A 55908-nucleotide genomic window follows, 5' to 3' on the forward strand; every position below is an offset into this window, starting at 1 on the left:
GCCATTGGTGATCGAAGGGGCGGGCGGGCTTCTGGTGCCGTTGACCCGACGCATCACCTATGCGGATGTCTTCGCCCGCTGGCAGTTGCCGACCATACTTTGCGCCCGAACGGCGCTCGGCACCATCAATCACACACTTCTGTCTCTGGAAGCCATGCGGGTGCGAAGGATCCCGGTTTTGGGCGTTGTCTTCATCGGCGATGAGGTTCGCGACAGCCAGTCGATCATTTCCGAACTGGGGAAGGTCAGGGTTCTCGGGCGTCTGCCCAAGCTCGACAGACTGGACCCTGAGACATTGCGGCAAGCCTTCAGCGCCCACTTCAATCTGAATGACTTTGTGGGAGGAGAGGCATGACATCGCCCGTCTGGCATCCCTTTACGCAACACGCGCTCGAACCAACCCTCCAGAAGATAGCCGCCACCGACGGAGCCTACCTCATCGAGGAAAGCGGCAGGCGCGTGCTGGATGCGATCTCCTCCTGGTGGGTCATCACCCACGGTCACCGGCATCCGCTGATCATGCAGGCAATCCGCCACGCGCTCGACCGATATGACCAGATCATCTTCGCCGAGTACAGCCATGAACCGGCGGAGGATTTGGCAAGGGGACTGGTAAAGCTCGCACCGGCGGGCCTGAACCACGTGTTTTACTCCGATAGCGGATCAACCGCGGTCGAGGTGGCGCTGAAGATGGCGCTCGGCACCTTCCACAATCGAGGCCTGACGCGGTCCCGCATTGTGGTGATGGAGCACAGCTATCACGGCGATACGATCGGCACGATGTCGACCGGAGAACGTGGCGTGTTCAACGCCGCCTACGAGCCCTTGCTGTTCGGCGTCGATACGATCCCGTTTCCCGATCCAGGCGAGGAGCAGCAGACGCTGGATGCCCTGGAACGCCTTTGCAGTTCGGGTCAGACCGCAGCCCTTCTCATCGAGCCGCTTGTGCTGGGTGCAGGCGGCATGAAGATTTACGCGCCGCAACTTCTCGCCCAGTTTCGGGAGATCACCAAGCGTCATGATGTATTGCTGATCGCCGATGAGGTGATGACCGGCTGGGGGCGAACAGGCACAGTGCTGGCCTGCGAACAGGCGAGCGTTGCGCCGGACATCTTATGTCTGTCCAAGGGCATCACGGGCGGTGCATTGCCACTGGCTGCCACATTGGCGACATCGGAGATCTTCGAGGCGCATTACTCGACAGAGCGCCGGAAGACCTTCTTCCACTCCTCGTCCTATACGGCCAACCCGATCGCCTGTGCGGCGGCGGTCGCCAATCTGGATGTTTGGTGCAATGAACCGGTTCTGGACCGGATCGGAATAGTCGAGACCCTGCATCGCGAGAGGCTGCGACGTTTCGAAAACAATGCAGGCGTTGCTGATATTCGCCAGATCGGAACAATTGCGGTTGTAGAACTGGCTGTTCCGGCGAGCGGTTACCTCTCCGATGTGGGGCCAAAACTTCGGCGCTTCTTCCGTGAGCGCGGTGCTCTGATACGCCCCCTTGGCAATGTCATCTATCTCATGCCGCCCTATTGCGTCACAGAAACCGATCTCGATCTTGCCTATGACGCTATTTCGGACGGTATCGATCAGCTTGCAAGAGGTGCTCTATGACTGGGAGTCGTATGGCTGGCTTCGGTCATCATGTGCCCGAGCGCCGCGTGGAGAATGCGGAACTGGAGGCTCATTTCAATCTCGAGACTGGCTGGATCGAGAGGCGAACCGGCATCCGCGCAAGGCATTGGACAATGCCTGGGGATCGATTGACGGATATGGCTGCCAAGGCCGGGGCCATGGCGCTGCATCAGTCAGGGCTAGATCGGCGCGATATTGGCATGGTGCTGCTGGCCACCTCCACGCCGGATCATCTCCTGCCTCCGTCAGCGCCGCTTCTGGCTCATCGTCTGGAATTGAAACAATCAGGTGCGGTGGATCTCGCTGGCGCCTGTTCCGGCTTTATCCAGGCACTCGTTCTGGCTGACGGATTTGTGCGAACGCAGGCAAAGCCGGTACTCGTCGTTGCCGCCAATATTCTGAGCCGCCGCATCAACTGGCAGGAGCGGGCAAGCGCAATTTTGTTTGCTGATGCGGCGGGTGCTGTGGTTCTGTCGCCTTCCCCGAGCGCGCAAGGCGGACTGCTGGGATGCGAACTTGCAACCGATGGCGGCCACTACGATTTGATAGGCATTCCTGCAGGAGGGTCTGTCCAGCCCTTTGAAATGGCGATGGATCTGGAGGAAACGCGGATGTCGATGCGTGATGGCCGCAAGGTCTTTTCGCTGGCGGTTGATATGATGGGAGATTGCGCGACAAAGGCGCTGACAAGCGCGAACCTGTCACCCTCCTCCATTGATCGTTTCATCCCGCATCAGGCCAATAGTCGTATCATCGATGCGCTGGAGGAGCGACTTGGGTTGGATACAGATCTCTCCATCCGAACGCTCGGTGAGTATGGCAATTCATCCGCCGCCACCATTCCGCTTTCGCTTTCTATTGCGAATGCACAAGCTCAGTTCAAAGGCGGCGAAACGCTGCTGATGACGGCCGCAGGTGCGGGCATGTCCGGCGGCGCCGTTGTCTGGCGCATGTGACAGCAAAAAGGCCGGAAATTTATCCCCGGCCTTCGATTGACTGTTCTCTGGGGGTCATTCCCACTCGATCGTGCCCGGAGGCTTCGAGGTAATGTCATAGGTCACGCGGTTGATGCCCTCGACTTCGTTGATGATGCGGGTTGCCGTCTCACCAAGGAATTCGTGCGTGAAGGGATAATAGTCCGCTGTCATACCATCGACCGAGGTCACGGCGCGCAGAGCGCAGGCATAGTCATAGGTACGTCCGTCGCCCATCACGCCCACCGTGCGCACCGGAAGGATCGCCACGAAAGCCTGCCAGATCTCGTCATAAAGACCGTGCTTGCGGATCTGGTCGATATAGACCGCATCGGCCTTGCGCAGGATTTCCAGCTTGGCTCGGGTAATTTCGCCGGGGCAGCGGATCGCAAGGCCGGGACCGGGGAAGGGATGGCGGCCGATGAACTTCTCCGGCAGCCCAAGCTCGCGGCCCAGCGCACGCACTTCGTCCTTGAAGAGTTCGCGAAGCGGCTCGACCAGCTTCAGACCCATCTTTTCCGGCAGGCCGCCTACATTGTGGTGGCTCTTGATCGTGACGGATGGGCCACCCGAGAAGGAGACGCTTTCGATCACGTCCGGATAGAGCGTGCCCTGAGCGAGGAATTCAGCACCCTCGATGGTGTTCGCGTGCTTCTGGAACACATCGATGAAGAGACGACCGATGGTCTTCCGCTTCACCTCCGGATCGGTCACGCCTTCCAACTCGCCCAGGAAAAGGTCCTGTTCGTCCGCATGGATCAGCGGGATATTGTAGTTGTCCCGGAACATGGTGACGACCTCTTGGGCCTCATCCTGACGCAGCAGACCATGATCCACGAAAACACAGGTCAGTTGTTCGCCGATTGCCTCATGGATGAGAACCGCAGCAACTGAACTATCGACGCCACCGGAAAGACCGCAGATAACCTTTTTGTCACCCACCTGAGCCCGGATCTTGGCAATCGCCTCGGCGCGATAGGCACCCATGGTCCAGTCGCCCTTGAAGCCCGCCAGTTTGACGAAGTTTTCATACAGCGTCTTGCCATTCGGGGTGTGATGCACTTCCGGGTGGAACTGTACGGCATAGAAATGCCGCTTCGGATCGGCAGTGATCGCGAAAGGCGCATTGGGCGACGTGCCATAAACCTCGAAACCGGGAGCGATGCGGCTCACATGGTCGCCATGGCTCATCCACACCTGCTCGCGGCCTTCCGCAAACCAGCCGTTGAGAAACGGATCGGTCTGGTCGGCTGGCGTCACATAGGCGCGGCCGAATTCTGCTGTGCCGCCGCCGCCGGAAATCTTTCCGCCTTCGACCTGGCCGCCGAGATCCTGCATCATGACCTGCTGTCCATAGCAGATGCCGAGAACCGGAACGCCCAGCGTGTAGACCGACTGCGGCGGACGCGGCGAACCCTCGCGCGTCACCGAATCCGGTCCACCGGAGAAGATCACTGCACGCGGCTTGAAGTCAGCCAGAAAGGCGTCGGTGACGTTCTGATACGGATGGATTTCGCAATAGACGTTCAGTTCGCGCAGCCGACGCGCGATAAGCTGCGTCACCTGGGAGCCAAAATCGATGATGAGGAGGCGGTCGTGATGGGCTATCTGGGTCATGGCGAGCCTTTAATGAAGAACGGGCATTTTTGCAACTGACTCAGAGGCTCAAAGTGCCGGATTCTAGCGCCTGCGTTAGACGGTCGATTGTTTTGGCAAGCTTCTCGTCGATGACATGAAGGTATTCGGTCCAGTCGCTGACATGTTGCAATTCCGCTTTCCCGTCTGAAATGCCGCGCAAGCCGATGATGGGCACATCGAAGGATTGGCAGGCGCGCAGGATCGCGAAACTTTCCATCTCCACCAGATCGGCGTCGATCACGTCATAGGCGTCGCCGGAAACGATGTTTGCACCGGTCGAAAGGCTGGCTACTGGAACGCCGGGAATGCGATAGGGAAGCTCAATGACGGCGGGCAGGTCGAGAAGCGGCGTTCTGCCCTTCTCGAAGCCAAGCGGCGAGGCGTCCATGTCGCGATAGGATACCGAGCTGATCTGATAGACTTCCGTCTGCTCCAGTGTCCGCGAACCGGCAGAGCCGAGGCAGACAACGAGATCCGGCAATTCCTGTCTGGCGCTGATCGCGCTCAATGCCTTTGTCAACGTAACGGCCGCTTCCACAGGCCCGATACCGGTAATCAGCGGCTTGAACCGCGCCTTCAGGTGTGGGCCATATTCGGGCAGTGCCGCCATGACAAAGAGCAGCCGTTTTCCGGCAATCGTCTTCAACTCGAACGTCATCCGGTCACATCCTCGCGCCCGCGGATCACCATCATGCTGCCGCTCATGGAAGCGATCAGCTTGGCCGGGCCGTTGGTCAGCGCATAGGCCCTGCCATCTGCGACGATGATGGTGGAACCCGGTTTTGTGATTTCGCCACGAAACAGAAAGCGTTCGCCACGTCCAGGAGACAAGAGGTTAACCTTGAACTCGATGGTCAGGATGGACGCATCCGGATCGATGACCGTATAGGCCGCATAGCCACAGGCCGCATCCAGTGCTGCGGAAATCACTCCGGCATGCAGGAAGCCATGTTGCTGCGTGAGTTTCGCATCGAACGGCATTTCAATTTCGACCATGGCATGCTCGACGCGTGTCAGGTCCGCGCCAAGCGTTTCCATGAAAGCCTGTCGCCCGAAACTCTGCCTTACCCTTGTCCGGAAATCTCCGGGATCGACCTCATCCATCCTGTGCCCCTTTTGTCGGCGCGAAACTGGCACGGCATCGGGAAGGCTGCAAGAGACAGGATCAATTCAGGATGAACAGGGAAAGGTTCAGAAGGGTCGCGAAGCTGACCCAGGCAAGGTAGGGAAGGAACAGGAGTGCGCTGATCCTATCCCGGTTCCAGCTACGCTGGATGAAGAGTACGATGAGCACCAGCATCGGAATGATGACGATCAGCCCGAGGACAGTGCTTTCCATGCCGAAGAAAGCCGGAGACCACAGAAAGTTCAGGGCCATCTGGCCAAACCAGATCTGCATCCGCGACGAGGACGGCGAGTCAAGCCACGTCCGGGCACCCGCAATGCCGATCAGCACATAGAGCGTAGTCCAGACCGGACCGAAGATCCAGTTGGGCGGATTGAAGGGTGGCTTGTTGAGAGCCTGATACCATTCGCCCGGAATATTGGCGATGCCAATCAAGGCGCCAAGCCCGACCACAACGGCGACGAAGAGGACATGGATGAGGATCTTTTTCATGATGCCGGATTTAGGGTGGTGTCAGGAAAAGTGTAGTCGCAGGCTCGTTCGGATGCTCACGAAACACGTCGCTACGAACCATTATTTGCTCACCCAAGCCGGACAAGATGCTGGTCCCAGTTCACGTTCGAACGGGTTCCCTCGAGCTCGCCGCTATAGGTAGAGACTGCGATGCCGGTTGGCGCTCTGGCGACCCCTGCCGCATCCGGGACAGGATCCTCCCTCAACACCTGCCCCGTCACTGCATCGAGAATGACCGCATAGCCACCCTTCGGTGAGGTCAGGCCAACCAGCCGCTCACGCCGGTTGACGGCAATGGCACCGACATAGTTTGCCAGCTTTTCGGTCGTTTCCGGCGGAATATCGATGAAGGTGATATCGTCGCCCAGAGCGAAATATCCGGTCAGAGGCGGATGATCGCCGCGCGGACCTTCGTACTGGCAGGCGAACCAGATCCGGCCACGCCGATCCACATCCAGATGCCGTGTGGAAAGCTGCCTCAGATGGTCCGGCATTGGGTGCCGCTCGATGATCTCGCCGCTCGCCGCATCAAGAATGGCAAGGGACGGCTGCATGCGGTCGAGATTGAGCTTGGTGCGGCCGAAATCCGGATGTGTCTCGATGCCGCCATTGGCAACGATCAGCAAGCGTCCGTCATCGGACACTGTCATGTCGTGGGTGCCGATGCCACCTGCATCGAACTCGGCAATCCGGCGAAACTGGGACTTGGCATCGTACACGCCAATCACGCCCCGGTTCCCATCGAAATCGTTCTCGCTTGCATAGAGCAGTCGGCCGTCCGGGGAAAAGTGACCGTGTCCGTAAAAATGCCGTCCCGCAGGAGTGCTGATCAGAACCGGATCATCTTGCCCCGAAGGGTCGAAGATCAACGCAAATGTGCCGGGACGGCGCGCGAAGACGACGCACCGACCTGTCAGCAGACAGTAGGAGAGGCCATGAGCCCGCGCGGGCAGGGCAATCCGTTCTATGATCTCGCCCCGTTCGGTTATCGTCGCGACACCGTAGCTTCCATCGGGAGCGCGGAAGGCGGACGCAAAAACTGCATCCGATCGATCGAGCGCCATCAGCTTTTCCGGGGAAAGTGCGGCCAGAAAACCTACGCCCGCAGCCTTGACGAAGCTGCGCCTGTCAATCTCGCCCGTCCTCACCTCGAAGGTCCGCATCCAATCAGTCTCCGTCGGAAAAGGAAAAGCCCGTGGTCAGGCCGAGCGCCTGCCCCAGATCATCGTTGAAGAGAGAAATCAGATCGCGGCTGTCGGAAAGCATGGCATCCAGCTTTGCCTTCTGTTGCGGTTTGCTGACGGCCGCTTCCAGATCGGCATCAATATCCTGAGCAAGCGTGATGAGGGATTTAAAATAGACGTCGATGGAGTTCACGATCCAGATCTGGCTGGGCTTCAACAACTCCTTGATGCCCGACCCATGGACGAGTTGTCGCAGTCCTTCCAGATTTTCGCGCATCATCGGAAATGTCAGGCCGGATCGCCAGAACAGCGCTTGCTTTGGAAAGCTTTGAGAGGATCCGCTTTTGTAGAAGCTCTCTATGCGCTGATCGCGAAGGGCCTCCGCGGCGTGAACCAGAATACCAAGCACCTCGGTGACGGCTTCCTGGTCCTGCCGGAAGGCAGAGCTTTGCGGCCCGGGGTTCTTCCAGTCTTTGGAAAGGCCGTCCGGATCATCCCAGGCCTGCACCAGTTCCATCGCGATGTGCTGCACGTTACCGGCGATTGCGAGGCCGTAGCGGCATCGATAAGATTTTGTCTGCGCAGTCAGTTGATCCGAATCGGTGCCATACAACACAAATTCGAGCGCTCCCAAACCCTGTACGGCAACACTTTTGGAAGACAGCGTATCAGGTGCAGTCGCCGTCTCGTCGGAGGATGACAGCAAGGCCTGAACCTGCCGAAACCCGAGACCCTTCTTGTCCGGATAGAAAAGTATCCTCTCGAAGCGGTTCTTTTCGAGCACGGGGCCGACGCGCACGATCTCGATCCGCGCCCAGCTTTTGGCGGCTTCCGAGAATGCAGCCTGTGCCTGAGCAAGATTGTTTGCAGAGGGCACGGTGCAAAGCTGCATCATCCGGTCGCTCAAAAGGCCGGTCTTCTCCGAAAAGTCCCGGTAGCCCGGCTGTATGACATTGGTGATGACCCGTTCCATCAGCGCCGTCGTCCGCTCATGCGTCAGAACCGGCGGAGAAGGGTTAGCATCCTGCGCGCCCGCATCCGCTGCTGCAGACAGAAAAAGACCAAGGGCCAGACCGATAGACAGGACACTCGTGCGCATCATAGGGACTCCAGAAACGTCAACAGGGCATTGCGATCTCTGGTTTCAAGAGCCGCAAAACCGTTCCGGGATTTCTCCGCCTCGCCACCGTGCCAGAGAATGGCCTCAGTCAGGTTGCGGGCGCGCCCGTCATGCAGAAAAAAACTATGTTTACTGACAGTTTGCGTCAGGCCGATGCCCCATAGTGGCGGAGTACGCCATTCTCGGCCGGACGCGTCGCCGACGGTTTGGCCGTCAGCAAGTCCATCGCCCATATCATGGAGCAGGAAATCCGAATAGGGCCAGATCAGTTGAAAGGCCTGAGAAGGGTCGGAAGCGGAGCGGCTCGTCACAAATTTCGGCACATGGCAGCTCGCGCATCCAAGGCGGTAGAAGGCCTCCTTGCCCTTCAGCACCTCGGGTGAACTGACATCGCGTCGTTGAGGAACGGCAAGATGGCTCGAGTAAAACGTTACGAGGTCCATCACCGGGTCCGGCGCTTCGGTATCGCCAAGACGCGGCTGGACCCCATGTGCACGGGCGCGGCAATCCGTTTGTTGCGGGGTGCAATCGCCGTAAGGATCGGGTCGATCGGGCGTGGATAATCCAAGGTCGCCCGAGAAGGCCGCAGAGGTCTGGTCGCGGACGGTGGCATTCTGTGCCTTCCAGCCAAAGCGCCCGAGCGCCAGTTTGCCGGTCACGTGGTCTCGAACGATGGCCGCTTTCCCCGAAATTCCGTCTGCGTCCCTGTCATCCGGGTCCGCATGGGCGAGAATGTCCTGCGCAGGAATGGCTTCGATGAGCCCAAGCCCGATCATCGCAGGGGCAATGCGGGGGGAAAGGGTCGTTCCCGCTGCAAGCGGGCCTTGAGCCAGTCTGTTGACCGAATAGGCCGGGCGTCGTAGCGAAACGTTAGTACCATCCTTGAGGCGGACAGGCTGCTCCGAGTAGGAGATCTGCATCGTGCCCTCGGCAGCAAGTCCAGGGACGGCAAGATCCTGCAACTGCGCACCGTAGATCGGATCGGGAAAATTGAGCGCACGACGATCGGCAACACGTGCACTCTCCTCCGGCGTTGCAGGGGCGCGCGCCAGCCGCAGGAACATGGAGATCCTGTCATTGCCTCCCTCGGGAGGGTGACCACGCCCATCCCTCACATGGCAGCTGACACAGGAGCGTGCGTTGTAGAGCGGCCCCAATCCATCGGAGGCTTGTGTCGAGGAGGGTGCGGCGACCCATAGCTTGGTGAAAAGCGCATTTCCGAGTTTGAACTCTTCCTGCTGGCTGAAGGTGATGCCGGGTGCGAACTGCGAAAAAGCATCGGCATCGACGGCGCGCGTCGAGGTCGCTGCACCGGCGGCCATCGCTTCAAATGGTTCTGCCTGGCCAAAATTACCGGTTGGTCGAGTGACCGCAGTGACACGCGCCTGATCCTTCGGCGTCAAATCCCTGCGTGGACCCTGATACGGCAACTCCTGCTGTCCAATGCCGGACGCTGGCACGAGACAGGTCAGCAGGATGGGGAGAGCAAGGACGAGTGCGCGTTGATGCATCGGGAGTAGCGGCCCATCGATATTCGATGGGCCGTCCTGGTCTCATTTGAACACGGCGTTCGGATTATCGAGGCTCGCCGAACCCTGGAGCTTCACCTGGCCAAGATCGAGCGCCGCGATCACGCGCTCGATTGATTTCGTCTGGGCAATCAGGTCATCGATCGGGGCCTGAACAATCGCATTGCCGTCCTTGTTGCCCTCGGCGATCATCTGGTCATAGGCTTCGACTTTCTGAGCGCGCTCCGCCATGATCTGCATGTCGGCAAGCGTCTTGTCGAGCTTGGCGTTCAACTCCGTGTCGAGAGCGGCATCCTTGGCCTTGACGAGATCGGAGAGGGAAGGCCCGGCCAGTTTGGTTCCGTCAGTGCGTGTGTAGGTTCCGCGATAGGCGGATGCTATGCCGATTGCATCGTTCAGGTGCGAATTGTGCGTGTTGTCGGAAAAGCAATCCTGCTCCTCTTCCGGATCATGCAGCAGAAGGCCAAGCTTCATGCGCTCGCCCGCCAGTTCGCCGTAGGACAGTGAGCCCATGCCTGTGAGGATCGCGGAAAGGCCCGCCTTCGGATCGGCCAGAACAGCTTTCGTGGCTTCGCCGGTCGCAGCCCAAGCCCCTACCATTTCCTGAAGATCCTGAACCAGCAGCGTGGTCGCCGACTTCAGATAGTCGCCACGACGATCGCAATTGCCGTGCGTGCAATTGGCCTTGTCGTAATCGGTAAAGGGGCGATTACCCGCTCCCGGTCCGGTGCCATTCAGGTCCTGTCCCCACAGCAGGAATTCGATCGCGTGATAGCCGGTCGAAACATTGGCCTCCACTTCGCCCGCCGTATGCAGGCTGCGGATCAGTTCCGGCGTGATCTTCGAGGCATTGATGTCCTCGCCGTTGATCTTGAGCTTGGGATTGGCAATGACATTGGCCGTGTAGAAGGCATTGGCATCGCTTTCGGTGCCGTAGGCGGCATCGACATAGTCGATAAGACCTTCATCGAGAGGCCAGGCATTCACCTTGCCTTCCCAGTCATCAACAATGGGATTGCCGAAGCGGTAGACCTCAGTCTGCAAATAGGGTGTACGCGCCGCAAGCCATGCCTGACGTGCAGCCTTCAGCGTTTCCTCTGATGGCTTTGCGATGAGGGCGTCTACGGCCTTGTCCAATGCCTTGGCTGTGCTCAGGGCGTCTTCGAATTTCGCATGGCCGACGGCCGCATAGTGTTTCAGAACCTCGGTGGGCTCTGCAGCCAGTGCAGGCAGAGCGACAAAAGCCACCGAAGCGGCCAGAGCAGAACTGATAGTCGAGAGAGTTCGGCGGAGCATGGTCCCCTCCTGTCTGAAAATGACGATGCCGATGGCCGATCACGCCTTCCCGGCAAAACGTGACCGAAGCAAGGCATCTCTGCCCCTTCTCCGATCAATCGTTTCAATCCTCATTGCGCAAAAGGAAACTGGTGTCAAATAATCTAGATTAGAGGAATTCCAGCCTCGACAGTCCTTTTAGCTCTGCCGTTTAAGCTTGCAGAAGAAGAAGCCATCAGTCTGCGTGGAGGCCGGTGTCAGCGTCAGGCTACGACCATCGGCGGAATGCGGCTTCGGCGCATCCTTGCCAAACAGTGTTTTCCAGTCGTCCAGCGCTGACTGGACTTCGTAAGAAGGATTGTTTGCCAGGAAGCGCTCGATCTGTCGGTCATTCTCTTCCGGCAGAACGGAGCAGGTGACATAGGCGAGTGTTCCGCCCGGTTTGACATAGGCTGCAGCCGATGACAGCGCATCCTGCTGTTGCCCAAGGCGCTCCTCGATGTTCTTCTGCGTCAGGCGCCATTTCGTATCAGGGCGCCTGCGCCATGTTCCTGTACCCGTGCAGGGAGCATCCACAAGCACGACGTCCAGCTTCTCCTTCAGGGCATCCATCTGCTGCACGTCGTCGTGCACCTGAACATTGCGCGTGCCGGCGCGGCGCAGGCGCTCGATGATGGGAGCAAGGCGTTTGCGGTCGGCGTCATAGGCATGAACCTGACCCTTGTTGTTGAGGCTTGCCGAGAGCGCCAGCGTCTTGCCGCCGCCACCTGCGCAGTAATCCAGAACCTGCTGCCCTTCGGATGGCATTACGAGATCGGCAACAATCTGCGATCCTTCGTCCTGAACTTCGAACCAACCCTTTTGGAAGGAGAGTTCGGCGGTCACGTTCGGAAGGCGGGATGCGCCATCACCGGCAGGGATACGAATGCCCTGACGCGCGATCTGCGTTGGCTGCGCGCCCGCCCGATCCAGCGCCTTGACGACCTTGTCCCGGTTAGCCTTCAGCGTGTTGGCTCGCAAATCCAGCGTTGGCCGACCAGCCATAGCCTGAGCTTCTGCAAGCCAGGCGTCGCCGAAATAGGACTGGAAGCTCTCCACGACCCATTCCGGGATATCACCTTGAATATGCGCTGGCGCGTCCGACAGATTTCGCTCGGAAAGACCTGTCAGATCCGGAGCGGGTGGCGCAAATTTGTCATCCGCCAGTTCTGCCGCGAGGCTTGTGCGCGTGAAGCCCCATTGACGTAGAAGAACGGCGTAGACCAGTGCCGTCTCACTCTCGTCATCCATCAGCCAGGCATGGGACAGACGCATGCGCAAGGCATCATAGACGATGTTGCCGATGGCGGCGCGATCTCCGGAGCCAGCGAAGCGATGCGCCAGGCCCCAGTCCTTCAGTGCATCGGCAACGGGACGTTTGCGCGTCTCGATATCTGCCAACACTTCGATGGCTGCAGCCATCCGTCCGCCCAGTCGCATGTCCTGATCTCCTTGCTTTCCGGCGCGTTTAACGTTGAAAAGCCATCAGGGCAAGCTTGAGGAGCAATCCGTCATCCATGCGGATCAGCCGATGACCTCGTAACAGACCTGCGCGGTGCCTGTCGAAACCATTCCGATGTCGGCGGCTGCTGCCTTCGAGAGATCGATGACGCGGCCGCGAATGAAAGGGCCGCGGTCATTGATGCGAACCACGACGGTCTTGCCATTGCGCTTGTTGGTAACTTTGACCTTCGTTCCGAAACTCAGCGAGCGATGCGCCGCGGTGAGCTTGGAGGCGTTCATGCGTTCGCCGGAGGCTGTCTTGGAACCCAGTGCATACCAGGAAGCGTGACCACAACCTGGAGCGGCTTGCGCCGTTTGAGAGCCAATCATCGAGAATGATGCGAGAGCGACTGCTGCGAAAGCTGAGCGTTTTGGAAGTTTCAAATCCGATTATCCCCGTTGATCCAAGTGGTGAGATGCGTGCGGGGTGGTCTAGGCACGGCCAAAAAAGGCGAAAACGTGGGCTTTGTGATCACGCAATGTTAAAATCTGTAACAATCGTGATTAGAAGCCGGCTAACGAGTTAAGATGTTCAGCCAGGAAAAATTAAGTGATTCCAGTAAGATTCTAGAAAATTGTTCTGCCGAGATTCGAACGCCTGATTCGCGTGAAAACGTGAAGAGAAAATTTTATCAAAAAGCAGAATCGCTTGTCACATTTGGACAAAAAATATGGCGCTTTGTCATGAAAGTTAAATTTCTATAATCCAACTGCCCAATTTGGATGGAATTTTCATCTTTCTTCAACAGCGCGCATAGACCGTCTGCAGGACCGGCTTTACGCTTTCCAGCGGCCGGATTGCCACAGCTGCTCCAATGAAACCTCGAAGGTCGGAAACTGAAAGTTAAATCCAAGGTTGCGTATCTTCATATTCGAGACGCGTTTGTTCTCGCCGTAGAAGGAGCGCGCCATCGGCGTCAGTTCAGCTGTTTCGAAGGCCTGTTCCGGCGGTGGCTGGATGCCCATGAGGTGCGCGGCTTCCGTAACGACATCCTGTGGCGGCGCGGGAAGATCGTCCGTCACGTTGAAGATACCGGAGGCGTGGCGCTCGCACAGGAACAGCGTCGCACGACCGATATCTTCCACGCGGATGCGGTTGAACACCTGGCCCGGTTTGACAAGCCGGCGTGCCGTCCCCTGGGCCAGACTGATGAAGCCGTTTCGTCCGGGGCCATAAATTCCGGAGAGGCGCAGGATCGCGAGTGGCACTTCAGCGCGGTTCGCCGCTGCCTGCCAAGCGTTTTCCGCGGCAACGCGTTCCCTGGAGCGCGCGGACACGGGGCGGCATGGTGTTTCCTCATCGACCCAGTCCCCCTGATGATCGCCATAGACGCCGACTGTCGAAAGGTAGGCGACCCATTGAAGCTTTGGGAAGACGGCGCGCACGTCTCCATTTATGACGTTGAGCAGCGGGTCTCCGCCTTCGCCCGGTGCGATGGCCGGTGCAATGGATTGTATGAGATGCGTTGTCTGGGCAAGTTCCGTCCGAAGACCATCGCCCAATTCCGTCCCGTCGAAGAGAAATGGCCGGATCGCTTTATCCTTCAAATTCTGGCTCTTCTCCTCGCTACGCGTCGTCCCGGCCACGTCCGCACCAGCCTTCAGGAAGTCTGCAGCGATTGCCTGTCCTGAATAGCCTGCACCAAAAATCATGACCCGCATGCCTGAACTCCCATTACCCATTCATTCTCAACGTCGATATCCGCATCAGGCGCTCTTTGCTGCGCCAAAAGGAGAAAGGCATCTGCCTGCATCAATCTCGACAAGGCCCAGACAGCCATACCCCGCACATCGGGTGATGCATCATTCAACAGCGCTTTACACGGCTCGATGAAGGACGGATCACCGGAATTGCCGGCTGCAATCAGCACATTTCGGATAAAGCGGTCCCGCCCGATACGTTTGACAGGAGAGCCGCTGAACAGAATGCGGAACTGCCCGTCGTCCAGACCCAGCAGGTCGGCAATCCTTGGCTCTTTCAGATCAGCGCGTGCGCGCAGCTTCATTTCGGATGCTTCGGAGGCGAACTTGTTCCACGGACAGACCGCCAGACAGTCGTCGCAGCCGTAGATGCGGTTGCCGAACATTGGCCGGAGAGAAGACTCAATGATGCCTTTGTGCTCGATGGTCAGATAGGAAATGCACCGCCTGGCGTCGATCTGGTAAGGGGCAGGAAAGGCATTCGTCGGACACGCATCGAGGCAGGAACGGCAAGAGCCGCAATGATCGCGTTCCGGCGTATCGATCTCCAGTTCCGCGGTCGTGAACATGCTTCCCAGAAATAACCAGGAGCCGAATTCGCGGCTGACCAGATTCGTATGCTTTCCCTGCCAACCCAGCCCTGCCGCAGCGGCGAGCGGCTTTTCCATGACGGGGGCTGTGTCGACGAAAACCTTGACGTCTTCGTCAGCGCGGGCCGCAAAGCGGGTGGCCAGTTCCTTCAGCTTCCCCTTGATGACGTCATGGTAATCACGGTGCCGGGCATAGACGGATATGGCTGCTCGGTCTGTCTTGGCGAGAAGTTCGCGCGGATCTTCATCCGGCCCGTAGTTCACGCCGAAAAGGACAATCGAGCGGACCTCGCTCCAGAGGACACGGGGGTCAGCACGGCGCTCTCGCGTTTCCTCCATCCATGCCATCGTACCATGGCGTCCGGCCTGCAGGAACGTGCCGAGGCGTTCAGGCGCCTGAGGTATCGAATCGGGCAAGGTGATGCGGCAACTGTCGAAGCCAAGCGCCTTGGCTTCAGCCAACAGGAACGTCTTAAGCTTGCGTCGCCGATCCAGAGCCTTGGCAACCTGTCGATCCGTGTCTGCTCTTTCAGTCTCAGAAATCGAGGTCCGCATAATGAGATACCGGCGTAATGCCGCGAATGCGTTCTGCCAGGAGTGGCCGGAACGAAGGGCGCGACTTCAGCCTCTGATACCATTCCTTGGCGATGGGTGTCTCCTGCCAATCGATCTCGCCCAGATAATCCAGAACGGAAACCGATGACGCGGCGGCGAGATCCGCATAGGACAGGCGGTCGCCCGCAAGCCAGGTGCGAGAACCGGCAAGCCAGGAAAGATATTTCATATGCTGGCGGATATTGCCGCGTGCCGTGCGCAAAACCTTGGAGTCAGGCGCGCCGCCGCCTTGGGCTGCCGTCATCTGGAGCTTGTAGACACGCTCCTTGGTCAGTGGCCGCGTGACATCCTGTTCCATCTTGAGAAGGAACCATTCCGTCAAGCGCCGGATTTCAGCCCGCTGAAAGGGGTCTTCCGCGAAGAGGCGTTTGTCCCGCTTCAGGACGCCGTGCGTTTCGTCGAGGAATTCCAGCAACACATTCGGCCCGCACAAAGCCCGCATATTGTCATCCACATAGACAGGCAGCGTGGCGGCCGGATTGATTGTCAGGAATTCGCGGCGCTTCTCCCAAGGTTGCTCCTCGACGAGATCCGTCTGGAAGCCGTATTCCGCCAGGATCAACCTGACAAAACGGGAGGCCGAGGACATGGGATGATGATACAGAGTGGGCATCGATACTCGAAATTGAAGTTTGCTGTTATAAGCGTTGAGTCGGTCGCGATCACCAAAGCCGGAATGTGGCTGACATAAGGCGGCCAAGCCCAATTGTTAGGGTGAGGTTGCAGATTCCGTTCCCACTATAGGTCCCATCACCGTTAATAAAGGATCAAGAATGGCCGACCAATCTATCGTTGGCGCCCTCGTTCTCGGCTTGATCGAAGGTCTGACTGAATTTATCCCCGTTTCATCCACAGCCCACGTACTCCTTGCAGGACACTTCATGGGGTTTCGCTCGCCCGGTAACACCTTTGCGGTGCTGATCCAGCTAGGTGCCATCCTCGCCATCCTTCTGGTCTATTTCCAGAAGCTGCTTCAGATTGCCTTGGACCTTCCGCACAGCACCCAGGCGCGACGATTCGTACTGACAGTGCTGCTTGCGTTTCTGCCAGCCGCAATCATCGGTGCTCTGGCGCATGACTTCATCAAGAGCGTGCTGTTCGAAACGCCGATGCTGATCTGTGTGATGCTGATTGTCGGAGGTTTCATCCTTCTGGCAGTCGACAAGATGAGCCTAAGGCCGCGCTACACCGACATTACGCAATATCCGGCGGGCCTTGCGTTCAAGATTGGCCTTTTCCAGTGCCTTGCGATGATACCAGGTACCTCCCGCTCTGGAGCGACCATCGTCGGCGCATTGCTGATGGGGACGGACAAGCGTTCCGCAGCGGAGTTTTCGTTTTTTCTCGCCATGCCGACCATGCTGGGTGCGTTTGTTCTTGATCTCTACAAGAACAGGAATGCTCTCAGCTTCGATGATGCGGGAATTATCGCGATCGGCTTTGTGGCCGCCTTCGTGACGGCGCTTCTGGTGGTACGATCCCTGCTCGATTTCGTATCCAGCCGAGGATTCGCACCATTTGCCTATTGGCGCATTCTGGTGGGTACCGCGGGCCTTATCGGTCTTCTGGTCTTCGGATGATGCTCGCAAAGGCATAAATCCTGCCTTTGCATCCTCAGATCGACCAAAGAAAAGGGCTGCCAGTGGCAGCCCGAACTTGTTCAGCTTAACGGCGAATAGACGCCGTGCTGCACGGATCCACGCCATAGGCGGGCGCGCAGGCGCTCTTGTTGGCGGCAACGGTGCCGGGGGCCAGGAACGAGCCTGCAAGAATAACAAATGCCGCACACGCAAAAAACAGTGCGATGGATTTGCCCATGGGGGGAAGCCTTTCGGAGGAGGGTGTGGCAGTCACGGCGATACTCGGGTACTTGGGAGAATGGCGGCGGTGTACGAGCCGTCGCGATCTGTTTCAATAGAGTATTTTGCTGAACCGCCGGTTAACGTTAAGCAGTTGTGCGTTGCGTCATTTACGCCACAACCCTGAACGTCAAAGAGGCAGAACAATGTCCTGCCTCCTGCTTGAGCATAGCTCATTGAAGTGGATTTTAGGCAGTCAGGCTGCCTTGCCGGAATTGGTGAACTGCCCCTGCACGCGATATTGGACGAGGTAGCTTGGCAAGATCGCATCCAGCAGCGTAGGACGGATACCGAAGGCTGCAAGCGTGCGGCCTTCCTGCTCGGCTTCCTTCGAAACAACGTTATCAGACTTCAGGAGGAGAACCTGATCGCTCGTCAGCGGCGGCGTGATCAGGGGAACCATGGAGGCGATGCTGCCGATCAACGAGGCAACGCCGAAGGGCAGCGTGACCAGCGGACGCTTGCGGTAGGTGATGCGAAGGACAGCCTCGAGACACTGCTTGAAGGTCAGGATTTCTGCGCCGCCAAGTTCATAAATCTTGCCCTTGGCAACCTTTCCTTCGACCGCCTTTGCGATGGCCGTGGCGACGTCTTCCACGAAAACGGGCTGGAACTTGGTCAGGCCGCCACCGATCAGCGGAAGGAAGGGCATGGTGCGCGCCATATCGGCAAATTTATTGAAGAAGTTGTCTTCCTTGCCGAAGATAATGGAGGGACGCAGGATGATCGCATCCGGAACGGTGGAGAGGATTGCTTCCTCGGCGCGGCCCTTGCTGCGTGCATAGGAGGACTGCGACCTGGCATCCGCGCCGATGGCCGATACGTGTGTCAGGGTTGCGCCCACGGCGCGGGCAGCCTCCGCGACGGCCTTTGCGCCAAATTCCTGAACGGCGTCAAACGAGTTCTTGCCGCTTTCGAACAGGATGCCAACGCAGTTGACCACGTGATCCGAACCGGCGACCGCCTGATCGATTGATTTCCGGTAACGCAGATTGGCCTGTACCAGCTGGATCTGGCCGACATAGCCAGCCGGACGCAGGAAGCCTGCGAGGTCCGGCCGACGGACGGCCACACGGATACGGTAGCCGCGCTTGGCCAGTTCCCGCACGACATGCCGGCCGACAAAGCCCGAGCCCCCGAAAACGGTCACGAGCGGCGGAAGATTGGACATGGTCATGGGAGTGCTCCGAAAGCCAAGGAGAGTTGTTTTTCTTTGTCTCTAGCCGAAACGGCGGACGAGGTGAAGTGTTGCAATGCACGCATTCGCTGGCAGCGCGTGATTTATTCAATGCGCTCCTCGCAACAGAGGATGCGTATGTCTCAAACGTCTCCGATGCCTTCGACAACCACCATTTCCGCATCGGCAACCTGCTGACGGATCTTGGCGGCAATCTGATATTCCGGAGACTTATAGCAATCGACTGCGGCCTGCATTGAGGGAAACTCGATCACGACGTTTCGGGCTCTCGCCGTTCCTTCCAGCCGCGTGTGATCGCCACCGCGTGCCAGAAACTTTGCGCCATACTTCTCAAACGCTGGTTTGGCCGCAGCCACATAATCCTTGTACCGTTCCGGATCACGAACATCGACGCGCGCAATCCAGTATCCCTTCGGCATGGCTTCCTCCATATTCAACGTCACTGAATGAAAGGCGCCTTATGCGGAAAGCGCAAGTGCCATTTCATCAAGGATCGATTTTGCCGCAGCAAGAGGATCACTTGCCTTGACGATAGGCCGTCCGACAACCAGATGGCTCGAACCGTCCCTTATCGCATCGCCAGGCGTCACCACGCGCTTCTGATCGCCCGCGTCAGAACCCGCAGGACGAATTCCTGGTGTAACGAGTGCCATGTCCGGTCCGATGACGCTGCGCACGGCAGAGGATTCCTCGGCAGAGCACACGATGCCGCCCATCCCGGCGTCTCGGGCCTGCTCGGCGCGCTTGAGAACCAACGAGCGAGGATCGGTGTCGTAACCCGCGTCCACGAGATCCGCCGCGTCCATTGATGTGAGGACGGTGACGCCCAGCAGGCAAAGATCCGATCCCTTCGCTGCCGCGACCGCTGCACGCATTGCCTTCGGATAGGCATGAAGCGTCAGCATGTTCACGCCCATCTTGGCGACATTTTCGACCCCGTGGGCAACGGTGTTGTCGATGTCGAGCAGTTTCATGTCGAGAAAAACGGATTTTCCGTCCCGAACCAGATCGCGTGCCAGTTCCAGTCCGCCGACGAAAGCCAGCTGGTAGCCGATCTTGTAGAAGGAAACCGTCTCGCCAAGTGTGCGGATCAGCGCCTCTGCCTCGCCGACGGTCGGTACATCCAGGCCCAAGATCAGGCGGTCACGAGCATCCATCACGTTTCTCCTTGCCAGAATTCCATCGGTGTCCACTCGCATTTGAGACGGCACTCGGCAAGATTGCGCGCAAGAGAAAAGCAGAAAAGATTGCCGCCGCCTGGAGGCTGATCGCCGTCTCGAGCGATGGGCCGACCCGCAAGCGAGCACTTGAGGAGCGTTCCAACCCCGCCGTGGCCTACAAACGCGATGGGGCGGGCGGGATCATGTTCCAGAATGATCTGAGAAATCGTGGTCACGATCCGCTGTTGCGCATCGATAGCCTTCTCCCAACCCCGAAAGCTATGGGAGGGATCCGCGAAAAAGCGGTTGGCCGCCTCTTCATGAGCGTCATGCGTGAGATAGCCCGTCGAGGACCGGTCGATCTCGTGGCTGGCGCTTGCGATTTCGACCTCGACGCCAGCCGCCTCGGCCAGGATTTCGGCTGTCTCGATGGCCTTCCGCTCGGGGCTGCTGACGATCCGCTGCAACTTGGCCACCCATGGACGTGCTGCTGCAGCAAGAACGCGTTCACGCCCAAGCGGCGACAGGCTCCAGTCAGGAACCGGAACCTGCGGGTCGATCTGCACCTGAGGATGACTGATATAGAGCCCGAACATGTCCTGATTTAATCAGGGCGCGTATAGGTCCACAACTGGGCCGGTGGCAAATTGCGCACGACAAAGTCGAAATGCTTGATGCGATACCGATCCGGCTTTGCAATGATGGGTGAAACCGGTCCATAGGTGATCTGCATCACCGGGCGGCCGTGTGGCATGCGGTCCAGCAGGTCTTCCAGAAGCCAGATCCGTTTTTCCATTGGGAAGCTCAGCATCGGGATGGCGGAGATGACAGCGTCGAACTTGCGATCCTTGAAGTCGCCAAGAATGGTCTGGAGCTCGAAAGCATCGCCGTTGACGAAGCGCACGTCCGGCATGGTCCGCATCAGATGCTGATAGAAGTCCGTCGAATACTCGATGGATACGAGATCCTGTGGCTTGATGCCCCGTTTCAGGATTGCCTTGGTGATGATGCCCGTGCCGGGACCAAGTTCAAGAACCGGAAGACCGGACTGCGGATTGATGACGCTTGCCATCCGGCGTGCCGTAACGCTGGAGGTGGGCAGGATCGCCCCAACCTGCTTGGGGCCTTCCATCCATCCCTTGAAGAAACGGATTTCCTCATCGAATTTACGGCCCAGTCGTTCCTTCAGGCGCAATTCCATCAACTATCTCCCGCGAATCTATTAACCGTTCATCGCGCCGTCATGACGCAAAATCAAGAAAAAATGTCGCATCTGAAATGCGGCAGGAAAAAGGGCCGCGGCTGCGACCCTTGAAATTTAGATTAAACACGCATCGGCATCAGCACATAAAGTGCGTCATCGCCCGCCGTATCCCGTACAAGTGTCGGCGAACCCGCATCGGCAAGAAGGAAGATTGCATCCTCGCCGGAAAGCTGCGCTGTGATGTCCAGCAGATACTTGGCATTGAAGCCAATTTCCATCGGTTCGCTTTCATAGCCCACGGCGACTTCTTCCGTGGCGCTGCCGGAATCGGGATTGTTGACTGTCAGAAGCAACTGCCCATCGCTCAATGCCAGCTTGACGGCGCGGCCACGTTCGGAGGAAATCGTGGATACGCGATCGACAGCGCGGGTAAAGCTCTGGCAATCCACGCGCATTTCCTTGTCGTTTCCGGTGGGAATGACGCGCTGGTAGTCCGGAAACGTGCCATCAATCAGCTTCGACGTCATGACGATTCCGCCAAGCGTCAGCCGGATCTTGGCATCCGAAACCTCGACGGTGACGACCGCTTCGGCATCGTCCATCAACTTCTGCAGTTCGCCCACCGTCTTGCGGGGAATGATGATGCCTGGCATGCCTTCCGAACCGGAGGGCGCCTCGATATCGGCGCGAGCAAGGCGATGTCCATCGGTCGCAACGGCTCGCAGCTTCAACTGACCGCCCGTCTCGATCGTATGGAAGAAAATCCCGTTGAGGTAATAGCGCGTTTCCTCTGTCGAGATCGCGAACTGCGTGCGGTCGATCAGCATCTTCAGATCGGATGCCTTGATCTTGAAGCTATGCGTGAAACTTCCAGCCGTCAGGTCAGGGAAATCGGCTTCGGGCAGGCATTGCAGCGAAAACTTCGAACGGCCGGACTGAACCGACATCGTGCTGCCATCCGGATTGACGGCCAGAAGAACCTCCGAACCATCGGGTAGCTTGCGCACGATTTCATAGAGAAGATGCGCCGGAACCGTCGTCGCGCCGGCCGTCTCGACCATTGCCGGAAGTTCTTCGGTGATCTCGAGATCAAGGTCCGTCGCCTTCAGCGCCAGATCATTGCCGGAAGCACGCAGCAGGACGTTGGAGAGGATAGGGATCGTGTTGCGGCGCTCCACCACCCGGTGAACGTGATTCAACGATTTCAGGAGGTTGGACCGCTCAAGAGTAATACGCATGGGATGCTACCGCTTTCGACCGTGCCGGCTTCCGGTGAGAAGCCGAATGTTATTCTCGTCCGTCAGTCTGGTCGGACGGATGTGGATCGGCAAAATGGCAGACAAAGCGGCAAAAAGGCAAGAGGCCCCTCCGATTCTCGGGTCGGAATCAAGTTGGTGCATCAACTACTCACAGCTTTCCACATGGTTGCCGCTTTTGCCTTGCCCAGCATGGGGCGCTCGCCCATAAAGACGTAACAATAATAAGGCAGGCATTGAGCAGTGACGGAAGATCGACAACAGGCGGCGAAAACCTATCGGATCGGGAACACGGCGATCCCGGCGCGACCGCTGGAACCGGCACTCTATCTCGTGGCAACTCCCATCGGCAATCTGGGTGATATCACCCTGCGCGCCTTGGAAACCTTGGCAGGTGCTGATGTGCTGGCCTGCGAGGATACACGGGTCACGCGCGTGCTGCTGGATCGTTTCGGCATTACGGGCAGGCCCTATGCCTATCATGAACACAACGCCAATGAGGCTGGACCGAAGCTTCTTGCCGCTCTGGAGGCAGGAAAATCTGTGGCGCTGGTGTCAGATGCCGGCACTCCGCTGGTTTCCGATCCGGGTTATCGCCTGGGCCAATTGGCGATCGAAGCGGGTTATCGGGTCATACCGATTCCAGGCCCCTCGGCACCGCTGGCCGCCCTTGTGGGGTCGGGCCTGCCATCGGATGCATTTCTGTTCGCAGGCTTCTTGCCGGTGAAGGAAAAGGGCAGGCGGGATCGCCTGGCAGAGCTTTCCAAGATCCCGGCAACCCTGATCTTCTTTGAATCGCCCCACCGGATTTCAGATACGCTCACCATTGCAGCGGATGTTCTTGGCCCGTCACGTGCAGCTTGCGTGTGCCGTGAACTGACCAAGACCTTCGAGGAGTTCCGCCGCGGCACGCTGGGCGATCTGTCAGAGCAGTACAAGGACGCAACGGTCAAGGGCGAGATCGTTTTCGTCGTCGGTCCGCCAGACTATGACGATATTCCCGCCGCCGTTGACGTGGATATCATGCTGAGGGAACTCTCTGCCAGCATGCCCGCCACCAAGGCCGCTGCGGAGGCGGCCCGCCTTACCGGTCTGTCGCGCAAAGATCTTTATCAGCGCCTGATTGAGTTGAAAGATGCCGAAGACAGTCATTAATGACGGCAAGCGGCGCAGAACTGCCGAACGCCGTGGACGGCTCTCCGAATACTGGGCCGCGTTATATCTGATGGCCAAAGGTTACCGCATCGTCGCTCTTCGTTATAGAACACCGCTGGGAGAGATCGATCTCATCGCGCGCAAAGGCAATCTAGCCGTCTTCGCCGAGGTCAAGGCGCGCAAGTCGGAACACTCAGCCGTCGAGGCGGTGAGCTTCTACAGTCAGAGCCGCATTCGCGCAGCAAGCGACCTTTGGCTTGCAAAGCAAAGGAAGGCATCCGTCTTGTCGTTGAGATATGACATCGTAGCGGTAAGGCCTTGGCGTCTACCGAAACATTTCGTCGATGCGTTCTGAGTGTTTTTGCATGCCTGTGCAAATTCGATGATGTTGTAACAGTTATGTCATATATATTTCAAGGACCTGTCACGGAAGGTCGCTAATCACCCCCTCATCCTAAACTGAAGGAAAGAGGGACGATCCCCATGTTCAAGAAGCTTGGCCTTGCAGCGGCAGCGTTTGCTCTGTCTGCCTCCACATCGCTTGCGGCAACTGAAGTTACCTGGTGGCACGCCATGGGCGGCGAGCTTGGCAAGAAGCTCGAAGAGATTGCCACGAAGTTCAATGAAAGCCAGAGCGAATACAAGGTCGTTCCCGTTTACAAGGGCTCTTACCCAGAAACCCTAACGGCTGCCATTGCAGCGTTTCGCGCCAATCAGCAGCCTGCTATCGTTCAGGTTTTCGAAGTCGGAACCGGCACGATGATGGCGGCCAAGGGTGCCGTTTACCCCGTTTACAAGCTGATGAAGAACGAGGGCGAAAGCTTCGAGCCGAAGTCGTTCCTCGGTCCGGTTGTCGGCTATTACTCCGACACGCAGGGCAATATCCTGTCGCTGCCGTTCAACTCGTCAACGCCGATCCTCTATTACAACAAGGACGTCTTCAAGAAGGCTGGCCTTGATCCGGAAGTTGCTCCGAAGACCTGGAAGGAAGTCGAGGAGTTTTCAAAGAAGATCGTAACATCGGGCGCGGCCAAGTGCGGCTTCACGTCTGCCTGGATCACCTGGGTACAGACAGAAAACCTTTCCGCCATTCATGACCAGCCGTTCGGCACGCTGGAAAACGGCTTTGGTGGTCTCAAGACCCAGTTCTCCTTCAATGGACCGGTTCAGCAGAAGCATTGGGCAAACTTGAAGAAGTGGCAGGATGAAGGCCTCTTCAAGTATGGCGGCCCCGTCGGTGGCGACAACGCAGCAACGATGTTCTACGCGCAGGAATGCGCCATGACGATGAACTCGTCTGCGGGCCGTGCGGGCGTCATCAACAATGCCAAGGATTTCAAGCCGGGCTTTGCGCCGCTTCCCTACTACGACGACGTAACCAAGGAGCCGAAGAACTCCATCATCGGCGGTGCAACGCTGTGGGTTCTGAACGGCAAGGACAAGGCGACCTACAAGGGTGTAGCCAAGTTCTTCAGCTATCTTTCCAAGCCTGAAGTCCAGGCCGACTGGCACCAGTACACCGGCTACCTCCCCATCACCAACGCCTCCTACGATCTCGGCAAGAGCCAGGGTTATTACGACAAGAACCCGGGTTCTGACGTTGCCATCAAGCAGATCATGCGTGGCACGCCAAGCGCCAATTCCAAGGGCGTCCGCTTCGGCAACTTCACTCAGGTCCGCACGATTGTGGATGAAGAATTCCAGGCTCTGCTGGCTGGCAAGAAGGACGCCAAGCAGGCTCTGGATAGCGCGGTAACCCGTGGCAACCAGCTTCTGCGCGAGTTCGAAAGCGCCAACACCAACTGATCCTGTCGATCATCGGAAGGGGGCCAGGCATCCTGCCCGGCTCCCTTTCGTCCGTTTTTGCGCATCCGGTGCGATTGACCGGTGGCGACAGAGCCGAAAGAGCGGCCATGGATACCAAACGTACGACCTTCCACGCGAAGTTTCTTCCTTACATGCTGCTCCTGCCGCAGCTCGTCATCACACTCGTATTTTTCATCTGGCCTGCCGGACAGGCCGTGAAATCCTCCTTCGAGCGCGAAGACCCCTTTGGTCTTGCCACGACCTTCGTGGGCCTTGCCCATTACCGGAAGCTGCTCAGTGACCCGACCTATCTGGACGCGATGGCGCGGACGGCCGTTTTTGCCGTTTCGGTCACAGCGCTTTCCATGCTGCTGGGCCTCGCCTTTGCTGCAGCCGTGGATCGACTTGCGCGCAGTGCAAAATTCTACACGACGCTTCTCGTCTGGCCTTATGCGGTAGCGCCGGTCGTCGCGGGCGTTTTATGGTGGTTTCTCTTCAATACCTCGACGGGGCTCATGCCCTTTGTGCTGGAACGCTTCGGCATTCGCTGGGATCATGATCTCAATGGCACGCATGCGATGATCCTGATCATTGTTGCGGCTGCCTGGAAACAGATCTCCTACAATTTCCTGTTTTTCCTGGCCGGTTTGCAATCCGTGCCGCAGGCGTTGATGGAAGCTGCCGCAATCGATGGCTCCGGCCCCGTGAAACGCTTTTTCACCATTTCGCTGCCGCTTCTCTCGCCCACCACCTTCTTCCTGTTCATCATCAACGTGAACTACACGATGTTCGACACCTTCCCGATTGTTGATGCAACGACGGTTGGCGGGCCGGCACAGGCAACGACCACGCTCGTCTACAAGGTCTATCAGGATGGCTATCTCGGCTTGAACCTCGGCTCCTCCTCGGCGCAATCGGTCCTTCTGATGCTCATCGTCATGGTGCTGACGTTCGTTCAGTTCCGCTACGTCGAACGCCGCGTGCAGTATTGAGAAACGACCATGGTTGAAAACAGACCCCTCCTGAACATCCTCACGCACGCCTTCCTGCTGCTAGGCTTCGCCATCGTGGCCTTGCCGGTCTACGTTGCGGTGATCGCCTCCACCCACGATGTTTCGACCTTGATGAGCAGCCGGATTCCCCTGCTGCCGGGGGATCATTTCATCGAGAATTATCGGATGATCCTGACCAATGCTTCGGCTGCAAATGGCCTTCCGAACTATTCCCACATGGCGCTGAATTCGCTGATCATGGCTCTGGTGATCACAGTGGGAAAGATCGCGATCTCTATTCTGTCAGCTTTTGCGATCGTCTATTTCCGCTTTCCGTTCCGGGTCTTGGCTTTCTGGATCATTTTCGTGACCCTGATGCTGCCGGTGGAAGTGCGCATCATGCCGACCTACAAGATTGTCGCTGATCTGGGCATGCTCAATTCCTGGGCCGGTTTGACGATACCGTTGATCGCATCAGCAACTGCCACCTTCCTATTCCGCCAGTTTTTCATGACGATCCCCGATGAAATGCTGGAGGCGGCACGTGTCGATGGTGCGGGGCCGATGAAATTCTTCCGCGATATTCTGCTGCCGCTGTCCCGCACGAATATCGGTGCGCTCTCGGTCATCCTCTTCATCTACGGCTGGGTGCAATATCTCTGGCCGCTGCTGGTCACCACCGATCCCGGTTACTACACGCTGATGATGGGCATGAAGCGCATGGTCACTGTGCAGGATGGCGTAATCCAGTGGAACCTCGTGATGGCCGGTGCCGTGCTTGCCATGCTGCCCCCCATCCTCATCGTCATATTCATGCAAAGGCTGTTCATCCGCGGCCTTACTGAAACGGAGAAGTAACATGGCCTCGATTTCGATCGACAAGGTCTCGAAGATCTACACGGGTGGCGTGAAGGCGGTAAATTCCGTTTCCATCGATATCGCTGACGGCGAATTCATCGTCCTGGTCGGCCCCTCCGGCTGCGGCAAGTCAACGCTGCTTCGCATGGTAGCCGGGCTGGAAACGATTTCGGAAGGCGAGGTTTCTATCGCGGGGCGTGTCGTCAACCGCATGGAACCGGCCGAGCGCGACATTGCCATGGTCTTCCAGAACTATGCGCTCTATCCGCATATGACGGTCTACCAGAACCTCGCCTATGGCTTGAAGAATCGTGGCACGCCGAAGGCGGAAATTGATGCACGGGTGGCCGAAGCCGCGCGCATGCTGGAGATCACCCAGTATCTGGAGCGCAAGCCGCGCGCGCTTTCCGGCGGTCAGCGTCAACGCGTTGCCATGGGACGTGCGATCGTACGCAAGCCTGCGGCCTTTCTCTTCGACGAGCCGCTCTCCAATCTCGATGCGAAGTTGCGCGTGTCCATGCGCGGCGAAATCAAGCGTCTCCAGCGGCGTCTCGGCACCACCTCGATCTATGTGACCCATGATCAGCTGGAAGCCATGACACTGGCGGACCGGCTGGTGGTGCTGAACGGCGGAGAGATCGAGCAGATCGGCTCTCCACTCGAAGTCTATCACGCACCTGCATCCACCTTTGTTGCAAGTTTCATTGGCTCTCCCGCCATGAACCTTGTTCGGGCAGAGGTGCAAGGCTCCAAACTGACGATCGGCTCCGGACAGCTGGAGCTTTCAACAGCGAGGCCCTCGGGAGTGGTGACCGTGGGGTTGCGGGCAGAAGATCTGCGGTTGGCGCCGGCCGGCGAGACAGGGCTTCCCTTCCGGCTGGATTACATCGAAGAACTGGGCTCCCAGCGTCTTGCGCATGGTTTTGTCGGAGATCAGTCTCTGACAGCGGCTTTTCCTGCCGAAACCTTCCTTGCGGAAAACCTTTGTCTGGTGATTGATCCGGCACGGCTTCATTTCTTCGATCCAACCAGTGGAAAAAGGCTTGCGGTGGAGGGGTCGAGGCCACTTGGCCGATCTGCAGCCAGCGCATGATCCGAATTTCGGGCAAATGACTAAAATGCGAGTGACCCCGGAAACCTGATCCTCGGTTGTGCCTGATACTCTCCGCCCGAATCTCGCAGTGGGGGAAAGTATGGTTTTGAAACTGGCCTTGGCTGGAGCTCTGGCTCTGGCGCATCGTAGACGGACTGCCAATGAAGTGGCAGTCCCCGCTCCGTTCATCGGTGCCAGCAACGAGCATCTTGTAAAGGATCTGGTTTCCTCGCCCATAGAGCCCAGCTGGATACTGTCCGGAAGCCCTGAGGCGCGAGTTGCCTACCATTCAAATGCGACTGACAAATGTGCCTGTACGGCGATGTGGGATTGCACGGCTGGCTCATTCAGGTGGTTTTTTGGCGAAGATGAAACCGTCGTCATTCTGGAAGGCGATGTTTTCGTCATCGCGGAAGATGGCACGCAGAAACTGCTGAAAGCAGGCGATGTCGGTTACTTCAAGGCCGGAACCTGGGCGACCTGGAAGGTGGAGCGCTATGTCCGAAAGATCGCCTTCATGCGCCAGCCGCTCGATCTGCCCGTTTCCCTGTTTTATCGTATCCGCAGGCGCGTCATCCGCAAGCTGAAGGGCCGAAGAACAGCACTCTGAGCCCATTCTCGCGTTGCCATTGCCCCTCAGGCATCCTACATCTGCCAGGTAATCTCTTGAGGGGCAGTCATGGCCAATATTCGTAAAGTCGCGTTCCAGATGGACCACGTGTCCGGCATCAATATCGCCGGAGATTCTACCTTCGCCATGGCGCTGGAAGCGCAGGCGCGCGGCTACGAACTCTTTCACTATACGCCCGACAGGCTGACCATGCGCGATGGCAAGATATTTGCCGCCGTGGAAGCCATGCAGTTGCGTGACGAAAAGGGCAATCATTTCACGCTCGGCGAGCGGGAGCGCGTCGATCTGTCGACTATGGATGTCGTCCACCTGCGGCAGGACCCGCCCTTTGACATGGGTTACATCACATCTACCCATCTTCTGGAGCGTATCCATCCGAAGACGCTGGTCGTGAACGATCCTGCCTGGGTGCGCAACTCACCGGAAAAGATTTTCGTGACCGAGTTCGCGGATCTGATGCCGCCGACCCTGATTACCAAGGATGTTGGCGAGATTGCCCGCTTCCGGGAGGAGCTCGGCGACATCATCCTGAAGCCGCTCTATGGCAATGGCGGCGCAGGCGTCTTCCACTCTGCCCGTAATGATCGCAACTTTTCGTCGCTTCTGGAAATGTTCGGCCAGATGTATCGCGAGCCTTACATCGCTCAGGCCTATCTGCCGGCCGTGCGCAAGGGTGACAAGCGAATCCTCCTCGTTGATGGAAATCCGGTGGGCGCGATCAACCGCGTGCCAGCAGAGCACGACGCCCGCTCCAATATGCATGTCGGCGGACGTGCAGAGCCGACGGAGTTGACCCGCCGCGAGCAGGAAATCTGCGAGCGTATCGGACCAGCGCTGCGGGAGCGCGGCTTCCTGTTCGTCGGGATTGATGTCATCGGTGACTACATGACCGAGATCAATGTCACGTCTCCAACCGGCATTCGCGAAGTCAAGAAGTTCGGCGGGGTCGATGCAGCCGCGCTGCTTTGGGATGCGATCGAGGCAAAGCGTTCTGCCGCTTGAGAGTTGAGGCACTTCAAATTTAGGTGCAACTTTAACAGGAATTTTGTTCTCTAATTGTTCTTGTTTCCGCCTTCAAGTTGTGCTTGATTGCACGCGAGCTTCGGTGCTGCTGCCGAAGCGTGGCTGGCAGGTGGAAATGGTCGCGCGTGTTAATACGGTTGCCTTTCAGGGCATAGAGGGCGTCCCTGTTGACGTGCAGGTCATGGTGGGCCCGGGGAAGCTCGCCATGCAGATCGTTGGCCTGCCGGACAAGGCGGTAGCGGAGAGTCGTGAGCGCGTACAGGCAGCCCTGCATGCCTCCGGTCTCGCGCTGCCGCCGAAAAGGATCACGATCAATCTGGCGCCTGCGGATCTTCCCAAGGAGGGATCTCACTTTGATCTGCCGATTGCACTCGGGCTGATGGCTGCCTTGGGCGCCATTCCAGTCGAAGCACTGGCAAGTTACGTTGTGATTGGCGAGCTCAACCTGGACGGAACACTGGCTGCAGTGGCCGGTGCCTTGCCTGCAGCCATTGGTGCAAATGCGCTCGGCAAAGGGCTCATCTGCCCGGCAGACAGCGGTGCGGAGGCTGCCTGGGCCGGTGCCGAGTTCGATATTCTGGCACCTCGCAGTCTGATTGCGCTGGCCAATCATTTTCGCGGAAGCCAGCTTCTTTCAAGGCCAGCACCGGCAATTCGTGCAGCTCCCACCAATTTGCCGGATCTCGCCGAGATCAAAGGACAGGAAAGCGCCAAGCGAGCGCTGGAAGTTGCTGCGGCGGGTGGTCATAATCTTCTGATGGTGGGGCCGCCAGGTTCTGGAAAGTCGATGCTGGCGGCGCGCCTTCCTTCCATTCTCCCGCCGCTTTCCGCAGCGGAGCTTCTGGAAGTCTCCATGATTCACTCGATTGCGGGTCAACTTTCGGGAGGGAAGCTCTCGGACCGGCGTCCGTTCCGCACACCGCATCATTCGGCCACCATGGCAGCGCTTGTCGGTGGTGGTTTTCGGGCAAAACCGGGTGAGGCATCGCTGTCACATCACGGCGTGCTGTTCCTTGACGAATTTCCCGAATTTTCCCCGCAGGTTCTTGATGCCTTGCGACAGCCGCTGGAAACGGGCGAGTGCATCATTGCACGCGCCAATCACCGGGTCTCTTATCCGGCCAATATACAACTGGTCGCTGCCATGAATCCGTGCCGATGCGGCATGGCCGGTGAGCCGGGGCATACCTGTGCCAAGGGTCCCAAATGCATGACGGATTATCAGGCACGCATCTCGGGGCCTCTGCTGGATCGCATCGATATCCGTATCGACGTGCCCGCTGTTGCGGCAGCGGACCTCATCCGTCCTCGTCCGGCGGAAAGCAGTGCCGATGTAGCTGCCCGCGTCGCGAAGGCAAGAGATCGCCAGCGCCGGAGATTTATTGCCGCAGGCATGCCCTATATCAGCACCAATGCAAGATGTTCGACCTCGCTCATCGAGCAGGTCGCTGAACCTGACACTGCCGGAGCACAGTTGTTAAGGGATGCGGCTGACAAGATGAAATTCTCGGCGCGTGCCTATCATCGGGTGCTGAAAGTAGCCAGAACACTTGCGGATCTGGATGACTGCGACCGTGTTGGGCGCATCCATCTCGCGGAAGCCATATCCTACCGAATAGCAGGTGAACGGTTGACTGCAGCCGTCTGACGACAGGCTCTTGAGATAACCAGGGAGGTTCGGTGATGAGTAGAGCGGATGACCGCTTGTACACCTCTCACGCCAGATGTCGGGCTGGCCTCGACCATGGAAATCAGCCCTGACGGCGTAGCGCTAATGCATGTCGCGCTCAACCGGATTCGGTTGAGCGAAACGAACATGCATCATTTCAAAGTCTTACAGCGTCGTCCGCGCGTTCAATCGAACGCGCCGCGCTGTAGTCATGTCAGGCAAGTCTTATCGTGTTGCTTGGCTTCAGGCACCGAGACCGTCGAACAGGACGGTCGAGAGGTAGCGTTCTGCAAAAGACGGAATGATCACGACGAGATTTTTGCCTTCATTCTCTGGCCGGGAGCCGATTTTGATGGCGGCTGCGAGTGCTGCGCCAGACGAGATGCCGACGGGCACGCCTTCGAGACGAGCCACCAGACGAGCGGTGTCGATGGCCTCCTGGCTGGCAATGGTGACGATTTCGTCATAGACGGATCGGTCTAGGATCCTAGGCGCAAAGCCCGCACCGATGCCCTGGATCTTGTGAGGGCCGGGCTCTCCACCCGACAGGACTGGAGATTCGGCGGGTTCAACGGCGATGACCTTGATGTCCGGCTTGCGGCTCTTCAGAACCTGACCTGTGCCGGTAATCGTGCCACCGGTACCGATGCCAGACACGAAGAAGTCGACCTGTCCGTCTGTATCGTTCCAGATTTCCTCCGCGGTTGTCTTGCGGTGTATTTCAGGATTGGCCGGGTTCTCGAATTGCTGGGGGATAATTGCATCGGGCAGGCTGGCCGCCAGCTCTTCTGCCTTGGCGATTGCTCCCTTCATCCCCTTAGGCCCCTCGGTCAAAACAAGTTCCGCGCCCAGAAGCGCCAACATCTTGCGACGCTCGATGGACATGGTCTCCGGCATGGTAAGGATGAGGCGGTAACCCTTGGCGGCGGCTGCAAAGGCGAGTGCAATGCCCGTATTTCCGGAGGTCGGTTCGACCAGAACTGTCTTGCCCGGCGTAATCGTACCTGCAGCTTCCAAAGCCTCGATCATTGCAACGCCAATACGGTCCTTGACGGAGGCGATGGGGTTGAAAAATTCCAGCTTGGCCAAAAGATTTGCCTTCACACCCTTCTCCTTGGCCAGCTTATCCAGCCGCACAATCGGGGTGTTGCCAATCGTTTCGGTGATCGAGGAATAGATTTTGCCGCGACCCGGTTTTGCATCAGTCATTGCGTATCTCCAAGCATTCGTCAGGCATCGAGTTTGGGGTGATTGAGCCTCAACCTAAGCCGTAAAACTGTGTTGCGCGAGAGGAGAGTGAACGCTGTCCCCCGGGCTTGGCGGAATAATTTTTCCCGCGTTGCATCCGAGGCTTACCCTGCGTTCTCAGCGTGCTGCGATGTAAGCCGCTGTTCCCGCCAGAATACCTGCTGCCGAACGATTAAGTGCCTGCAGCGTGCGCGGTTTCTTCAGGAGTTCGCGGGCTTTCGATGCGAGCAAAATATAGGGCAACAAGACCGCGATCAGCACGATGAACGTGGTCGCTACCAGAACCGCATAATCTCGCAGACCGATGTCCTGTAACGGTATCAGGGTCGGCACGAGCGCCACGTAAAACAGCATGGTCTTCGGATTGCCAAGCGTGACCAGCAGTCCGGATAGAAATGCCATCATGCCTGTGGCGCCGCGGGTCGCCTGAATATCCTGCCGCAGCAAACCGGCGGTCCACAGCTTCCAGGCGATATAGCAGAGATAGAGAGCACCAAGATATTTGATGATGAGAAAGGGCGTCGTGAAATTCTGCGCAAGAATGGCAAGGCCGAGAATGACGGCCGTGAGATAGACGAGATCACCCAGAATGAGGCCAAGCCCCATGAAGAATGTGGGGCGGAAGCCGGATCCGAGAGCTCGCGCGACAATGGCTGTCATGCCGGGACCGGGAATGGCCGCTGCGATGAACAGAGCGCCAGCATAGGTGATCAATGAAGCAAGGGTCATGAACTATCTCCTCATTCGCCATTGCTAATTGCGTTGCGATCCGGGCGCAACGGTTTATACGCCGGTAGAGCCGAAGCCGCCCGCACCTCGCGCCGTGTCATTGAACGTATCGGCCTCCTGCACCTGAGCCTGAACAACGGGTGCGAAAACCAGCTGTGCGATCCGCATGCCGCGGTCGATTGTGAAATCCTCCTGGCCCAGATTGATCAGCAGGACCTTAACCTCGCCGCGATAGTCGCTGTCGATCGTGCCGGGTGTGTTGAGACAGGTCACGCCATGTTTGAACGCTAGCCCGGAGCGAGGGCGAACCTGAATTTCAAAGCCCTGCGGTATCTCGAAAATAAAGCCGGTTGGCACAAGCATGCGAGCGCCGGGCTGCAGGACGAGAGGTTCACTCACAGCGGCGCGAATGTCCATACCAGCCGCGCCCGCGGTTTCATAAGCCGGCAGATCAAGCCCCTCAGCATGAGGCAGTCGAACGAGTTTCAGGGCAGGGCCGATGACTTCGCGCATGAGCGTCTCCTTCAAATCAGGCAGGTCAATTGCATAATTGGCCCGAAATCGCTAGATACGCCGCAACTCGAAGGATTTGCACATCATGGCTGAAAGCATTGCCGAGGCGGTATCCCGCCGCCGCACATTCGCGATTATCGCGCACCCGGACGCCGGTAAGACGACGCTCACTGAAAAACTGCTCTTGTTCGGCGGTGCCATTCAGCTCGCAGGTGAGGTGAAGGCGAAGAAGGATCGTATCCAGACCCGGTCCGACTGGATGAAGATCGAGCGCGAACGCGGCATTTCCGTCGTGACCTCGGTCATGACCTTCGAATATGAAGGCAATGTTTTCAATATTCTGGATACGCCGGGTCACGAGGACTTCGCGGACGATACCTACCGCACGCTGACGGCGGTGGATGCAGCTGTCATGGTTATCGATGCCGCCAAGGGTATCGAGCCGCGAACGCTGAAGCTCTTTGAAGTCTGCCGCATGCGCGACATTCCGATCATCACATTCGTCAACAAGATGGACCGCGAGAGCCGCGATACCTTCGAAATCCTCGACGAAGTGGAAGAGAAACTGGCGCTGGACACGGCGCCGGTCACCTGGCCTGTCGGGCGGTCCAAAACCTTCTGCGGCTCCTACAATCTGGCCAACAACACCTATCGTGGTTCCGACACACAGGTTGAGCCGTTGAAGGTGAATGGTCCGCAAAGTGTTGCAGAAAACCTGCCGGAAAACGAACGCGACGCTTTCATCGACGAGCTGGAACTGGCCCGGGAAGCCTGCCGCCCGTTCGACCGCCAGGCTTTTCTAGAAGGCCATATGACGCCGGTCTTCTTCGGCTCGGCGCTCAGAAACTTTGGCGTTCGTGATCTCATCAATGCGCTGGGCGATTTTGCGCCTCCTCCACGAGATCAGGTAGCCGATACCCGCACCGTTCATGCGGCTGAAGACAAGATGACGGCCTTCGTCTTCAAGATCCAGGCAAACATGGACCCCAACCATCGCGACCGCATTGCTTTTGCCCGCATCTGCTCCGGCAAGCTGGAGCGCGGCATGAAGGCGCGCCTGGCCCGTACCGGCAAGCAGATGGGCCTGACCGCACCGCAGTTCTTCTTTGCCTCGCAGCGCCAGCTGGCTGATACAGCCTATGCAGGCGATGTGGTGGGTATTCCGAACCACGGCACGCTGCGTATCGGTGATACGCTGACAGAAGGCGAAGCGCTGGTCTTCCAGGGCGTGCCGAACTTCTCGCCGGAAATCCTGCGACGCGTGCGGTTGGAAGATGCCATGAAGGCGAAGAAGCTGAAAGAAGCGCTTCAGCAGATGGCCGAAGAAGGCGTTGTACAGCTCTTCTCGCCAGAGGATGGCTCACCGGCCATTGTCGGCGTGGTCGGTGCCTTGCAGCTTGACGTTCTGAAGGAACGGCTTTCGGCGGAATACAGCCTTCCTGTGTCGTTTGAAATGTCGCGCTTTTCGGTCTGCCGCTGGATTTCCTCGGAAAACAAGGCCGACATGGAGAAGTTTCTGACCGTTAAGCGTGGCGATATCGCCCGCGATCTGGACGGTGACCCTGTCTTTCTGGCTCAGGATGCCTTCTCTCTGCGCTATGAGGCGGAACGTTACCCGTCCATCAAGATGGTTGCCATCAAGGAGTATCACGTCGCCAAGGCGGCGTGATCCCCTTCGGACGTAAGGTCTGCCAGGAAGTCGTCGCACCAGCGTTTCACGTCATGAACCAGCAAATGGTCCATCATGCCGCGCCAACGCTGGATGCGCTCCTCCTTGCCCATCGTCAGGGCGCGAGCAATTGCATGGCCCGTTCCCTCGATGTCGTAGGGATTGACCAGAAGGGCGCCGTTCAGTTCGCGTGCCGCTCCCGCAAAACGTGATAGCACCAGCACACCGGGATCTTCCGGATCTTGTGCGGCGACGAATTCTTTTGCGACAAGGTTCATGCCATCTCGCAAAGGTGTCACAAGACCAACCTTTGCCAGCCGGTAGAGTCCTGCCAGAACGGGGCGCCCTATAGATCGGTTGATGTAGCGGATGGGAACCCAGTCCACGGTGCCGAGAGCGCCATTCACCCGGCCAGCCTGCTCTGCAACGGTGCGCTGCATGGCCTCGTACTCCGGCACTTCCGATCGCGATTTCGGGGTGATCTGCAGATAGGTGACCTTTCCCTGATAGGCGGGATTGTGGGACACCAGGCTCTCATAGGCGTCGATGCGCTGTGTAATGCCTTTGGAGTAATCGAGCCGGTCGACACCGATGATCAGATCGCGGCCCTCAAGGCTCTGCCTTGCCTTGCGCACCATGGTAGTGGAGGCGGCCCGTTTGGCAAATTCTGCGAAGGCTGCTGTCTCGATGCCGATGGAATAAAAGCCGCCCTTGAAGGTTCGCCCGTGTGAAGAATAAAGCCCCTCTCCAACCGCATTGCCGAAACCCTCGCGAACCAGGCAGCCACGGAAGTTTTCCAAATCGTGGTCTGTCTGAAAACCGACAACGTCGTAATGGGTTAGACCACGCATGATCTCTTCGTGAACCGGCATGGCAAACAGTACATCTGCTGGCGGCCAGGGTATGTGCAGGAAAAACCCAATCTTGTTCTTGAAGCCCATCTGCCGGAGCTCCGCTGCAAGCGGGATCAAGTGATAATCGTGAATCCAGAGTATATCGTCTTCCTGGATGAGAGGAGCCACCCGATGGGCGAAAAAGCGGTTGACCCTGAAGTAACCGGCCATTTCCTTGCGCCCATACTCTGCGAGATCCAGCCGGTAATGACATATTGGCCAGAGAACACGATTGGCGAAGCCGTGGTAATATTCTTCGACATCGGTGCTCGTCAGATCGGTCAGCGCATAGGTAATGTTGCCGCGCTCCGTCAGCGCCAGCGGGGCGGGCTCCTTTGTGCCGCTCGACTTTCCCGACCAGCCCATCCACACGCCGCCGCGCTCTTCAAGCGCTGCCTGAAGTGCGACCGCAAGTCCGCCGGCAGGTGCCGTGCCGTTTTTCTCTGGCATGGGCACGCGGTTGGAAATGACAACGAGACGGCTCACAATAAACTCCCTCTTCAACGATCGAATTCAATCCGAATGGTGTCAGGCCTGGCGTGCCAGATCGGCCAGAATCTTCCTGAGTGCATCGGGTGACGGTATCGCACGCACCGCGGCAGTATCGCGCAGTTCCCCGATCCGGATCGACAGGCCTCCCAACTCGTTGGCGACTTTGAACATCGCCTCATCCGTCAGATCATCACCGATGGCGATGGGTTTGCGCCCCAGAAAGGGTTCCGCGTCGAGAAAGGCTCTAAGGGCCTCTCCCTTGCTTGCACGCGCAGGCCTGATCTCGATCACCATTTTGCCGCGTTGAAGCGTGTAGTCAGCCCCTGCCTCCTCGACAGCAGACTGCATGACGGCGTCCAGCGCTCCGGCCCATTGCTGCGCCTGACGGTAATGGGCCGCCACTGCTGATCCCTTGTCTTCGATGATGACGCCGTCCCAGTCGGCGGTTACGCGGACCAGAGATCGTTTTAGCGCCTCGAAATCGTCGTCTTGGGGTAGCCGTTCCAGATCCCCGGCAGAATTTCGCCTTTCTGCACCATGAAGGCCGGCGATTGGCAAAGCCAGCGGTGAGAAAAGCTGGTCTGCAAAGGAAACCGCACGGCCTGTAACAAGTCCGACCGCGCCGCCCAGAACATTTGAGATCTGCGACAGGGTCGAAATCAACCCGTCAGGAACAACAACCGCTTCCGGCGTCTCTGCCAGGTCTATCAGAGTACCATCAATATCGAGGAAAAGCGCCCAGGCTTGAGGCTCGCTTGAAAGCTCTTCAAGCACTGCCGGGTCCGCGAGGGGTATCTTGGCTTCACAAGCTGTATCAGGTGTTAACATGTTTTGGGATGTAGACCGGCCCCCTCATAAGGCAAGGTGTCAACCGCGAACTGACTGCTTCGGTGTCGGTACGCCTGGTCATTCGTTTGACGATGTCCAGGCAAATTCATCGGGGCACGATGTTTGCTAATGCATCATTTACCAATTCGTCACAAACTTTTGTCGGTAGCCTGTCAGTTTGGCAGGCATTTAAGTCAGGAAGATCGATCATGTGTCGCTGGGCCGCCTATCGCGGTAACCCTCTTTACCTGGAGGAACTCGTTTCCTCTCCTGCCCACTCCCTTATCGAGCAGAGCCATTGTGCAAGCAGAGCCAAGACAGCCACAAACGGTGACGGTTTTGGCATTGCCTGGTATGGCGATCACCCGGAGCCGGGGCGCTACCGCGATATTTTGCCGGCCTGGTCGGACTGCAACTTGCGTAGTCTAGCCCGCCAGATCCGGTCTCCGCTATTTCTGGCCCATGTGCGTGCAGCGACCAGCGGTGGCACGCGCCGAGACAATTGCCATCCCTTCGTTTTCGGCCCCTGGTCCTTCATGCACAACGGACAGGTGGCAGGCTTCGACAAGATCCGCCGCAAGCTGGAAGCGCATCTGTCGGATGAACTCTTCCATGCCCGGTCTGGCACGACAGATTCCGAACTGCTTTTCCTGCTCTCCCTCGAAATGGGCATGGCGAAGGATCCGATCGGTGCCGTTTCTCGCGCAATCGCCCTGGTGCAGAAACATGCCGCAGAGGAAGGGGCCAATCCGCTGGTGCGCTTCACGGCAGCTTTCTCGGACGGCAAATCGCTCTATGCAGTTCGCTATGCCAGCGATCAAAAGCCCCCGACGCTGTACGCGGCTCCCATGGGGCCACGAGGCGGCTATTGCCTCGTGTCTGAGCCATTGAACGATGACGTTGATGCCTGGACGGAGATCCCCGCCGGAAGCGCCGTTCTGGTGACGGATGATGGACTGCTGACCTCTGCATTTTCGCCCGCACCTTTCGCGAAAGCGGCTTGATCACAAAACCGGACGGCCAGATCAGTCGATCTGGCCGTCCGGCATTGCAATGGAAATGAGAGTTGACGATGAAGACTGACGGCGCCCCCACGATTTCCTCAGCGCCCCCGACCAGTTTTCAGCTGTTTCTCGGTTTCTTAGGGATAGGCATCATCGGCTTTGGCGGCGTTCTGCCCTTGGCCCGTCGCATGCTGGTGGAAGACCGACGCTGGCTGACGTCCGATGAATTCGTCGATCTTCTGGGTCTTTGCCAGTTCCTGCCAGGTGGCAATGTCATCAATATTTCCGTCGCCGTTGGCATGAAGTTTCGCGGGTGGCGTGGTGCTTTGGCGTCCATTCTCGGCCTGACGGCGGTTCCAACGGCTTTCGTCATCGTTCTCGGCGTGATCTACGATCGGTATCGTGACGATCCGCATGTGCAGCAAGTCTTCGCAGGTCTGGCAGCAGCGGCAGCGGGCTTGCTGATCGCCATGGCAATCAAGCTCGTGAGGCCGATCCTCACCAAACCGGCAGCGCTCTTCATCGCCTCCTTGCTCTTCTTTGCGGTCGCCTTCCTGCGTCTGCCGCTATTGCCGACCATGCTGGTTCTCGCGCCGTTATCCGTTCTTCTGGCCTGGAGGCTGCGTCCATGATCGGAACCCTCCTTGCCCTGGCCTTCATCTTCACCGAACTGTCGCTCATGGCGTTTGGCGGAGGCTATGCGGTTCTGCCCGAGATCCAGCGGCGGGTGGTGGATGTGCAGCACTGGGTGACGGCGGAGGAATTCAGCGCACTCTTCGCGCTTGCGCAGGCGGCACCCGGACCAAACATGATGATCGTCCCGCTCATCGGCTGGCACGTTGCCGGATTGCCGGGGCTTGCGGTCGCGTCGATCGCGAAATTCCTGCCGTCGTCGCTGATCACCTGCCTGACCGTGTCGGTCTGGGACCGGTTTAGGGACCGCCCCTGGCGCGCCGTGGTACAGGCTGGGCTCCTGCCCATCACGACCGGGTTGGTCGCGGCCAGTGCCGTCGTGATTACCGTCGCATCCGCCCATACGCTGCTGCTTGCCGGGATAACGGGCGTCACGGCTGCAATCTCCATCTGGACGCGCGCCCACCCTGTTGCGGTTCTTGGGCTCGGTGCGGCCGTGGGTCTCGCCTCAAGCTATCTCTGACGCTGCTATCCGAGCCGACGGGCAATCTCGTGGGCAAGCTTCTCGGCAACTTCGTCCTTGCCAAGATCCGGCCACTCCTCGAGGCCTGAGGACGAAATAATCTTCACCCGATTGCGATCGCCACCCATGATGCCGGTCGCAGGCGAAACATCGTTTGCGACGATGATATCCGCTCCCTTGGCTTCCAGCTTGCGACGGCCATTCTGCTCGACATTCTGCGTCTCGGCTGCAAAGCCCACCACGAAGCGGGGTCGAAGGGCATGGTGACCTATCGTCTTCAGGATATCCGGATTTTCGGTGAGTTGAAGTGGAGCCGGAGGTTCACCCGGTTGCTTCTTGATCTTCTGGTCCGAGGAACCCGCGACGCGCCAGTCTGCCACCGCCGCCACCATCACGGCGATATCTGCCGGAAGGGAATTCAGAACAGCATGCAGCATTTGGTTCGCGGTTTCGACATGGGTAGTGGTAACCCCCGTCGGATCGGCAATCACGACCGGCCCCGAAATCAGCGTGACCTCGGCACCCAGCTTTGCAAGGGCTGCGGCAATGGCGTGACCCTGCTTGCCGGACGAACGATTGGCGATGTAACGCACGGGATCGATCGGCTCGTGTGTCGGGCCTGATGTAACAATGGCCTTTTTGCCCGCTAGCGGCTTCTCGCCCGGCGAAAGCAGGGCGGTGGCCGCTGCAACAATTTCCAGCGGTTCGGCCATGCGACCCGTGCCAGCCTCGCCACTTTCCGCCATTTCGCCTTTCATGGGGCCAATGAAATGAATGCAGTCCTGTTGAAGCGTTGCCACGTTGCGCCGCGTGGGTGCCGCATCCCACATCTTCGGGTTCATGGCGGGCGCAACAAGAACAGGCCGGTCGGTTGCCAGCAGCACGGCGCTGGGTAGATCGTCGGCCAGACCATGCGCCATCTTGGCCATCAGATCAGCGGTTGCGGGTGCGACCAGAACCAGATCGCAATCGCGAGCAAGCCGGATATGTCCGACATCCTGCTCGTCTTCCCGCGAAAAGAGATCGGTATAGACATGCCCCGAAGAGAGCGCGCCGACGGCAAGCGGCGTGATGAATTCCTGCGCAGCCCGCGACATCACCGGCCTGACCTCAGCACCCCGTTCGCGAAGGCGACGGATCAGGTCGAGGCTTTTATAGGCGGCAATGCCACCCGAAATGATGAGAAGAATGCGCTTTCCCGCAAGATCCATGACCGCACTCACTCCTGCCCTTTTCTTGGTCCTGACCCTAGCTCTCTTGCCTGCACGAGAGAAGAGGGCGGTTTAGCTCAGTTGAATGGCGATATAGATCAGTGAGGCAGCAATGACCCAGAGCGCAATCCGTCCCCATCGGCTGTGCTTTGCCTCGGATTTGCCGATCGCTTCTGCTGTCTGGTCGTCGAAGCGCACGCCATGTTCCGTCATATGCAGCAATTGCTGATGAAACTTCTCGGTCTTGGCAGCGATCTCGGGCGCTGCTTCCGCAAGCTTCATCGCGGCTTTCAGTCCGTCCTTCAGATCCGTGACCACCCGCTTTGGACCCAGATTGTCGCGGATCCAGTCTCCCACAACAGGTTCTGCTGCACGCCACATGTTGAAACGCGGATCCAGCATACGCGACACGCCTTCGACAACCACCATGGTCTTCTGAAGCAGGATCAATTCGGGCCGTGTCTGCATTTCGAAGAGATCGGTTACCTCGAACAGAAGGGCCAGAAGGCGGGCCATGGAAATCGTTTCCGCAGGCTGGCCGTGAATGGGCTCGCCGATGGCGCGGATGGCCTGTGCAAAGCTCGCGACATCATGATGGGACGGCACATAGCCAGCTTCGAAATGCACTTCCGCCACCCGCATATAGTCGCGCGTGATGAAGCCATAGAGGATCTCCGCCAGGAAACGGCGCTCCTTTTTGCCGAGACGCCCGACAATGCCCATGTCGACGGCGACAATCGTGCCTGCAGGATCGACGAACAGGTTGCCGGGATGCATGTCGGCATGGAAGAAGCCGTCGCGCAGCGTGTGGCGCAGGAACGACTGAATCAGCGTTTCAGCCAACTTCTCCAGATCATGGCCCGCCTCTCGCAGACCGTCGATGTTCGACATCTTGACGCCATCGATCCATTCCATGGTGATGACGTCGCGCCCGGTCCGCTCCCAGTCGACCTGCGGTACCCGGAAGCCCGGATCGTTCTTTGTATTTTCGCCGATTTCGGAAAGGGCCGCCGCCTCCAGCCGCAAATCCATTTCCAGTTTCGTCGTCTGCTCCAGCGTCCGCGTCACTTCCACCGGCTTCAGACGCCGTGTGGATGGCAGGAAGCGCTCTTGCATCCGGGAGATCAGGTACATGCTTTCGATGTCGTGGGCGAAGCGCTGGCGCACACCAGGACGCACCACCTTCACCGCCACCTTGCGCTCACCCTCGGCATAGGCAACACGCGCTGGATGAACCTGTGCGATGGAGGCTGCAGCAAGTGGCTCCTCGAAACGCGTATAAAGTTCGGTCACCGGTCTGCCAAGCGAGGCTTCGATGGCGCTCTTTGCCGTCGCGGTCGGAAAGAAGGCCATGCGGTCCTGGAGCATGGAAAGATCAAGCGCCCAGTCGACGCCCACCACATCAGGGCGGGTTGCGAGAAACTGGCCGATCTTGACGTAGGACGGACCGAGCCTGTCGACGGCTCGTGTCAATCGAACGCTGCGGCTTTCCTGGATGGAGTTCGGCCGTGTGAAAATCTGCGCGAGCGACTTCACCAGTCCGACAACCGGTGGCAGACCCTGGGTCGGGAGTGCCGCCACCACGCCTTCCCGCACGAGAACCCAGCCCACGCGCGCAAGCCGGAAATAAGCGCCGATCGTGCTCATGCTCCGGTCCCCGCAGCAATCCTTGCCAACTTCATGCGATTACAGTTTCCAGCCAGAGTGAAGAGCCGCAATGCCGCCCGTATAATTGGTGTAGGTCACGCGGGAGAAGCCAGCAGTCCGGATCATCCGGGCAAAGTCCTCCTGATTGGGAAACTTGCGGATCGATTCCACCAGATACTGGTAAGGTTCCGCATCGCCCGTGATCATCTTGCCGAACTGGGGAATAGCCCTAAAAGACCACTCGTCATAAAAGCGGTCGAGCAGAGGCATCTCGACCTCGGAGAACTCCAGCACCAGGAGACGGCCGCCCCGCTTCAGCACGCGATAGGCCTCGCTCAGCGCCACGTCGATGCGCGGAACGTTGCGAATACCGAAGGCGATCGTATACGCGTCGAAGCTGTTACTCTCGAAGGGAAGTTCTTCCGCATTGGCCTCGACAAACGTCAAATTGTTGGAAAGCTTGCGGCTGGCAGCGCGTTCTGCGCCGACTTCCAGCATCGAGCCGTTGATGTCCAGAACGGTAGCATGGGCGAGACGGTTGGAGGCCTCCACGATGCGGAAGGCAATGTCTCCGGTGCCGCCTGCGACATCCAGAACCTTGTAGGATGGATCCTTGCGCGGGTTGAGCGCGGCCACCATCGCATTCTTCCAGACACGATGCATGCCGGCCGACATGACATCGTTCATGATGTCGTAGCGTTTTGCGACCTTGTGAAAAACCTCGTTCACCAGCCCCTGTTTTTCGCCTTCCGCAACGCTGCGAAAACCGTAGGAGGTTTCCATTCCGCCGTCTGCCGTGACACGGTTCTCAGCCATGGTTGTTCATCTCCGTTTCAAACTTGGCCGGACCATAGCGAAGTTGGATCGGCTATACTATCTCTGTTGAGGCCGCTTGCGGCACTTTGGCGCTGGTCTATAGAGCAAGGGCAGCACCGTTGAAACAGGAAGTAAGGTACGCATGCCCGAATTGCCAGAGGTGGAAACGGTGCGCCGCGGATTGGCGCCGGTGATGGAAAACATGACGGTGCTTGCGCTCGAAACCCGCCGCGCTGATCTACGCTTCCCCTTTCCGGAGGATTTTTCCGCCCGCGTGTCCGGTCGGCGGATTGTCGGGCTTGGGCGTCGGGCCAAATATCTGCTGATAGATCTCGACGATGGCATGACCATTATAGCCCATCTCGGGATGTCGGGTTCCTTCCGCATCGAACAAGGCGGCTCGAGCGATCTTCCGGGTGAGTTTCATCACGCGCGATCCAAGGATGGCAAGCATGATCATGTCGTCTTTCACCTCGACAGTGGCGATACGGCATGCCGTGTCATCTATAACGATCCGCGCCGCTTCGGCTTCATGCATCTGTGGCCGCGAGCTGAACTTGATCTCTATCCGGCCTTTGCCGGAATGGGGCCAGAGCCGACCGGGAATCTCCTGGATGCGGATCTGCTTGCGAAAAGGTTCGAAGGGCGTTCACAACCCTTGAAAAGCCTATTGCTCGATCAGACCGTCATTGCGGGCCTCGGCAATATCTATGTCTGTGAGGCGCTCTGGCGTGCCGCGCTTTCGCCTCTGCGAAGAGGCGCGACGCTCGTGACCGTGACGGGCAAGGCCCGGCCACCTCTGCAACTGCTGACGCAATCCATTCGCGACGTGATTGCCGATGCCATCGCGGCGGGAGGGTCTAGCCTGCGAGACCATATTCAGACGGACGGCTCCCTGGGCTACTTCCAGCATAGTTTTGCGGTCTACGATCAGGAAGGACAGCCCTGTCGGCGAGAGGGTTGCAGCGGAACGATTGAACGCGTCGTACAGTCCGGCCGTTCAACCTTCTTCTGCGCAACGTGCCAGAAGTGACTCGCAAGACTCGAGGTTTGCGTGCTTTTCGCAAAAATTCCTGCGAAATTGCGCGTTGACGGCGGGCTGCATTCCAGCTATTAGACCGCCCACAGTTGGGAAAGCCTTCGACGGCTTCCTCTATTGCTCCCAAATTGCTGGATGACAGGTCAGGTAGACCCGGCGCGGCGACGGCGGAGTTTTGGTTCGAATTCGAAGAGAGGCAGAGATGGCCAATACCACTTCGGCGAAGAAGGCGACCCGCAAGATCGCACGCCGCACAGACATCAACAAGGCGCGTCGTTCGCGCGTTCGTACCTTCATCCGTAAGGTTGAAGAAGCCATCGCTTCGGGCGATGCAGCAGCAGCAGCAGAAGCTCTGCGCGCAGCACAGCCGGAAATCCAGCGCGCTGCCACGAAGGGTGTTGTTCACCGCAACACGGCCTCCCGCAAGGTGTCGCGTCTGGCGGCTCGCGTGAAGGCAATCTCCGCCTAATTACCGTCACAAACGGTTGTCATTTTTGAAGCCCGGTCATCGACCGGGCTTTTCGTGATTCTGACCTGTAAGAACTTGGGTCATAGGGCGGTAAAGAGCTGCATGACACCTCAGTGACAGAAATAATTGTTTATTTTCAATTATTTATCGGAGGATCCTGTCAAGGCTGTCGCAGTCGGTCGGGGAAATTCGAGAGTCTGTGAGTCAAGCGATTTTTTATTTTTTTGCCCTTTCTCGCCATCTTTCTCTATGTCATTTTCGAATCCCATTGATTCGTTTGAGATTCTCCCCGAAAGCCTCTTCTCCGAGTCAAATTAGGCGCTCTGAGTCAACGCGCCTGGCTTAATTTTATGTAAAATTCGTCGTTGATTCCCCCCCCATGATCCTGCCTTAATGGGTCCCAGCAAGAGGCACGGGGAACCCTCCAGAAAATCGACGCAGAGAATTCGGCTTGACCGAGGTCTCCAGATTTTCGTCTCTTGTCCGGACCGCGACTGCAGTTCGGTTCTTCAAAAAGTTTGAGCGTATTCATCGGTGCCTCATGGGCTCCGCGGTCTATCGTTCGTGCCGAATGGGGCGTTGCATTCGGATAGAAGTGTGGGTCTGGTTTCATCGACGAGGGTGAGATCGGGCTTCCTGGGGCGCACGGGGGCGCGCCAGCAGCCGGATAGCCGGCGTCGTGCGAGGGGTCGCGCGGCACATGCAACCAAGGCGGATGTTGCCGGTTCTGGCGAGGAGAACCGAATGCAGAGGCCGAACAAGAATTTGTCCTGGCGGGTGGCTTTGGCACCTTCCGGCAGGAAACACATGAGAAGGCGGCAAGGAATGCATATGAACACCGTATCGACCCGGACTTTGGAGAGTGGCAACCAGGTGTCCGAGGCGTTCGAAAGCGTTCAGTCCCAGGCGGCAGGGGAAAAATCTGAAATGAAGCATGATGCTCTGTTCGAACGGTTCAGTGCCCGTTTGAAGGCGCAGGTCGGCCCTGACGTGTATGCAAGCTGGTTTGGTCGCCTGAAACTGCACTCTATCTCCAAGAGCGTCGTTCGTCTCAGCGTGCCGACGACCTTTCTCAAATCCTGGATCAATAACCGCTATCTGGATCTTATTACCTCGATCTTCCAGGCCGAGGATTCTGAGATCCTGAAGGTTGAGATCCTGGTGCGCACAGCCAGCCGTGCAGTTCGTCCGTCAGGCGAAGAGCGTGCAGCAGCGCCGGAAACTGCCGTTGCAGCACCGCAGCGCCGTTCCAGCGGTCCGCGCGAAATCGGCCAGATCGCGGCCTTTCCGACGCAGTCCCAGCCAGCACAACAGGCTGCAGCGCCATCTGCTCGCACCGCTTCTGCGAGCCCGCTGTTTGGCTCGCCGCTCGACAGCCGTTACACCTTCGACACCTTCGTCGAGGGTCCGTCGAACCGGGTGGCACTGGCCGCTGCCCGCACGATTGCGGAAGCCGGTGCAAGTGCCGTACGGTTCAATCCGCTGTTCATCCATTCCGGTGTGGGCCTTGGCAAGACGCATCTGCTGCAGGCCATTGCCAATGCGGCGGTCGGCTCATCGCGTATGCCGCGTGTCGTCTATCTGACTGCTGAATATTTCATGTGGCGTTTTGCAACGGCCATTCGCGACAACGACGCGCTGACCCTGAAGGAGTCGCTGCGCAACATCGACCTTCTCATCATCGATGACATGCAGTTCCTGCAGGGCAAGATGATCCAGAACGAGTTCTGTCACCTTCTGAACATGCTTCTGGACAGCGCAAAGCAGGTGGTTGTCGCCGCTGACCGTGCACCGTGGGAGCTGGAATCGCTTGATCCTCGCGTCCGTTCGCGCCTCCAGGGTGGCGTTGCCATCGAGATGGAAACGCCGGACTATGAAATGCGCTTTGAGATGCTGAAGCGCCGTCTGGAAATGGCGCGTCAAGATGATCAGGCGCTCGATATCCCGGACGAGATCCTCAGTCACGTCGCGCGCAATGTTGCCAATTCGGGCCGTGAACTTGAAGGTGCGTTCAACCAGTTGATCTTCCGGCGCTCGTTTGAACCGGAGCTATCCATCGGGCGTGTCGATGAGCTTCTGGCGCATCTCGTCGGTGCGGGCGAGGCCAAGCGGGTTCGCATTGAGGACATTCAGCGGATCGTAGCGCGCCACTACAACGTCTCGCGCCAGGAGCTTGTGTCGAACCGCCGTACGCGTGTCATCGTCAAACCGCGCCAGATCGCCATGTATCTGTCGAAAACGCTGACGCCACGGTCATTCCCGGAAATCGGTCGCCGCTTTGGCGGGCGCGATCATACGACCGTTCTCCACGCTGTGCGCAAGATCGAGGAGCTGATTTCTGGTGATACCAAGCTCAGCCACGAGGTCGAACTGCTCAAGCGTCTGATCAACGAAAACAACGCCTGATGAAACGCGGTGGCATGGGTTGTGATGCTGATGCCACCCGATCCTTCTACAGTCGTCGTGCGGCAAGCTATGCCGCAGACACAGGTGATTATTCTGTTTCGGAACATCTGACGCGCTTCAGCGCTCTCCTGGCGCAAGATGCGCGGGTGCTCGAGCTTGGTTGCGGCAGCGGCCGCGATAGCGCCTGGATGCTATCGAAAGGTTTTGAGGTTCACCCAACCGATGGGATTGCCGAGATGGCGGAGCAGGCCTCGGCTCGTCTCGGAATTCCCGTTGCTGTCCTCCCTTTCGCTCAGATCAGCGCGCTCGATAGCTATGATGGCGTCTGGGCGAATGCCTGCCTTCTCCATGTCCCGCGGCATGACCTGGCTGATATCCTCCAGCGTATCCAGCGTGCACTGAAGCCGAACGGTATCTTCTACGCCAGCTACAAGGCTGGTCGGGGAGAGGGCTTTGATGGGCTTGGGCGCTACTACAACTATCCTGATCAGGATTGGCTGCGCTTGAACTATGGTCGCGGCTGGTCTTCGCTGGAGATCCTAGCGCAACAGGGTGGCGGCTATGATGGCCTGCCAACGCCCTGGCTCCATGTTTTTGCCCGGAAAGCCGATGGCGGCGAACAGGTCGTTTAGATCCGCCGCGCGTGAACGATGATTTCGGAGCTCGAGTTCGGATCGAAGGGCGTCTTGTCCCACCATCCATAGACCTGCGTGATCGAAAATCCAGCCTGAGCAAGCAGATCTGTGATGGTATCGAGGGAAGGAAAGCGCAGCGTACTGCTGCTCACCAATCGGTCGCCGTCTGCCATGGTGTAGACCGCGTCGAAGGTTACCTGATCGCCCTGGACGTCGCGGTACTGGTAGAAGACTTCCACAGTGCCTTGCCCCAGGATATGTCGGCGCGTTTTTGTCTTTTCCTGCGTCCAGGTTTCCCATTCACATCGAGATGGATTGCGGCTTTCAAAAACAAGCCTTGCATCTGGCTCAAGATGTCGAGCGATGTTCCTGAGCGCCTTCAGCGTATCGTCATCAGTCAAAAACACCTGAAAGACATGCGCTGTCATGATCGCGAGTTGGAAGCGCTCCCGGAGATCGAATTCTGCTGCGGCAGCCTGCACCCATTGCACCCGCGCCTCGCTATCCTTCGCCTTGGCAATGGAAAGCATGCCGGGGGCGGGATCGACACCTGTTACCTGATGACCATCGGCGGCAAGCGGCAGGGTCAAGAGCCCCGTACCGCAGCCAATATCCAGAATGCGGCAGGGTGAAGAGGCGAGGGAGAGATAATAGGCCCGATCTTTGCCATGAGCGTTGAAATGATCATAAAGGGCGGCCATGTCACTACGCGCAAACTGATCATCGACGGGCATGTGATCCTCCTGTCAGTGAATGGTTTGCTGTTTCAGCAAGCCAGATCCGCCACCACCGCGTCGAGGATCAGCATCCCGGCTGGCGTGCACCGTAGCCTGGAATTTCCAAGGCGCTCTATAAACCCGTGTTCCAGTAAAAACTGCTCGCGCGCCGGATTTGGGAAGCGACCGGACAATTGCTGCCAGCGGGCAAGGTCCACGCCCTCGCGAAGGCGCAAGCCCATCAGCAGAAGTTCGTCGGCCTGTTCCTCGCGCTCGAGGATCTCGTGCTCCACCATGCCATGACCATTGGCTTCCACCTGCTCAAGCCAGCGTTCGGGCATCCGTTCGGTCGCGGTCGCGATCTTTGTGCGGTCGCGGCTGATGCGCCCATGCGCGCCTGGACCAATCCCGGCATAATCGCCATAGCGCCAATAGGTCAGGTTGTGTCGGCTCTCGGCACCTGGCTTTGCGTGGTTTGAAACCTCATAGGCAGGCATACCCATGCCTTCGGTGATGGATTGCGTTGCCTCATAGAGTGCCGCAGATTGATCGCCATCCGGTACGATCAGTTTGCCAGCCTTGTGCAGCCCATAGAAGGCAGTGCCCTCTTCAATGGTCAGTTGATAGAGGGAAAGGTGATCCACGGCGTAGGATACGGCCTCGTTGAGCTCTCTTTCCCATTCCTCGACAGTCTGGTTCGGCCGTGCATAGATGAGGTCGAAGCTCATGCGCGGAAAAATCTCGCGCGCCAGACGTATGGCTTTCAGCGCATCCGCCACATCGTGCAGGCGCCCGAGGAACTTCAGGTCGCGATCATTGAGCGCCTGCACGCCGAGAGACACACGATTGACACCCGCCGAACGGTAGCCGCGGAAACGCTCCGCCTCCACGCTCGATGGATTGGCCTCCATTGTTACTTCTATGCCGGCTGGCGTATGCCAGCGGGCAGCGATGCCATCCAGAATGGCTTCAACGGTGGCGGGATCCATCAACGAGGGCGTGCCGCCCCCCAGAAAAATGCTGGTCACGGTTCGCGGGCCTGTCAGGCTTCGCATCGTGTCCATTTCCTTCAGGAATGCTTGTGTAAACCGCTGCTGATCAACAGGCGTGTGACGCACATGGCTGTTGAAGTCGCAATAAGGGCATTTGGCTGCGCAGAACGGCCAATGGACATAAAGACCAAAGCCCGGTTCGCCGGTATCAGGCAGGAGAGGGGCGTCGGTCAGCAAAGGCTTATACGTCCAGGCAGGTTTCGACAAAAATCTTGAAGGCGCGGGCGCGGTGCGACAGGGCCTGCGCATCACCGGGCTTCCAGCCGTGTTTCTCTTCTGCGCTCATTTCGCCGAAGGTGGTGGAATAGCCGGAAGGCTGAAAGATCGGATCGTAGCCAAAGCCCTGCGTGCCGCGTGGAGCAGGCGCAATCACGCCTTCCACTTCGCCACGGAAAAGTTCTGTATGTCCATCCGGCCATGCAAGGCACAAAACGCTGACGAACCGGGCGGTACGCTGTTGCTCGGTCGCAGCGCCACGCTCCTGCAGCGCATCCTCCACCTTGCGCATGGCCATGGAGAAATCCCGCGTTCCGTCGGCGGTCTCCGCCCAGTTGGCAGTATAAACGCCCGGCGCTCCGTCCAGAGCGTCGATCACCAGACCGGAATCGTCAGAGAGCGCAGGCAATCCGGCAGCCTTTGCAGAGGCCAAAGCCTTGATCGTCGCATTCTCTTCAAACGTCGTCCCGGTTTCATCCGGCTCGATGAAATTGAGTTCCGCTGCTGACTTTGCGGCAAAGCCGAAAGGGCCGATCAGATCCGCAATCTCGCGGATCTTTCCGGCATTGTGGCTGGCAACGACAATGGTGCGGGTGTCGAGTTTACGCATCGGTCTGACCTCGCTCAGGCAATGGCCTGCTTCTGAAGCGCAACCAGTTCGGCAGTGCCCGCAGCGGCAAGATCGAGCAGACCCAGCAGTTCGTCGCGCGTAAACGGCTTGCCTTCAGCTGTGCCTTGCACCTCTACAATTCCACCGGAACCGGTCATGACGAAGTTCGCATCGGTCTCGGCAGCCGAATCCTCGAGATAGTCCAGGTCGATGACCGATTGTCCGGCGAAGATGCCGCAGGAGATCGCTGCAACGTGGTCCTTGAGGACGCGCTCCAGCTTGATCATGTTGCGAGCCTCCATCCACTTCAGGCAGTCGTGCAGCGCAATCCAGCCGCCGGTGATGGCTGCGGTGCGGGTGCCGCCATCAGCCTGGATGACATCGCAATCCACCGTGATCTGCTTTTCGCCGAGCGCTTCCAGATCGATCACGGCCCGCAGAGAGCGGCCGATCAGCCGCTGGATTTCCTGGGTACGTCCACCCTGCTTTCCGGCGGCCGCCTCACGTTTCATGCGGTCGCCGGTGGCACGGGGCAGCATTCCATATTCAGCCGTTACCCAGCCCTTGCCGGAGTTACGAAGCCACGGTGGTGTCTTTTCTTCAAGGCTTGCGGTGCACAGAACATGCGTATCGCCAAACTTCACGAGGCATGAGCCTTCGGCATGCTTGGACACATTGCGTTCAAAGCTGACCTTGCGCATCTGGTCGGTTTTTCTGCCTGAGGGCCGCATCGTTCTCTCCTGAAGTTCTTAAGACGCCTCTTAGAACCCCAGACGAGGCTTTGCAAAGGAAAACCCATGGAAGATTAGCATTGTTGCGGTCAATGGCTGTCAAAAACTCTTTGGCGAACGCTGGATCCGCATTATATTCGCTGCAGGATAGTCAATAGCCAGGTGAAATGCGACAGATGGATCTTCAGCCAACGCGGGGCAGGGACACCACATCGGTGCTTGACGAGCGATCGCGCGAGATCTTCCGGCGTATCGTCGAAAGCTATCTGGAAACGGGCGAGCCGCTCGGCTCGCGCAATCTCGCGCGCCTTTTGCCAATCTCCCTCTCTCCGGCCTCCGTCCGCAACGTGATGAGCGACCTCGAGGAACTGGGGCTTATCTACGCGCCACACATCAGTGCCGGTCGCTTGCCGACGCAGATCGGCCTTCGCTTCTTCGTTGATGCTTTCATGCAGGTCGGCGATCTTTCCGTGGAAGACCGCGCCAGCATCGAGCGCCAGATCCGTGCGAGTGACCGTGATCAGCCGATGGAAAATCTGATGACGGAAGCATCTCTGATGCTGTCCGGTGTTTCCCGCGGCGCAGGCATTGTGATCACGGCGAAAAGCGACCCTGTGTTGAAACATGTCGAGTTCATCCGGCTTGAACCGACAAAGGCGCTGGCCATTCTGGTGGGTGATCATAACCAGGTTGAAAATCGTATCATCGATCTGCCTGCCGGTGTGACGTCATCGCAGTTGACGGAAGCTGCCAATTTTCTTAACGCACATCTGAGCGGCCAGACCCTACCGGAACTGCGCGGTCAGCTTCGAACCCTGAAGCAGCGCGTCCAGACGGAACTCGATACTTTGTCCCGCGATCTGGTGGAAAGAGGTCTTGCTGTCTGGGCAGGTGACAACGAGGAAGGAAAGCCCTCGCGCCTCATCGTGCGTGGCCGCGCCAATCTTCTGGAGGGCCTTGCCGGCGCAGAGGATCTGGATCGCCTCCGTATGCTTTTTGATGATCTCGAGAAGAAGGACAGTCTTCTGGAGATCCTGGATCTGGCAGAAAGCGGTCCCGGTGTCCGCATCTTCATCGGCTCGGAAAACAAGCTTTTCTCCCTCTCCGGTTCCTCGCTGGTGGTTGCTCCCTACCGCGACGAAGAGGATCGCATCGTTGGTGCTGTCGGCGTGATTGGCCCGACCCGGCTGAACTATTCGCGCATCGTGCCAATGGTGGATTACACGGCGCAACTGTTGACACGGCTCAGCCGAAACCCCCGCGCGCAGTAAATCCGTCCCGATATGTGCAGAAGCCTTGATTTTTCGGGCTCGAACCTCGATATCGGGCTCACTTTCAGACAAACCTTTGATGGAGTACGTCATGACCGACGAGACGAAGAAACCCGGACCTGACGCGGAAGAAAATCAGGACGCTGCTGCTGCTGCCGCTGCTTCAGCCTTTGCGGAAAATGGTTCGGAAGCTCCTGGTGAGCAGCAGCCAGACCCTTTGGAAGCGCTTCGGGCGGAGAATAACGAGATCCGCGACCGTTTCCTGCGCCTCGCAGCAGAGATGGACAATCTTCGCCGCCGCACAGAGCGCGATGTGAAGGACGCCAAGTCCTACGCCGTAACCGCCTTCGCGCGTGACATGCTGGCCGTGTCTGACAATCTGCGACGGGCGCTCGACTCAATCCCTGCCGAAACGCGAGAAGCGGGTGATGCTGGCCTCAAGGCCTTGATCGAAGGCGTCGATATGACAGAGCGCGCAATGCTATCGGCACTTGAGCGCCACGGTGTACGCAAGATCGATGCCGAAGGTCAGAAATTCGATCCGAATTTCCATCAGGCCATGTTTGAGGTTCCGAATCCTGCTGTTCCCAACAATACGGTCGTGCAGGTCGTCCAGGCGGGTTACGTCATTGGCGAGCGCGTTCTTCGTCCCGCCATGGTCGGTGTTGCGAAAGGTGGCCCGAAGGTTGAAGCATCCGCCGCTGCCGAGGCAACCGCCGATAAGGCGTAATCAACGCCGGTATTTCTGATCAAGAAAAAAGGTCCGCTTCGAAAGAGGCGGACCTTTTTGCTTTCAAGGCGATGGAAGTGAATCAGGCGGCGTTCGCCTGTTCCTGATTCAGAAACGCATAGATGGCGGACGCTGAATCGGTGGCGCGCAGCTTTGCCACAAGATCGTGATCTCTCAGCACCCGGGCAATGCGCGAGAGTGCCTTGAGGTGGTCAGCTCCAGCGCCTTCGGGTGCCAGAAGAAGGAAAACCAGATCGACCGGTTCATCATCCAGCGCTTCGAAATCCACCGGGGTTTCAAGCCGGGCAAATAATCCCGTGATTGCCCCAATACTGCCAAGCTTGCCGTGCGGAATGGCGATGCCGTGGCCGACACCGGTCGAGCCAAGTCGCTCACGCTGCAGGATGACATCGAATATCTCGCGCTCTGGAAGTCCCGTCAGCTTTGCAGCCTTGACGGCGAGTTCCTGGAGAAGCTGTTTCTTGGAATTGACCTTGAGCGCAGGAATAATTGCATCTTGCTGCAGCAGATCTGCCAACGCCATTCTTTCCATCCTTCTGCCCCCGCCGGGGGGTATGGGAGTGCCGAAGCACTCCCTTCAGGCTATCCTTTGATACTGGCGGCGTCGATCCAGCCAATATTGCCGTCGTTGCGGCGGTACACAATGTTCAACTGTTTTCCAGGGTTCCTGAAAAACAGAACGGGTTCGTCTGTCATGTCGAGCGCCATGACGGCGCTTGCGACGGTCATTGTCTTCAGAGGCTTGGAGCTTTCTGCCACGATCGTGGGAGCAAAGTCATCCGGAACCTCGTCCTCCTCTTCCGACACCGCGTCCATCACCGTGTAGGCGATTTCTGCATAGCCGTTCTGGGTTGCCCCAGCATGGTGGTCGCGAAGCTTGCGCTTGTAGCGGCGCAGGCGCTTTTCAATCCGTTCCGATGCTGCATCGAAGCTAACCTGCGGATCGTTGGCTTCACCTGTGGCATGGAGCACGATGCCGGTGTCCAGGTGCACCTTGCAGTCCGAGGTATATCGGGATCCGGATTTCTCCACGATCACCTGACCCGAATATCCTCCGTCGAAGTATTTTGTAACCGCCTCCCCGATATGGCCCTCGATCCGCTGTCTGAACGAATCGCCGATTTCCATATGCTTTCCGGATACACGCACACTCATGGAATTCCTTCCTTCTTGTCGTGACTTGCACATGGCAGTCTACGCCAAGCGGCTCCCTCATCCAAGCGTCTCTGCTGATACTTCGCCGATTTGATAACGATAGGCCTGATCGACCGTTAAATGCGGCTCCCGCCGTCCTTTCTCATTCGTGCGGCGGGCTTCTAGCCGTCGATTTCAGGAAAGTCAACGGCGCTATGTGAGCAAGAAATGCTTTAAGCCAAGGTTCATCTTGGCTGTGATTCGCGTCTGGTGAACTGATTCGCTCAGGTTTACCCGAGCCTGAGAATGGGGCACGTCCAGCTCAACAGGCGGCAATCTTGGCGAGAGCCCGCTTCTCGCGCCGTCGTTGAACGGAGCTCGGAATGTTCATGGATTCCCGATATTTGGCAACGGTTCTTCGTGCCAGCTCGACGCCTGATTTTTTCAGGATGGCGACGATATCGTCATCGGACAGGACTGCTTCCGGAGCCTCCTGCGCGATCATCTGGCGAATGCGATGACGCACGGCTTCAGCGGAATGATTGTCTCCACCTTCAGCCGAGTTGATGGAAACTGTGAAAAAATATTTGAGCTCGAAAAGCCCGCGCGGGGTCAGCATGTATTTATTCGATGTGACCCGGCTGACTGTTGACTCATGCATTTTGATGGCTTCGGCCACGGTCTTCAGGTTCAGCGGACGAAGATGATCGACCCCGTGGAGCAAGAATGCGTCCTGCTGACGGACGATTTCGGAGGCCACTTTCATGATCGTCTTGGCGCGCTGGTCCAGGCTGCGTGTGAGCCAGTTTGCATTCTGAAGGCATTCGGACAGGAAATTCGCGTCCTCACCCGGTCTGGACGCCTTCTTGGAAATCGACTGAAAATAGGTCTGGTTGACGAGCACCCTCGGCAAAGTATCTGGGTTCAGTTCGACAAGCCAGCTTCCGTCAGTCCCGGCACGCACCACCACATCGGGGAGGATAGCCTCGTAGCCGCCATTTTCGAAGCTGCTTCCCGGACGCGGGTTGAGCGCGCGGATCTCTGCCAGCATGTCGATGAGATCCTCGTCATCCACCCCGCAGATGCGCCGGAGCGACGCAAAATCCCGCTTGGCCAGAAGTTCAAGATTTCCCAGAAGTGCCTGCATAGCCGGATCCAGCCGATCCTTCTGAGCCAGCTGGATGGAGAGACATTCGGTGAGCGAGCGTGCATAAACTCCCGGTGGATCGAGGAATTGCAAGGACTTCAGGATGGCATCGACCTGCGCTGGCGTCGTGCCAAGGCGCTCTGCGACCTCTGACGTATCGCCCTGCAGATAGCCAT

At 58.2% G+C, this 55908-nt stretch carries 58 protein-coding genes (2 of these 58 only partly in view); 23 read left to right on the plus strand and 35 right to left on the minus strand.

Annotated elements, in window-relative coordinates:
- The 3 genes in view from bioD to ASD54_RS13550 are tightly spaced (each overlapping or abutting the next) and all read left to right on the plus strand, a layout consistent with a single transcriptional unit that may run on beyond the window.
- Positions 1-355: the 3' portion of a dethiobiotin synthase gene (gene bioD, locus ASD54_RS13540; protein WP_062555125.1), read on the plus strand. 284 nt of this gene lie to the left of the window's left edge; the window shows 355 of its 639 coding nt (coding positions 285-639); its start codon lies beyond the left edge, outside the window; the stop codon is at positions 353-355.
- Positions 352-1617 carry an adenosylmethionine--8-amino-7-oxononanoate transaminase gene (locus tag ASD54_RS13545; RefSeq protein WP_062555126.1) on the plus strand — a complete coding sequence of 422 codons (1266 nt, stop codon included), beginning with the start codon at positions 352-354 and terminating at the stop codon, positions 1615-1617. The genes bioD and ASD54_RS13545 overlap by 4 nt, the downstream gene beginning before the upstream one ends.
- Complete coding sequence (locus tag ASD54_RS13550) at positions 1614-2594, plus strand: beta-ketoacyl-ACP synthase III (RefSeq protein ID WP_062555127.1); 981 nt, start codon at positions 1614-1616, stop codon at positions 2592-2594. Before ASD54_RS13545 ends, ASD54_RS13550 begins: the two co-directional genes overlap by 4 nt.
- 54 nt (positions 2595-2648) lie before the next feature.
- On the opposite strand, the gene guaA is transcribed toward ASD54_RS13550, so the two are convergent.
- The 13 genes from guaA to ASD54_RS13615 all read right to left on the minus strand — a co-directional run bounded on the left by guaA (position 2649) and on the right by ASD54_RS13615 (position 16058).
- Positions 2649-4229 (minus strand): glutamine-hydrolyzing GMP synthase, encoded by a 1581-nt coding sequence (gene guaA / locus ASD54_RS13555; RefSeq protein ID WP_062555128.1) that lies wholly within the window; start codon positions 4227-4229, stop codon positions 2649-2651.
- 40 nt (positions 4230-4269) lie between these two features.
- Complete coding sequence (locus ASD54_RS13560) at positions 4270-4908, minus strand: 5'-methylthioadenosine/S-adenosylhomocysteine nucleosidase (RefSeq protein ID WP_062555129.1); 639 nt, start codon at positions 4906-4908, stop codon at positions 4270-4272.
- Complete coding sequence (locus tag ASD54_RS13565) at positions 4905-5354, minus strand: PaaI family thioesterase (RefSeq protein WP_062555130.1); 450 nt, start codon at positions 5352-5354, stop codon at positions 4905-4907. Before ASD54_RS13565 ends, ASD54_RS13560 begins: the two co-directional genes overlap by 4 nt.
- 61 nt (positions 5355-5415) lie before the next feature.
- Positions 5416-5868, minus strand: a complete 453-nt coding sequence (locus ASD54_RS13570; protein ID WP_062555131.1) for a TspO/MBR family protein — start codon at positions 5866-5868, stop codon at positions 5416-5418.
- 89 nt (positions 5869-5957) lie between these two features.
- Positions 5958-7052, minus strand: a complete 1095-nt coding sequence (locus ASD54_RS13575) for a DUF1513 domain-containing protein (protein ID WP_062555132.1) — start codon at positions 7050-7052, stop codon at positions 5958-5960.
- Positions 7053-7056: 4 nt separating this feature from the next.
- On the minus strand, positions 7057-8172 hold the full coding sequence (locus ASD54_RS13580) for an imelysin family protein (protein ID WP_062555469.1): 1116 nt from the start codon (positions 8170-8172) through the stop codon (positions 7057-7059).
- Positions 8172-9704, minus strand: a complete 1533-nt coding sequence (locus ASD54_RS13585; RefSeq protein ID WP_062555133.1) for a di-heme oxidoredictase family protein — start codon at positions 9702-9704, stop codon at positions 8172-8174. Before ASD54_RS13585 ends, ASD54_RS13580 begins: the two co-directional genes overlap by 1 nt.
- A gap of 42 nt (positions 9705-9746) precedes the next feature.
- Positions 9747-11018 carry an imelysin family protein gene (locus ASD54_RS13590; RefSeq protein WP_062555134.1) on the minus strand — a complete coding sequence of 424 codons (1272 nt, stop codon included), beginning with the start codon at positions 11016-11018 and terminating at the stop codon, positions 9747-9749.
- 177 nt (positions 11019-11195) lie between these two features.
- Positions 11196-12476 (minus strand): RsmB/NOP family class I SAM-dependent RNA methyltransferase, encoded by a 1281-nt coding sequence (locus ASD54_RS13595; protein WP_062555135.1) that lies wholly within the window; start codon positions 12474-12476, stop codon positions 11196-11198.
- A gap of 84 nt (positions 12477-12560) precedes the next feature.
- Positions 12561-12869 carry a septal ring lytic transglycosylase RlpA family protein gene (locus ASD54_RS13600; RefSeq protein ID WP_137135056.1) on the minus strand — a complete coding sequence of 103 codons (309 nt, stop codon included), beginning with the start codon at positions 12867-12869 and terminating at the stop codon, positions 12561-12563.
- A 447-nt stretch (positions 12870-13316) separates the two neighbouring features.
- Positions 13317-14201: an SDR family oxidoreductase gene (locus ASD54_RS13605; protein WP_062555137.1), complete on the minus strand. Its 885-nt coding sequence runs from the start codon at positions 14199-14201 to the stop codon at positions 13317-13319.
- Positions 14189-15385 (minus strand): tRNA epoxyqueuosine(34) reductase QueG, encoded by a 1197-nt coding sequence (queG, locus tag ASD54_RS13610; RefSeq protein WP_082547208.1) that lies wholly within the window; start codon positions 15383-15385, stop codon positions 14189-14191. The genes ASD54_RS13605 and queG overlap by 13 nt, the downstream gene beginning before the upstream one ends.
- Complete coding sequence (locus ASD54_RS13615) at positions 15366-16058, minus strand: glutathione S-transferase family protein (protein WP_062555138.1); 693 nt, start codon at positions 16056-16058, stop codon at positions 15366-15368. The genes queG and ASD54_RS13615 overlap by 20 nt, the downstream gene beginning before the upstream one ends.
- 160 nt (positions 16059-16218) lie before the next feature.
- Here ASD54_RS13615 and ASD54_RS13620 point away from each other — a divergent pair, with 160 nt between their 5' ends.
- Complete coding sequence (locus ASD54_RS13620) at positions 16219-17025, plus strand: undecaprenyl-diphosphate phosphatase (protein ID WP_062555139.1); 807 nt, start codon at positions 16219-16221, stop codon at positions 17023-17025.
- A gap of 85 nt (positions 17026-17110) precedes the next feature.
- Here the strand turns inward: ASD54_RS13620 and ASD54_RS26615 are convergent, their stop codons facing one another.
- From ASD54_RS26615 to dnaN, 7 genes are all read right to left on the minus strand, one after another.
- The gene (locus ASD54_RS26615; protein ID WP_162249581.1) at positions 17111-17299 is read right to left on the minus strand and encodes a hypothetical protein; all 189 of its coding nucleotides are present in this window, start codon (positions 17297-17299) and stop codon (positions 17111-17113) included.
- Positions 17300-17500: 201 nt separating this feature from the next.
- Complete coding sequence (locus tag ASD54_RS13625) at positions 17501-18481, minus strand: complex I NDUFA9 subunit family protein (RefSeq protein ID WP_062555140.1); 981 nt, start codon at positions 18479-18481, stop codon at positions 17501-17503.
- A 143-nt stretch (positions 18482-18624) separates the two neighbouring features.
- Positions 18625-18921 (minus strand): DUF1330 domain-containing protein, encoded by a 297-nt coding sequence (locus ASD54_RS13630; RefSeq protein WP_062555141.1) that lies wholly within the window; start codon positions 18919-18921, stop codon positions 18625-18627.
- A 39-nt stretch (positions 18922-18960) separates the two neighbouring features.
- Complete coding sequence (pyrF, locus tag ASD54_RS13635; protein WP_062555142.1) at positions 18961-19659, minus strand: orotidine-5'-phosphate decarboxylase; 699 nt, start codon at positions 19657-19659, stop codon at positions 18961-18963.
- Positions 19659-20258 carry a histidine phosphatase family protein gene (locus tag ASD54_RS13640; RefSeq protein WP_062555143.1) on the minus strand — a complete coding sequence of 200 codons (600 nt, stop codon included), beginning with the start codon at positions 20256-20258 and terminating at the stop codon, positions 19659-19661. Before ASD54_RS13640 ends, pyrF begins: the two co-directional genes overlap by 1 nt.
- An 8-nt stretch (positions 20259-20266) precedes the next feature.
- A complete protein-coding gene (gene pmtA, locus ASD54_RS13645; protein ID WP_062555144.1) occupies positions 20267-20863 on the minus strand; it encodes a phospholipid N-methyltransferase PmtA in 597 nt (198 codons plus the stop codon).
- A gap of 122 nt (positions 20864-20985) precedes the next feature.
- A complete protein-coding gene (gene dnaN, locus ASD54_RS13650) occupies positions 20986-22104 on the minus strand; it encodes a DNA polymerase III subunit beta (protein WP_062555145.1) in 1119 nt (372 codons plus the stop codon).
- A 261-nt stretch (positions 22105-22365) separates the two neighbouring features.
- Here dnaN and rsmI point away from each other — a divergent pair, with 261 nt between their 5' ends.
- From rsmI to ASD54_RS13700, 9 genes are all read left to right on the plus strand, one after another.
- Positions 22366-23277: a 16S rRNA (cytidine(1402)-2'-O)-methyltransferase gene (rsmI, locus tag ASD54_RS13660; protein WP_062555147.1), complete on the plus strand. Its 912-nt coding sequence runs from the start codon at positions 22366-22368 to the stop codon at positions 23275-23277.
- Positions 23258-23632, plus strand: a complete 375-nt coding sequence (locus tag ASD54_RS13665; protein ID WP_062555148.1) for a YraN family protein — start codon at positions 23258-23260, stop codon at positions 23630-23632. Before rsmI ends, ASD54_RS13665 begins: the two co-directional genes overlap by 20 nt.
- Positions 23633-23760: 128 nt before the next feature.
- Positions 23761-25083 (plus strand): sn-glycerol-3-phosphate ABC transporter substrate-binding protein UgpB, encoded by a 1323-nt coding sequence (gene ugpB, locus ASD54_RS13670; protein ID WP_062555149.1) that lies wholly within the window; start codon positions 23761-23763, stop codon positions 25081-25083.
- A gap of 107 nt (positions 25084-25190) precedes the next feature.
- Complete coding sequence (gene ugpA / locus ASD54_RS13675) at positions 25191-26075, plus strand: sn-glycerol-3-phosphate ABC transporter permease UgpA (protein ID WP_062555150.1); 885 nt, start codon at positions 25191-25193, stop codon at positions 26073-26075.
- A gap of 9 nt (positions 26076-26084) precedes the next feature.
- The gene (gene ugpE, locus ASD54_RS13680; protein WP_062555151.1) at positions 26085-26933 is read left to right on the plus strand and encodes a sn-glycerol-3-phosphate ABC transporter permease UgpE; all 849 of its coding nucleotides are present in this window, start codon (positions 26085-26087) and stop codon (positions 26931-26933) included.
- A gap of 1 nt (position 26934) precedes the next feature.
- The gene (locus ASD54_RS13685; RefSeq protein WP_062555152.1) at positions 26935-28026 is read left to right on the plus strand and encodes a sn-glycerol-3-phosphate import ATP-binding protein UgpC; all 1092 of its coding nucleotides are present in this window, start codon (positions 26935-26937) and stop codon (positions 28024-28026) included.
- A 100-nt stretch (positions 28027-28126) separates the two neighbouring features.
- Positions 28127-28636 (plus strand): cupin domain-containing protein, encoded by a 510-nt coding sequence (locus ASD54_RS13690; protein ID WP_062555153.1) that lies wholly within the window; start codon positions 28127-28129, stop codon positions 28634-28636.
- A gap of 69 nt (positions 28637-28705) precedes the next feature.
- On the plus strand, positions 28706-29659 hold the full coding sequence (gene gshB, locus ASD54_RS13695; protein WP_062555154.1) for a glutathione synthase: 954 nt from the start codon (positions 28706-28708) through the stop codon (positions 29657-29659).
- Positions 29660-29795: 136 nt separating this feature from the next.
- Positions 29796-31328, plus strand: coding sequence for a YifB family Mg chelatase-like AAA ATPase (locus ASD54_RS13700; RefSeq protein WP_062555471.1), 1533 nt, complete (start codon positions 29796-29798; stop codon positions 31326-31328).
- A gap of 264 nt (positions 31329-31592) precedes the next feature.
- Here ASD54_RS13700 and cysK read toward each other — a convergent pair whose 3' ends face one another.
- The 3 genes from cysK to dut all read right to left on the minus strand — a co-directional run bounded on the left by cysK (position 31593) and on the right by dut (position 33839).
- Complete coding sequence (gene cysK, locus ASD54_RS13705) at positions 31593-32558, minus strand: cysteine synthase A (protein ID WP_062555155.1); 966 nt, start codon at positions 32556-32558, stop codon at positions 31593-31595.
- Between the two features lie 156 nt (positions 32559-32714).
- On the minus strand, positions 32715-33326 hold the full coding sequence (locus tag ASD54_RS13710) for a LysE family translocator (RefSeq protein ID WP_062555156.1): 612 nt from the start codon (positions 33324-33326) through the stop codon (positions 32715-32717).
- Between the two features lie 54 nt (positions 33327-33380).
- Positions 33381-33839: a dUTP diphosphatase gene (gene dut / locus ASD54_RS13715; protein WP_062555157.1), complete on the minus strand. Its 459-nt coding sequence runs from the start codon at positions 33837-33839 to the stop codon at positions 33381-33383.
- Between the two features lie 85 nt (positions 33840-33924).
- On the opposite strand from dut, the gene ASD54_RS13720 reads away from it, so the two are divergent.
- Positions 33925-35508, plus strand: a complete 1584-nt coding sequence (locus ASD54_RS13720) for a peptide chain release factor 3 (protein ID WP_062555158.1) — start codon at positions 33925-33927, stop codon at positions 35506-35508.
- On the opposite strand, the gene otsA is transcribed toward ASD54_RS13720, so the two are convergent.
- Together otsA and otsB are read right to left on the minus strand one after the other, a co-directional pair.
- The gene (gene otsA, locus ASD54_RS13725) at positions 35487-36887 is read right to left on the minus strand and encodes an alpha,alpha-trehalose-phosphate synthase (UDP-forming) (protein ID WP_062555159.1); all 1401 of its coding nucleotides are present in this window, start codon (positions 36885-36887) and stop codon (positions 35487-35489) included. The genes ASD54_RS13720 and otsA overlap by 22 nt on opposite strands.
- 42 nt (positions 36888-36929) lie before the next feature.
- A complete protein-coding gene (gene otsB, locus ASD54_RS13730) occupies positions 36930-37667 on the minus strand; it encodes a trehalose-phosphatase (RefSeq protein ID WP_244484755.1) in 738 nt (245 codons plus the stop codon).
- Positions 37668-37930: 263 nt separating this feature from the next.
- On the opposite strand from otsB, the gene ASD54_RS13735 reads away from it, so the two are divergent.
- From ASD54_RS13735 to ASD54_RS13745, 3 genes are all read left to right on the plus strand, one after another.
- Entirely contained in the window at positions 37931-38725 is a 795-nt protein-coding gene (locus ASD54_RS13735) for a class II glutamine amidotransferase (RefSeq protein WP_062555161.1), read from the plus strand.
- Positions 38726-38793: 68 nt separating this feature from the next.
- Positions 38794-39357, plus strand: a complete 564-nt coding sequence (locus ASD54_RS13740; protein WP_062555162.1) for a chromate transporter — start codon at positions 38794-38796, stop codon at positions 39355-39357.
- Complete coding sequence (locus tag ASD54_RS13745; protein WP_062555163.1) at positions 39354-39881, plus strand: chromate transporter; 528 nt, start codon at positions 39354-39356, stop codon at positions 39879-39881. Before ASD54_RS13740 ends, ASD54_RS13745 begins: the two co-directional genes overlap by 4 nt.
- A gap of 5 nt (positions 39882-39886) precedes the next feature.
- On the opposite strand, the gene coaBC is transcribed toward ASD54_RS13745, so the two are convergent.
- The 3 genes from coaBC to ubiE all read right to left on the minus strand — a co-directional run bounded on the left by coaBC (position 39887) and on the right by ubiE (position 43555).
- Positions 39887-41092, minus strand: a complete 1206-nt coding sequence (coaBC, locus tag ASD54_RS13750; RefSeq protein WP_062555164.1) for a bifunctional phosphopantothenoylcysteine decarboxylase/phosphopantothenate--cysteine ligase CoaBC — start codon at positions 41090-41092, stop codon at positions 39887-39889.
- A 72-nt stretch (positions 41093-41164) separates the two neighbouring features.
- Positions 41165-42739 carry a 2-polyprenylphenol 6-hydroxylase gene (ubiB, locus tag ASD54_RS13755; RefSeq protein WP_062555165.1) on the minus strand — a complete coding sequence of 525 codons (1575 nt, stop codon included), beginning with the start codon at positions 42737-42739 and terminating at the stop codon, positions 41165-41167.
- A 39-nt stretch (positions 42740-42778) separates the two neighbouring features.
- Positions 42779-43555, minus strand: coding sequence for a bifunctional demethylmenaquinone methyltransferase/2-methoxy-6-polyprenyl-1,4-benzoquinol methylase UbiE (gene ubiE, locus ASD54_RS13760; protein WP_062555166.1), 777 nt, complete (start codon positions 43553-43555; stop codon positions 42779-42781).
- Between the two features lie 142 nt (positions 43556-43697).
- Here ubiE and mutM point away from each other — a divergent pair, with 142 nt between their 5' ends.
- From mutM to ASD54_RS13780, 4 genes are all read left to right on the plus strand, one after another.
- A complete protein-coding gene (gene mutM, locus ASD54_RS13765; RefSeq protein WP_062555167.1) occupies positions 43698-44588 on the plus strand; it encodes a bifunctional DNA-formamidopyrimidine glycosylase/DNA-(apurinic or apyrimidinic site) lyase in 891 nt (296 codons plus the stop codon).
- 208 nt (positions 44589-44796) lie between these two features.
- On the plus strand, positions 44797-45063 hold the full coding sequence (gene rpsT, locus ASD54_RS13770) for a 30S ribosomal protein S20 (protein WP_062555168.1): 267 nt from the start codon (positions 44797-44799) through the stop codon (positions 45061-45063).
- A gap of 825 nt (positions 45064-45888) precedes the next feature.
- Positions 45889-47469, plus strand: coding sequence for a chromosomal replication initiator protein DnaA (dnaA, locus tag ASD54_RS13775; RefSeq protein WP_062555169.1), 1581 nt, complete (start codon positions 45889-45891; stop codon positions 47467-47469).
- Positions 47469-48101 carry a class I SAM-dependent methyltransferase gene (locus ASD54_RS13780; RefSeq protein WP_244484756.1) on the plus strand — a complete coding sequence of 211 codons (633 nt, stop codon included), beginning with the start codon at positions 47469-47471 and terminating at the stop codon, positions 48099-48101. The genes dnaA and ASD54_RS13780 overlap by 1 nt, the downstream gene beginning before the upstream one ends.
- Here ASD54_RS13780 and ASD54_RS13785 read toward each other — a convergent pair.
- Genes ASD54_RS13785 through rph form a run of 4 tightly spaced genes read right to left on the minus strand, consistent with a single transcriptional unit; the run spans position 48098 to position 51429 of the window.
- On the minus strand, positions 48098-48838 hold the full coding sequence (locus ASD54_RS13785) for a class I SAM-dependent methyltransferase (RefSeq protein WP_062555170.1): 741 nt from the start codon (positions 48836-48838) through the stop codon (positions 48098-48100). The two genes, ASD54_RS13780 and ASD54_RS13785, sit on opposite strands and share 4 nt — an antisense overlap.
- A gap of 32 nt (positions 48839-48870) precedes the next feature.
- A complete protein-coding gene (hemW, locus tag ASD54_RS13790; RefSeq protein ID WP_062555171.1) occupies positions 48871-50049 on the minus strand; it encodes a radical SAM family heme chaperone HemW in 1179 nt (392 codons plus the stop codon).
- A 4-nt stretch (positions 50050-50053) separates the two neighbouring features.
- Complete coding sequence (gene rdgB / locus ASD54_RS13795; RefSeq protein WP_062555172.1) at positions 50054-50698, minus strand: RdgB/HAM1 family non-canonical purine NTP pyrophosphatase; 645 nt, start codon at positions 50696-50698, stop codon at positions 50054-50056.
- A gap of 14 nt (positions 50699-50712) precedes the next feature.
- Positions 50713-51429: a ribonuclease PH gene (rph, locus tag ASD54_RS13800; protein WP_062555173.1), complete on the minus strand. Its 717-nt coding sequence runs from the start codon at positions 51427-51429 to the stop codon at positions 50713-50715.
- A gap of 176 nt (positions 51430-51605) precedes the next feature.
- Between rph and hrcA the strand changes: the two genes are divergently transcribed.
- A complete protein-coding gene (hrcA, locus tag ASD54_RS13805) occupies positions 51606-52700 on the plus strand; it encodes a heat-inducible transcriptional repressor HrcA (RefSeq protein ID WP_062555174.1) in 1095 nt (364 codons plus the stop codon).
- Positions 52701-52791: 91 nt separating this feature from the next.
- On the plus strand, positions 52792-53430 hold the full coding sequence (grpE, locus tag ASD54_RS13810; RefSeq protein ID WP_062555175.1) for a nucleotide exchange factor GrpE: 639 nt from the start codon (positions 52792-52794) through the stop codon (positions 53428-53430).
- 82 nt (positions 53431-53512) lie between these two features.
- Here grpE and ptsN read toward each other — a convergent pair whose 3' ends face one another.
- The 3 genes from ptsN to rpoN form a co-directional block, all read right to left on the minus strand.
- The gene (ptsN, locus tag ASD54_RS13815; protein ID WP_062555473.1) at positions 53513-53974 is read right to left on the minus strand and encodes a PTS IIA-like nitrogen regulatory protein PtsN; all 462 of its coding nucleotides are present in this window, start codon (positions 53972-53974) and stop codon (positions 53513-53515) included.
- 59 nt (positions 53975-54033) lie between these two features.
- Entirely contained in the window at positions 54034-54606 is a 573-nt protein-coding gene (raiA, locus tag ASD54_RS13820; protein ID WP_062555176.1) for a ribosome-associated translation inhibitor RaiA, read from the minus strand.
- A gap of 301 nt (positions 54607-54907) precedes the next feature.
- Positions 54908-55908, minus strand: the 3' portion of a protein-coding gene (rpoN, locus tag ASD54_RS13825) for an RNA polymerase factor sigma-54 (RefSeq protein WP_062555177.1). It continues 553 nt past the right edge of the window; only the last 1001 of its 1554 coding nucleotides appear in the window; its start codon lies beyond the right edge, outside the window — the gene reads right to left on this strand; its stop codon occupies positions 54908-54910.

This window comes from Rhizobium sp. Root149 (assembly GCF_001427345.1).
GTDB lineage: Bacteria > Pseudomonadota > Alphaproteobacteria > Rhizobiales > Rhizobiaceae > Neorhizobium > Neorhizobium rhizoryzae.

Coding starts and splice junctions, on each gene's coding strand:
- ASD54_RS13625 (WP_062555140.1), bottom strand. CDS start 18,481: ATGACCATGTCCAATCTTCCGCCGCTCGTGACCGTTTTCGGGGGCTCG.
- ASD54_RS13685 (WP_062555152.1), top strand. CDS start 26,935: ATGGCCTCGATTTCGATCGACAAGGTCTCGAAGATCTACACGGGTGGC.
- cysK (WP_062555155.1), bottom strand. CDS start 32,558: ATGACTGATGCAAAACCGGGTCGCGGCAAAATCTATTCCTCGATCACC.
- ASD54_RS13710 (WP_062555156.1), bottom strand. CDS start 33,326: ATGACCCTTGCTTCATTGATCACCTATGCTGGCGCTCTGTTCATCGCA.
- ASD54_RS13745 (WP_062555163.1), top strand. CDS start 39,354: ATGATCGGAACCCTCCTTGCCCTGGCCTTCATCTTCACCGAACTGTCG.
- ASD54_RS13600 (WP_137135056.1), bottom strand. CDS start 12,869: ATGATTGGCTCTCAAACGGCGCAAGCCGCTCCAGGTTGTGGTCACGCT.
- ASD54_RS13565 (WP_062555130.1), bottom strand. CDS start 5,354: ATGGATGAGGTCGATCCCGGAGATTTCCGGACAAGGGTAAGGCAGAGT.
- ubiB (WP_062555165.1), bottom strand. CDS start 42,739: ATGAGCACGATCGGCGCTTATTTCCGGCTTGCGCGCGTGGGCTGGGTT.
- ASD54_RS13560 (WP_062555129.1), bottom strand. CDS start 4,908: ATGACGTTCGAGTTGAAGACGATTGCCGGAAAACGGCTGCTCTTTGTC.
- pmtA (WP_062555144.1), bottom strand. CDS start 20,863: ATGGAATTGCGCCTGAAGGAACGACTGGGCCGTAAATTCGATGAGGAA.
- raiA (WP_062555176.1), bottom strand. CDS start 54,606: ATGAGTGTGCGTGTATCCGGAAAGCATATGGAAATCGGCGATTCGTTC.
- ASD54_RS13690 (WP_062555153.1), top strand. CDS start 28,127: ATGGTTTTGAAACTGGCCTTGGCTGGAGCTCTGGCTCTGGCGCATCGT.
- ASD54_RS13615 (WP_062555138.1), bottom strand. CDS start 16,058: ATGCCCACTCTGTATCATCATCCCATGTCCTCGGCCTCCCGTTTTGTC.
- queG (WP_082547208.1), bottom strand. CDS start 15,385: ATGCGGACCTCGATTTCTGAGACTGAAAGAGCAGACACGGATCGACAG.
- ASD54_RS13590 (WP_062555134.1), bottom strand. CDS start 11,018: ATGCTCCGCCGAACTCTCTCGACTATCAGTTCTGCTCTGGCCGCTTCG.
- gshB (WP_062555154.1), top strand. CDS start 28,706: ATGGCCAATATTCGTAAAGTCGCGTTCCAGATGGACCACGTGTCCGGC.
- dnaA (WP_062555169.1), top strand. CDS start 45,889: ATGCATATGAACACCGTATCGACCCGGACTTTGGAGAGTGGCAACCAG.
- rdgB (WP_062555172.1), bottom strand. CDS start 50,698: ATGCGTAAACTCGACACCCGCACCATTGTCGTTGCCAGCCACAATGCC.
- ASD54_RS13740 (WP_062555162.1), top strand. CDS start 38,794: ATGAAGACTGACGGCGCCCCCACGATTTCCTCAGCGCCCCCGACCAGT.
- ASD54_RS13700 (WP_062555471.1), top strand. CDS start 29,796: ATGGTCGCGCGTGTTAATACGGTTGCCTTTCAGGGCATAGAGGGCGTC.
- ASD54_RS13640 (WP_062555143.1), bottom strand. CDS start 20,258: ATGTTCGGGCTCTATATCAGTCATCCTCAGGTGCAGATCGACCCGCAG.
- ASD54_RS13785 (WP_062555170.1), bottom strand. CDS start 48,838: ATGCCCGTCGATGATCAGTTTGCGCGTAGTGACATGGCCGCCCTTTAT.
- dnaN (WP_062555145.1), bottom strand. CDS start 22,104: ATGCGTATTACTCTTGAGCGGTCCAACCTCCTGAAATCGTTGAATCAC.
- ugpB (WP_062555149.1), top strand. CDS start 23,761: ATGTTCAAGAAGCTTGGCCTTGCAGCGGCAGCGTTTGCTCTGTCTGCC.
- pyrF (WP_062555142.1), bottom strand. CDS start 19,659: ATGGATGCTCGTGACCGCCTGATCTTGGGCCTGGATGTACCGACCGTC.
- ASD54_RS13585 (WP_062555133.1), bottom strand. CDS start 9,704: ATGCATCAACGCGCACTCGTCCTTGCTCTCCCCATCCTGCTGACCTGT.
- rph (WP_062555173.1), bottom strand. CDS start 51,429: ATGCGGCCCTCAGGCAGAAAAACCGACCAGATGCGCAAGGTCAGCTTT.
- ASD54_RS13630 (WP_062555141.1), bottom strand. CDS start 18,921: ATGCCGAAGGGATACTGGATTGCGCGCGTCGATGTTCGTGATCCGGAA.
- ugpE (WP_062555151.1), top strand. CDS start 26,085: ATGGTTGAAAACAGACCCCTCCTGAACATCCTCACGCACGCCTTCCTG.
- ASD54_RS13595 (WP_062555135.1), bottom strand. CDS start 12,476: ATGCGACTGGGCGGACGGATGGCTGCAGCCATCGAAGTGTTGGCAGAT.
- guaA (WP_062555128.1), bottom strand. CDS start 4,229: ATGACCCAGATAGCCCATCACGACCGCCTCCTCATCATCGATTTTGGC.
- hrcA (WP_062555174.1), top strand. CDS start 51,606: ATGGATCTTCAGCCAACGCGGGGCAGGGACACCACATCGGTGCTTGAC.
- ubiE (WP_062555166.1), bottom strand. CDS start 43,555: ATGGCTGAGAACCGTGTCACGGCAGACGGCGGAATGGAAACCTCCTAC.
- dut (WP_062555157.1), bottom strand. CDS start 33,839: ATGCGCGAAGTCATCGGCCCTGCCCTGAAACTCGTTCGACTGCCTCAT.
- ASD54_RS13550 (WP_062555127.1), top strand. CDS start 1,614: ATGACTGGGAGTCGTATGGCTGGCTTCGGTCATCATGTGCCCGAGCGC.
- ASD54_RS13570 (WP_062555131.1), bottom strand. CDS start 5,868: ATGAAAAAGATCCTCATCCATGTCCTCTTCGTCGCCGTTGTGGTCGGG.
- rpsT (WP_062555168.1), top strand. CDS start 44,797: ATGGCCAATACCACTTCGGCGAAGAAGGCGACCCGCAAGATCGCACGC.
- ASD54_RS13580 (WP_062555469.1), bottom strand. CDS start 8,172: ATGCGCACGAGTGTCCTGTCTATCGGTCTGGCCCTTGGTCTTTTTCTG.
- ASD54_RS13735 (WP_062555161.1), top strand. CDS start 37,931: ATGTGTCGCTGGGCCGCCTATCGCGGTAACCCTCTTTACCTGGAGGAA.
- ptsN (WP_062555473.1), bottom strand. CDS start 53,974: ATGGCGTTGGCAGATCTGCTGCAGCAAGATGCAATTATTCCTGCGCTC.
- ASD54_RS13780 (WP_244484756.1), top strand. CDS start 47,469: ATGAAACGCGGTGGCATGGGTTGTGATGCTGATGCCACCCGATCCTTC.
- ugpA (WP_062555150.1), top strand. CDS start 25,191: ATGGATACCAAACGTACGACCTTCCACGCGAAGTTTCTTCCTTACATG.
- ASD54_RS13620 (WP_062555139.1), top strand. CDS start 16,219: ATGGCCGACCAATCTATCGTTGGCGCCCTCGTTCTCGGCTTGATCGAA.
- ASD54_RS13545 (WP_062555126.1), top strand. CDS start 352: ATGACATCGCCCGTCTGGCATCCCTTTACGCAACACGCGCTCGAACCA.
- grpE (WP_062555175.1), top strand. CDS start 52,792: ATGACCGACGAGACGAAGAAACCCGGACCTGACGCGGAAGAAAATCAG.
- coaBC (WP_062555164.1), bottom strand. CDS start 41,092: ATGGATCTTGCGGGAAAGCGCATTCTTCTCATCATTTCGGGTGGCATT.
- ASD54_RS13605 (WP_062555137.1), bottom strand. CDS start 14,201: ATGCGGGTCATGATTTTTGGTGCAGGCTATTCAGGACAGGCAATCGCT.
- ASD54_RS13665 (WP_062555148.1), top strand. CDS start 23,258: ATGCCGAAGACAGTCATTAATGACGGCAAGCGGCGCAGAACTGCCGAA.
- ASD54_RS13575 (WP_062555132.1), bottom strand. CDS start 7,052: ATGCGGACCTTCGAGGTGAGGACGGGCGAGATTGACAGGCGCAGCTTC.
- mutM (WP_062555167.1), top strand. CDS start 43,698: ATGCCCGAATTGCCAGAGGTGGAAACGGTGCGCCGCGGATTGGCGCCG.
- ASD54_RS13720 (WP_062555158.1), top strand. CDS start 33,925: ATGGCTGAAAGCATTGCCGAGGCGGTATCCCGCCGCCGCACATTCGCG.